Here is a 57,671-nt window from a genome sequence, read left to right on the forward strand (position 1 = left end):
AGGATCCCGACACTGTGGCGAAGACCCTGCCCCAATTCACTGACATGTTCGAACGTGTGGTGAACACGTGAGTCGGTACTCTCACTTCACAGAAGAGGACTACCGGCCGCGCCCCAACCGGCGTGGATCCAGGCCACGCACAAAGGACCGCCCAGATTATTCGGACGCCCTGGTTGGGTTTGTGTTTTCTGTTGACCGAGGTCGTTACCGGCTTGCCTTGCCCGATGGCACCCGCTTGACGGGAGTGCGAGCCTCGCATCTCCGACGCCGGCCCATAGTCCCCGGTGACCGGGTACGGGTGGTGGGTGACACCTCGGGAACGGAAGGAACCTTAGCGCGAATTGTGGACATTGAGCCCCGCTCTACTGTTTTGCGACGTACCGCCGACGACACCGACCCCACCGAGCGAGTCCTGGTGGCCAACGCCGACCAACTGGTCATCGTGACGGCGACTGCGGACCCGGATCCGTCCGAGGGGCTCATCGACCGCACGCTCATTGCCGCGTTTGACGCTGGCATCACGCCGATTTTGGCTATTACGAAACTCGATTTGAAGCCGGCTGATGCGCTGCGGGAGCGGTTTGCGCACAGTGGTGTTCGGATCGTTGAGTGTGGATTCGACGATCAGGGGCATCCGCGCGTGAAGCAGTTGCGTGGGCTTTTGGACGGTCACGTCAGCGTGCTGGTGGGACACTCTGGGGTGGGCAAGTCCACGTTGATGAACGCGCTGATCCCACAGGTGAGTCGCGCGACTGGCTCGGTGAACGAGGTGACTGGGCGGGGGCGGCATACGTCCTCATCGGCGCTGGGTGTCGAACTTCCTGACGGGGGCTGGCTCATTGATACGCCTGGTGTGCGGAGTTTTGGGCTCGCACACGTGACGCCGGAAACCGTTCTCAACGCGTTCGAAGAACTGGTCCCGGCGACCGCTGAGTGTCCCCGCGGCTGTTCTCACACTGAGGACTCCCCCGGTTGCGCGCTCGACGCATGGGTTACAAATGGTAAAGCTGGAGACGCCGGCCCTGACCGTCTCAACTCGCTCAGGCGGCTACTGACAAACCTGGCTTCTGCACCGCAGTACTGAGGTATCACAGGACTGGCCCGGGGTGGAGCCACTGCACCACGTGGAGGAACCGTGAAAGACCTTGATCTAGCGATCGCTCTTGCCGACGCGGCAGATCACCTGACGCTCGATTCGTTTTATAAGCGCGACTTCACGGTGGAAACCAAACCCGACATGACGCCAGTGACCACGGTGGACCGCGCGGTTGAAGAGAAACTCCGTGAGTTGCTCTCACTGCACGCACCTGATGACGCGATTGTGGGAGAAGAGTTCGAACCCACCACTGGGTCGGGCACCAGGCAGTGGATCATTGACCCCATCGACGGGACAAAAAACTACGTACGTGGAGTGCCCGTTTACGCCACCCTGATTTCGCTTTATGACGGTGAAACTCCCCTGCTTGGGGTCGTCAGCGCCCCTGCAATGAACCGCCGGTGGTGGGCCAGCAAGGGCGAAGGCGCGTGGACCACCATGGCACACGACCCAGCCCCCGTGCAGATTCACGTGTCGAAGGTTTCAACCCTGGAAGACGCGTCATTTTCATATGCGTCCTTGGGCGGGTGGAAAGACCTCGGTAAACGTGAGGCCCTTCTTGAATTGTGTGACACAGTGTGGCGAACCCGCGCCTACGGTGATTTCTGGTCGTATATGTTGGTCGCTGAAGGTGCGGTGGACATCGCAGCTGAGCCGGAACTCGAAATCTACGACATGGGTGCACTGGTTCCCATCGTGACCGAAGCCGGAGGCACGTTCACCAGCCTTAACGGCACAAACGGCCCGTTCGACGGCAATGCGCTCGCCTCTAACGGGCTCGTGCACAGTAGCGCACTGGAGTTGCTTTCGTGAACGAACAGACACTTCCCTACCGGGTGAGTGAAGCAGCGGGGCTTCTGGATGCCCAGGGCAAGATCCGCGGCACGGTGTTTGGCGAGATGAGCACATTGGCCGCGCAGCACGGTGCGATCAATGTGGGGCAAGGGGCCCCGTCGAGCCCTACCCCTGACTTCCTCATCGACGACGTCGCTCACTTCATGCGAGCTGGCATGAACCAGTACGCACCGCCAACCGGGGTGCCGGAACTGCTTGACGCGATCGTGGCTCAGCGTTCCCGCCGGTACAACCACACTGTCACCAGGGACCATGTATTGGTGACAGTGGGCGCCACGGAGGCTCTCACCTCGGCGATTATGGCGCTGGTGCCCGCTGGCGGAGTTTTGCTGACGTTTGAACCGTTCTACGACTCCTACGCGGCGGCCTGTGAAATGGCAGGGGCACGGTTGGTGACCGTACCGCTGGTCTTTGATGGTGCGGTATGGCAGCCGGACTGGGACGCGTTTGACTCTGCGGTGGGCTCTGCCGACGCGGTGTTGCTGAACACGCCGCACAATCCCACGGGAATGGTGTTGGGCCGGGACGACCTGGTCCGGGTTTTTCAGGCGTGTGAGGACGCAGACGCGTGGCTCATCACCGACGAGGTGTACGAGTACCTGGTGTTTGACCCCGCTGAGCATGTGTCAGTAGCGGCACTGTTCCCGGATTCGCCTCGGATTGTGACGGTGTCGTCGGCCGGTAAAACGTTTAATGTGACCGGGTGGAAGATCGGTTGGCTCGTGGCGCACCCGCAGGTTCGTCAGCAGATCCAGGCGCTTAAGCAGTTCTTCTCGTACACGTCAGGCACACCGCTTCAGCCAGCTATCGCACAAGCGCTCAACGAGCACGAAGATTTCGCCCAGCAGAACCGTGCCGAGTTGAAGCGTTGCCGGGATGTGCTCATGGAGTCTTTGGAACGCGTGCCCGGGATTACGTTTAATGTTCCGGCTGCCGGTTATTTCACTGTGGTGGATTTTGCTGAGGTCACCATGCGTGATTCGCACGATTTGAATGAGCTTCTCACCACCGAGTTTGGGTTCACGGGCATTCCGGTGAACCGATTGTGCCGGACCGGTTCCCCGGTGGCCCAGCGGTTGGAGCACGCGTTGCGTCTGTCGTTTTGTAAAACAGAAGACGAAATGCGCGAGGTGGCCACTCGGATTGACCGCCTCGCGCAGAACATGGACGCGTTGAAGTAGGTGGCGGGGCTGGCCTTGGTTGGGGTGTTCCCCCCCCCGGTCGAGGCCGGCCCCGCCCCCGCTTTCGTTGTGGTTACTGGGTTTCGTCCAGCACAGCGTCGAGTGCTGTGGTGAAACGTTCTACTGCCGCGTCGACGTCGGCCCACTTGTCTAGGCCGAACAGTCCAATTCGGAACGTCTTCATGTCTGCTGGTTCGTCCACTTGCAGTGGCACTCCCCCGGCGACCTGCACACCGGCGCGTGCAAAAGCAGGCACAATGTCGTCTCGGTCAGTGTTGACGACAACGACCGTTGGGGATTCGAACCCAGGTGCTGCAACGGAGGTGAAACCGCGTTCGGTGAGTGCTTCACGGATCCGTGCCCCGAGGTCGTTCTGGCGTTCGCGTAGAACGTCAAGTCCGGTGTCGAGGGCTTCTTTCATGAGGCCCAGGTTGTGTTGGATGGTGTCGGTGGGCATGGTGGCGTGGTAGCCGTGTGCGCCGGTGACGTAGCCCTCACAGATGTTGGTCCACTTCTTCAGATCCAGTGAGAAGCTGGAGGTCTCCGTGGAGTCGAGGCGTTCGCGTGCTGCCTCTGAGAACATGACATACCCGCATGCAGGAGAGCCGCTCCACCCTTTTTGAGGTGCGCTGACCAGGATGTCCACGCCTGCTTCTTCCATGTTGACCCACAGCGGACCGGAGGCCACGCAGTCGAGGACAAACAGTCCGCCTACGCTGTGCGTTGCGTCGGCCAGGGCACGCACGTAGTCATCAGGCAAGACCATGCCTGCGGCGGTTTCCACGTGGGGTGCGAATACCAGGTCTGGTGCGGTGTCCTTGATGTGAGCTACCACCTGGTCGATGGGTGCTGGCGCGAACTGGTGGTTGCCCACGTGCTGGGCTTTGAGGACATCATGACCCGCAGGGATCTTGCCGGCATCAAAAATCTGTGACCAGCGGTAGGAAAAGAGCCCGTTTCGCACAACCAGAACGTTTTTGTCGTTGGCGAACTGGCGGGCTACGGATTCCATGGCATATGAACCACCTCCAGGTACCACAGTCGCCGTGTGAGCGTTATAAGTAGAACGCAGGATCTGCAGGGTTTCCTGCATGACGTTCACAAAGCGTTTGGACATGTGGTTTAGCGACCGGTCGGTGAACACGACCGAGTATTCGAGAAGGCCGCCGGGGTCGACGTCTGGGCGAGGCAGTTCATTAGCAGTCATGACATTCACAATAGTCGTTTATTTCAGTAAAGGAATTTAGGCAAACTTCCGGACCATGTATGCGGCTTCCCGACCGTCGGGTAGGCGGTCGATTTCGCCGGTCATGCGGAAACCTGAACGGAGGTACGCGCCAATTGCCCGCTGGTTTTCTTCAAAAACTCGCAGCTGGATTTCCGTGTATCCCGCGCGCTGGGCTTCTGTGAAGACCGCGTTTGTCAGTGCGTCTACGGCACCGTGGCCACGGTGCGCAGGGTGTATCCATGTGCCGCCGAGGTCGGCGTAACCGTCTCTGACCGTGAAGGTTGCGAATCCAATGTCGTGTCCCTGCTTTACACACATGAAGATGGTGAGCGTTTCGAGGCGTTGCCGCCATTTCGCTTCGTCTACCTGAGATTCGCGCTCGTACGATCCGCTAAACGCAGCAGGGGCGTCCATGAGAGATGCGAGGCGAATTGCACGCACGCGGGACCAATCATCCGGTGTCATGCGGACTACGGTGTGGTCGTCAGCCATGTTGCCTCCCAGGGAGCTTCGATGTGTGCCACTTTAGTCTTCGTTAAGATGCCGAACCTTAATGTGATTACTTCCTGCACGGCAAACCAGGAACAGCTATGTACAGTACTCAGATTTATACACACTGCATTCACCAACGTACACACTCGCCGAGACGGTTCACGCATGGTTGCACCATTGAACACTGGAGGAGTACCGTCGCCTCATGAGAGAAATCAAAGGAGAATCTACTCATGAAAGCCAAAAAAGCGCCATCGCGAGTAAGCATATGGGCTGTTCTATCTTCTTTCCTGATCCTGTGGGTAACTATCACAGCGGTCGCATTTAGCAGAGGGGCCAACTCCGCCGCATTTGTTATTAGCGCCGTAGCTTTGGTCCCGTTAGTTATCTGTGGCGCTCTAATCGTTCTGCGGTATCGCAAACGACACTAGTCACAGATATTCAGGACACGCGAAAGCCCGCCTTACCAGATTTGGTAAAGCGGGCTTTGTCTTGGTGGCGGGGAAGGATTCGAACCTCCGACCTCCGGGTTATGAAACTAGCGATCTACGCAGCTCTGAGGTCCTTGTTTGTTCGAGCAGCGACCCAACGAGCATTCCGGTCACACCTGCGCCTCCGCTACAAACATTCAAACTTGAACGCCGTTCTCACAATTTGAATCGATCGCAACCACCACTTACCCAACCAACTCAAAAACCGGGATTCGGGTGTAGACAATTCATGCCGAGCCAGGACTCGAACTGGTCATTCAGACTTTCCCTTACAGTAACGTTCTAAACGAGAACGCGAGGTTTCAGCCATCGCTTCGTCGATCATCTCGCCTTCAAATACAACTGCGCCGCGCCCCTCCTGGCTAGCCGCTTCGAACATCTCAACCAAGTCACGGTCACGTTGTAAATCTTGTTCAGTAGGCGTGAATACCTCGTTTATAACTTCCACGTGTGACGGGTGAATGGCGCTCATGCCTTCGTAACCAATCTGCCGGTTTTCAGTGGCAAAGCAACGAAGACCAGACAGGTCGTTTATATCTGTCCAGAGACCTGCGAGCGGACATGAAACGTTAGCTGCACGAACATCAAGCAAGGCTTTGCTCCGAAGCACAAATGTCTCGCGAGACTCCGGCGTCCACTTATAACCAATAGCTCTTTCTACATCGCCACCGCGCACACCAAGTCCGCCGGCGTATGCAACACGCTCACTCGCACTACAGATCTCGAAAGCACTTCGGATACCCAAAGCAGTCTCGAAAACAGGCGTAATGGTGGTCTTAGATTCAACTTCGTTATCCTCTTCTGCCCACTGTAGTAGGTGCTCAACGGTGTGAATACTCTCTGGAGCGGATAATTTCGGAACCATAATTCCAGTCAGCCCTGATGTGACCACAGCGGCAATGTCGCGGCCAGCTTCCGGAGACTCTAGCCCGTTTACGCGAACAAAAAAGGGATAGTTTTCTCGAACCTGGCTCTGAAGAAATTCGGCGACTTCGCAACGAGCTCGCTCTTTAGCGTCCACCGGCACTGCATCTTCGAGATCGATTACAACTGCATCCGCACCTCGACTCTTTGCCTTTTCAATAAGTGACAATCTATTTCCGGGCACGAAAAGCATAGATCGAATTGGAGGTATTTTCATCGAATTGTATCTTTCACCGAAATTGCAGAAAACTAAACAGTTCCATCTTCCTTGTATTTTGTAATCTCAGACTGACTGAATCCTAACCACGATCCCAACACCAATTCGTTATCCTCACCGATATCAGGGCCCGTACGCCAAACGCGGCCCGGATTGTTACGCATTGCCGGAACCACGGATTGCATGCGTACGGGTCCCAAATGTTTATCGTCAACGGTTACGATATTTTCACGCTCACGATAGATCGGGTCGTTGAAAATGTCTTCGATATTAAACACTCTCGAAGCAACCACGTCAGCTTCTTCTAACGCGGCGAGAGCTTCTTCTGATGAGCGCCGGGAAATCCATTGCCGTAATTCTTCGTCCAGAAATTCTCGTCGTGCTTTTTGCTTCGTTACGGTGTCAAACTCTTCGACAGGTAGGCCCAGAAGCCGGACTATGTTTTCAACCGAGCGGCTTGTTGCGGAAGTTACGGTAATCCAGTCGCCATCAGCACTCAAAAAGGTATTGATTACGGCCCCGGGCGCAACCGCCAAGGCATTTCCTGATCGACTAGGAATAGTGCCAAGTTGGTCGTACATGATTACTTGCCACTCAATCAATCTGTACAACGTTTCGTGGAGCGCAAGGTCAATCCACTCTCCACGTCGCTCAGGGTCTTGAGAGCGACGAACGAGTGCAGCTGAGACAGCAAAGGCTCCCATGAGTCCAGTAGTGGCATCGCCATGAGAAAAGCCAGTATGAACTGGTGGCTCTCCTGCAAACCCGGTCAGATGCACGACACCGCTGCGCGCCTCTCCCATCTTTCCGAAACCTGGCGCGTTGCTCTTTGAAGTATTAGCACCAAATCCAGATATCTGAAGAAGAATTGCAGAGGGGTTAATCGATGAGACTGTCTCCCAGTCGAGCCCAAAGCGTGCAAGTGTTTCGGACCTAAACGTCACTATCACTACGTCGGCCCATGTGACGAGCCTCGTTACTACTTCGCGAGATTCGAGGTCCCGTAAGTTTAACGTCAACGACCTCTTGTTACGTCCAAGCACCTTCCACCACAGTGCTTGATCATCTTTTGTAGGCCCCATATGGCGGGCCGAGTCTCCATACTGCGGTGCTTCAACGTGCACTACATCAGCACCCATATCAGCCATTAATGTCCCCGCAAGCGGGCCGGCTATCACCTGCGCAAACTCGACAACCTTTACACCTTGAAGTGAGCCAGATCGAGCATCTGCTTGTGTGTCATTAGTGTTGTTTCCATTGTTCATGACTTACTCCAGAAATAGATTTCAAAACCCGACGATGCCTGTTAGAAGTGCAAAAATCAGAAGTATCACTGAGATTGCCCATGCCCAGAAGAATGTGAATCGAATATGGTCACCAAGTTTTACACCCGCAAGTCCCACCAATAGATACACCGACGGCACAACCGGACTGATAGAGAACCCGGTGTTCTCAGCAATGAGGATTGCACGCGCAACATCTATGGAAGGAACTCCCGCTCCGGCAGCCACCTCTACTATTAACGGCAGAATGCCGAAGAACATAGCGTCTGGTCCAAAGCTCATCCCAAGCGGTACAGCGAAGACAGCGAACGCTATATGCACCCACATCGCTGCTCCTTGGGGAGTGAGACTGACCAGAGCATCTCCCATTGCACTCAACATGCCAGTTCCGGTCAGCACACCCAGGAACACGCCGACAATTATCAGAATTCCACCCATGCTCAATGCATCCTTGGCGTGCCGCGCTAGGCTTCCATCTTGCGATTCGGCTGACCTGAAGTTGACAAGAAGCGCTACACCAAAACCAATTAGGAAGAGGAGATGAAGTGGCATCACACCTAAGAACAGCCCGACAAGAACAGCAAGTGCGATGACCGCGTTCGCCCAAAACTTCCAGTCACGAACACTTAATGACAAGCACGCGTCCGTGCTCGTCTTTTCAGGTGGCACCTGCTCTTTGCTGACTTCGTCACTTGCAAAAGACCCGTGAGCAGTATGGGCCAGCAATAGATTATCGTTGAGCCCCGCGGCAATCCGTTTTGTTTCAACACGGCCCATGAACACTGCAAGAGAAATGATCAATAAGATCCCAAAAATTTGCACAAACACAAGGGGGAGCCACAACTCACGAACGTCTTCATCAATTGCAGTAGCCGCCCGCAAAGTTGGCCCGCCCCAAGGCACCATATTTACGATTCCTGCAGTCAGTCCTGTGAGCATAACCAAAACTAGCCGACGAACCTTCATTCGGTCGTAAACAGGCAACAGCGCTGGAATAGTTAGCAAAAATGTTGTCGCCCCCACTCCATCCACGTGAGTAACCATGGCAACCAACACGGTTACAAGAGTGAGACCAACAGGCCTTTCGCGGATCAAGCCCACAAGCCCATTTACTATAGGATCAAATAAACCTCGATCCCTCATTAAACCGAAGAATAATATTGCAAATATAAAAAGAACGGCCGTAGGCATAACCGTATTTATACCCTCGCCCATGAACTTTCCAAGTTCGGGTAAACTGAAGCCAGCTAATAAACCAGCAATCAATGGCAAAATACTAAAAGCGACAATCGGCGACACTTTTCGCGTAACTAGCAATACAACAATTGCGAAAACGAGAATAAATCCAATGACTACCAGCATTCTCTCCTCCAAGGGCTCCGTTGACCTCTTTGATGATGCTAAGTCAGACATTTATTTAATGTCTAGTTATAGTTACTTATAATGCGATAACCTTTAGTTATGCCAATAACTGTCCAGCAAATGCGAGTGCTCGTCGCACTAGCAGATGTCAAGAGCTTCACAGGCGCAGCGAAACGTCTCCATGTAACTCAACCGGCAATCAGCAGAGCCCTATCTGAGGCGGAGCGCATACTCCGAATCGACGTCTTTGATCGGTCATCAAAATCGCTTTTGCCAACAGAACGCGGAGCAGCGATTGTGGCAATTGCAAGAAAGGCTCTGGATGAAGTCGATCGGGCAACAATCAAGATGAATGACATAGCGTCTGGAGCTCAACGCAAATTACGAATTTCTGCTCTTCCAACTGTGGCAGCAGTGCTCCTACCGGATGTCACAGCACACTTACGCGCAATCGACACAGAGATCGAGCTCGAGATTTTCACCGCCCGCGCCGAATCAGTCGTTGAAATGGTCAGAACAGGAAAGGCGGATATTGGAATTACCGTCCGCTCTGGTGGCATCGTTCCAGATACATTCACTCCGATGTTCATGGACGAGCTACTGTGCGCAACGTCAACTAACCACCGATTTGGCTCAATGCAAAGCGTAACGTGGCGTGACTTGTCGCAGGAGACACTTGTCCGGCTCCCCTCAGATAGCAGCATTGAAAGGCTAACGGAGAACGCATTTCAAACCCAAGGCGTCACCCCTCGCCACTCCATTGTTACATTCGACCTTATGTCCGCTGCTGGACTTGCAGCTTCAGCAGTTGGTGTTGCGGTCATCCCTGCATTAGCAGCTCCTATGACTCAGTTCGCTAAGCTCAGCTACACGAAGCTAAATTCCCCGCGAGTGACACGCACGATTGGCATTGTTTCTAATTCCCCATTGACTCCTGAAGAAAGGCTGATTTCAGTAAAAGCGACAGAAGTTGCAGTGGACGTACTTGACCAAGAAGCATTACAACGCGATTCATAGAGCCCTCCGGACACGCGAAAGCCCGCTTTACCAGATTTGGTAAAGCGGGCTTTGTCTTGGTGGCGGGGGAAGGATTCGAACCTCCGACCTCCGGGTTATGAGCCCGGCGAGCTACCTAGCTGCTCCACCCCGCGGCGCACATACAACTATACGTTAAGAATGCGTAACCACCAAACAAACAGCGCGTGATCCTCGCCACTCGACGATCACTAGCCTTCACCCTGGCCGCCACCGGACTGTTGGTCTTGGAGTTTTCCGGCTTCGTCGAGTGCCTTACGCAGACGCTCTTGAGCTTCACCGTACTTCTTCCAGTCACCGTCCTTGAGCGCCTGATCGGATTCCTTCATGGCGTTACGGGCGTCCTCAAGTGCCTTCTGAAGGTTTGGTTCGCGCGCAGGCTTACCCTTCTCTTCGCCCGCGTCGGCACCACCCTTCTCACCTTCGCTGGCTTCACCAGAAGAGTCCGCGTCACCAGCACGCGCACCGGAGTCTCCCCCGAATACCTGGTCAAGCGCTTCGTCAAGAGTAGGCGCGAATCCAATCTGCTCACCGAACGCCACCAACACACGCTGGAGCACTGGGTACGAAGTTTCGCCAGCCGAACGCACATACACCGGCTGGATGTACAACAGACCACCAGCAACCGGCAGGGTCAGCAAGTTACCGTTCTGCACCTTCGACTCACCTTGGCGCAGAAGGTTCAAACTCGACTGAACATTGGGCTCAGTGTTGAAGTTGTTCTGTGCTTGACCAGGACCAGGGAACGTCGTGTTGCGCGGAAGCTGAAGCAGACGTAGCTTTCCATAGTCGTCGTGCTTAACACCCTTCTCATTACCCGCGTCTGCATTGGCAGCCAAGAACCCAGTCAGGTTGTTACGCGTCTGGCCCTCAGTGGGTCGCGGAATAAAGGACGACGTCAGTGAAAACGCTGGCGCGTCCTGATTCGGCATCTGCAACGTCAAGTAGAACGGCGGCTGCATCAGACGTGACTCTTGATTCACCGTGGGGTCGGTCGGGGTTGTCCAGAAGTCCTGCCCCGTGTAGAACGAGTTGGCATCGTCTACGTGGTAGCGGGTCAGCAAGGAGCGCTGCACCTTAAACATGTCTTCTGGGTACCGCACGTGGCTCATGAGATCCCCGCTCATCTCTGACATTGGTTTCACCATGTCAGGGAAGATCTTGGACCATGTTTTAAGCACAGGATCGTCATCATCCCACTTGTACAGGTTGACTGATCCGTCATACGCGTCAACAGTGACCTTGACCGAGTTACGGATGTAGTTCACCTGCTGGGGAGGCAGGGCCGCCGTAGTGCCTGAACGCTGCGTGTTCGAGTCCTGCGTTGCGTCCTGCAGTACCTGCGGCGTGGAGTACGGGTATTCCTTGGACGTGGTGTACCCATCCATAATCCACTGCACACGGCCGTCAACCACCGCGGGATACGGATCACCGTCGATCTGCAAGAATGGCGCAGCCTTCTGCGCACGCTCACGAGGCGAGCGGTTGAACAGAATCTGTGACTCTGAGTTCAGCGCATCCGACAGAACAATCTGTTCGTCTTGGAACTTAATGGCAAACAGCAAGCGGTTAAAGAAGTTGCCCACACTGGGCCCACCGTCACCCTTGAAGGTGTTGTACACCTGAGCGCCACCGTCTTCGTTGTCGGCGGGGTAGTCAATTTCGCGTGGGTCTGCACCTTCAGGGGCACCCACAATCGAGTACCGAGGTGACCGCTCACCAAAGTAAATACGTGGCTCGTACTCCCCCAGCTCACCGGTAGGTGGAATGTTCGCTTCCAAGAACGCGGGCTGTCCATCGCCACCCTGACGGTTACCATATGCGGCAACTACACCGAAGCCGTGTGTATAGACAACAGCCTGGTTCAGCCACGACGAATCGGCTTGCGACGCGGGGTTGAGTTCACGGACCGCGATCACCGTGTCCTGCATTTCATCGTTGATGTTGTACCGGTCAACGTCGAGCTGTTCAGGGAACGAATAGAACGGGCGTTGCTGCTGGATCTGGCGGAAGGTATCCGACACCAGATTCGGGTCCAGCAGACGAATCGATGCCGCTGTTTGGGCGTCTTCACGCAAGGCACCCGATTTACCATCGGTGGATGGTGAGTACGGAATCACTTCCACGTCATCGATCCCATATGCGTGACGTGTGGCGTCGATGTTGCGCTGAAGGTATTCCTTTTCCAAGCTCTGTTCTGACGGTTGCACCTGCAACTGCTGCACCGTTGCGGGAAGCGCGATGATCGACACCGCGCCCAGAATCAGCAGCATCAGAACAGACACGATCGACAGTTTCCACACGTTTCGGAACGCGTTAGCCGCCATGATCAGCGCAACGACAACGGCTGCGATCGCTACGATCAACATCGCCGGAAGCGTAATGTTCACGTCTTTGTACGACGCACCCGTCATCAGACCGCCCGTCGATGTCAGGACGGAGTACCGCTGGAGGAACATGCGAACACCCTGCATCAGGATGAGCAGACCAGCTGAAATTGCGAGGTGGTAGCGCGCTGTTTTCGACACGGTCAGTTTGGAGTCGTCGCCTGGGCGGATTCCTCCCATGAGGTAGTGCGCGATAACGGCCGCGATGAGGGACAGCAACAATGCCATAGCAACGTAGTCCGCGACCGTGCGAAGCAACGGGAAGTGGAACATGTAGAAGCCCAGATCCATGTTGAACTGAGGATCTTTCTGTCCAAACTCACTCGCGTTGACAAAAAGAAGGGCTTGTTGCCATGCAGCTGACAACGCTATTCCACCCATGACACCAATAACGGCTGGAACGACGATCGTGACCACCCGGCGCAGCGGCTCGATTGCTTCCCGGTACCTGTCAAGGTTCTCTTGGCGCGGAGACGTTGGGGCGTACACCGGGCGTTTCTTGTGCGCGAGCATCAAAGGGAACCAAATGGCTCCTCCCATGATGATCACACCAACAAAAAAGAGAATGATCTTAGCGATCCACTCCGTGGTGAAGACCTGCAGGAATCCAAGTTGTTGGAACCACAGTGCTTCGGTGAAAACTTGCGCGAACACCACGAACAAAACCAGAAGTACAGCTACTGCTCCAAGAGTGAGCAAAAGCGGTGAAGGCTTCTTCGTTTTTTGGCTTGGTGTACTCAACCGTTCTCCTCGCTAACCAGAGCACATGGTGACTGTGCCGATGTCATCGTGTGTGATCGCGTCGATGGCGTCGACTGCCGTGTCCAGGGTGTCGACGCGAATCACTTTCATGTCGAGCCCTTTCGCGGCCTGGGCTGCTTCAGCACAGTTGTCCGCTGGGCTCAAAAAGTAATCGTTTCCTGCCTCGTTGGCCGCCACGACTTTCTGCCTGGCTCCACCAATCGGCCGCACCGTTCCGTCTTCGGTGATCTGGCCGGTGCCCGCGATACGTTTCCCATTCGTCATGTCACCGGGTTCCAGCTTGTCGATGATGGTCAGCGCAAACACCAACCCAGCACTGGGTCCGCCCACGTCTTCAAGGTTGAACTTCACCTCGATGGGAAAGTCATATTTGGGAGCCAGAACCACGCCCAGCTTGGGCCCGTCGGTCGTGTCCTTAGGCGTGATCTTTTCGTGTAGCTTCTTGCCGTCGCGCTCAATGTCCAGTTCAACTGGGTCACCCATGGCAACCGTGTCCTGCATACGGGTGATGTCTTCAGCACTGCCAGAAATCTTCTCACCGTTGAGCGCAGTAATAATGTCGCCAGGTTCCACAGCCCCTTCAACTGCCGCGCCTTGCGCCACGCTTCCCACACCCAGTTGTGTTTCGTATTTCTTGCCGAGGTGGTTCAGAGCGGCCGCCACCGCGTAGTCTTGCGAGCTTGCCATCTGAGCGTTGTTTTCCTGCGTGACTTGGTCGCGCGTGGTGGTCAGCGGGTAGTAGGCCTCGCTGGGAACGACGGTGTCCTTCTTCTTTACGACCGACCACAGGGCTTGCGATGGGTATACCTGCCTGCCGGGGCCACCGGCCACGGCTACGGTGAGCATATCCAAGGTTCCCGAGGTGGGGTAAGTTTTCGCACCCGAGATAGTAACGACCTCGGTCCCTTCATGCTCACCCAAAGTGTTGAAAACCGGGCCGGGCATTTCAACCAAGTACGGGACAGGAATGAGGGCCGCGATGATAACGAGCCCGTACGTCACGAGAGTGGAAAGAGTTGTTACGTGAAGTCGCTTTTTAGGCGGTTTTGCCTGGGCACTCGTAGTCACGCAACGTTCCTTTCGTTAAAGCACAACTAGTCTAGCCGATTCGCAGGAAACTCTAGACATCGAAGAGCGCCGGCTATACGTTCGCTCACAACGAAAAACGGTCAAACGCGCCTTCATCATGGAAGGCTTTTTCAAGTTCGATCGTTACGCTTTTAAACAAGCAAACTAAGGGAGAAACGATGAGCGACAAGGATCGCGACAAAGATTCATCGGGCGATGACCCACTGAACAACCTGTTCGGCATGCTGTTTGGCGCAGGCGGTGCTCTGGGAGGCGTCCAGGGTCAGTTCCCTGCGGGGGGAATTCCGATCGACGGAAACATGCTGTCGTCTTTCCTCGGCCAGATTCAGGGACTCATGGGCCAGTCGGGTGGCGCCGGCGATGTCGCACGGCAGACTGCAGCCAGCAAGGTCCCCACCCCAGACCCCAGCGTGGCAGACGAAGTCTCGCGCGCTACCCACGACGCGTTCCGCTTGGCTGAACTGTGGCTCGAGCGGGTCACCGAGTTCACCACGACAAACGAAGCTCAGAGCCTGACACGCAAGGATTGGGCCACACAGTCTGTCGATGGATGGGTGGAAATCGCCCAACCTATTCAGGCGAACATGTCACGCACGTTCACCGACTCGATGGCCGACCAGATTCCTGAAGAAATGCGCCCATTCATGTCGTCAATGTCATCGATGATGACGAACATGTCAGCGTCGCTCTTTGGGGCACAGATTGGTGAGGCCTTGGGCACGCTGTCCGGAAGTGTTCTCACAGGCACGGATTACAATCTGCCCATTCTTGACGCTCCAGCACTGATCGAATCCAACATCTCTGGAGCCTCGGCAGAGCTCGACCTCGACCACACGCAATTGCGCATTTTTGTGGCATGTGTGGAGCTAGCCAAACGTGCACTGTTTGCCTCAACTCCGTGGTTGGCCGGCCACATCCGGACCGCGTTTGCCAAGTACGCGTCAAACGTCGAAGTCGATTCTTCCAACATCCACGACATGATGGGCAACATCAACCCACAGAACATGCACGAAGCCACCGAAGAGCTTCGCAATGGCATGTTCAAACCGGTCTCCACCGAGGAAGGCGAGCAGGCGAAAGAGTCACTCACCCGCATTGTGTCCACGGTCGCCGGGTGGGCCGATGTCGTGGCATACAACGCGTGCGAAGCACTGGAACAACGCGACGAAATCCGTGAGGCTCTCAGGCGCCGTACCACCATGACCTCCGACTCAGAGAACGCGTTGAGCCAGCTGATTGGCCTTGACCTCACTCCTACGCGCCTGCGCGACGCGGCAGCTCTGTTCACGTACCTTGAGTCTTCGGAAGGCGCGCAGGCACGAGACGCCGTGTTCTCGCACCCTGACGCCCTACCCACGAACGCCGACCTCGACGACCCACTGGGCTACTCCGAGCGCCACTCAGAGCAGGCACAAACCGAGGACGACATGGACGAAGCCCTGCGTCGCCTCCTCGAAGAAGAATCGTGACGGCTGACCCGCGCATCGCGCACACGGTGCGCACCCTCGCCGAGGTGGCAACCACCTCGGCGATGTCCGTCACCGAGTTCGTGTCCAGCAACTCCCGCCCGCTGGACCGTTGTGGCGGACCCGCTCACGTGACGGCCAGTTGCGTGGTCTTCTCCCCCGACTTCACGCGTGTACTCCTGACCCATCACGCAAAAGGACGGTTCTGGGTGCAGTTCGGTGGCCATGTGGAACCAGGGGATGCCACCGTGCGCGATGCAGCACTGCGCGAAGCACGTGAAGAGTCCGGCGTGCAGGACTTTCCTTGGTTGTCACCTCACCCCGTTGACGTCCACTCCCATGATCTGCCTGGGGCGTTTGGCACCTGCGCCACACATCACGACGTTGTGTATGGGGCGGTGTTGAGCCCGGACGCCCACACCCAGGTTTCAGATGAGTCGCTGGATGTCAAGTGGTTCCCCGTCGACGACCTGCCTGGCACAATCGTCGATGACCTGCCTCAGCGCCTTCCAGGCCTCATTGAGGCGACTCGTAGTCAATACCTCGGCTGAAGCCTTCGAGGAAGATATCTGCATCGCGCGATCGCGGATACCGCTCCGTGAGCTCACGAAAGCGCGGCCCGTGGTCGCTTTCGCGTAAGTGCGCAAGCTCATGGACCAACACCGCGTCGAGCACCCAGTCGGGCACGGCTTGAAGCCTGTGGGACACACGAATGGAGTTCGATACCGCTGAGCACGAAGCCCAGCGGGAGTTCTGGTTTTCGACCCATTTCACCGACAGTGGCTCGATGTCGTCCTTGAAGTATGTGGAGTTGAGGGTTCGGGCACGCGCGAGGAGGTCCTCATCGGACGTCCCTGCGCCACTTTTTGCGCTCAGACGCGTTAAGAGCTGGGCGATCTGCGCGAGGTCCGTGCGCACGTCATAGTGCATGGGCGCCGCCAGTTCCCACCGTCCTCCACTGCGTTTGAGCGTCACGGTTTTCTTGCGACGTGCCGAGTGCTTAACGTGCAGTTCACCTGACTCGATCATGTGCGCTACATCTTGGGCAGTGAAGCTGTTCTTCATAGCAACTAGTTGTAGCAGATGGCATTCAACACGCCGACGCTCAAAAGTTTTTTCATCCACATGGTTAGGAGGGTGTGGAAAGTGGGTTTCCATGGTGTATTTCGGCTGATAAGCGGGCATTTATATGCCGCTGGCCATGCGTTGAAGTTACAGGATTCTTCTTTTGCACACACTGTTGTCCACAGATAATGCACATGCGTACACAGCTGTATTTAAAAATTCCACATGATCTGTGGATAACGGAATTGATCACCGGCAAAGAAAGGTTTAAGTTTTTATCTCAGACTCGCGGAAAACCCGGACTTCATGGCAAGGGGAAGGTCTATGAAGTCCGCGCGCGGCTGCGAGACTCAACGGACGAGGAGACTGTTCGCCTGGGAATTTCCCTGTGGAAAACTAAGGCTGAACGTCTCCTCGTTCGCATGTTTGGTAAAAATATCAACAGGTTATCCACATTTTTCGTAAGCCACTTCTTTTCGCCTCTACCCCTCCATACGCTGAAAGAGGAGGTGAGACGAATGTTGATGTTCAACAGATCGGTGCCACTGGTGTGGCGTTCGTCCTCATGTTTACAAATCGGCATTGACGATCCTGTGCTCATTGATGGTTTGAGCACGGCTGACCGGGAGCTTATCGAGCTCATCAAGATGGGGATATCACCGGAAGTTTTAGCCGACAAAGCATCGCATGTGGGTCTCACCCATGAACGAACAGCGTCACTGTTGAACTTGTTAGAAGAGTCCCAAGCTTTGGTTCCCCGTGTACAGTTACACACCACTCCCGTCACGTATCAGGTCGACGCCGTGGCACACTCACGCCGAGCGAATCCCAGCGAGTTTATGGTGGCGATCAAGAAGCAGAAAGTCGTGTGCGTGGGACCGTTGGCGCCTGAACTTTCCAAGCTTCTGTCTGCGTGTGGGTTCAACGTCACATCTGCCGCATCTTTGCTCCAGGCGAAGGTGCGAGACGGGTCGATTGTGGTTCTTACGTCGGTGTGGGTTCCGGATCTCATGGGAGCCCGCTCGTTACACGATTCAGGGACGCAACATGTGAGTGTCTGTGTACAGCAGGAGCAGGCCGCTGTCACTCACGTGGTCTGCCCCAGTCTCACTCCGTGCATTACGTGCCTAACGCATTACATTATCGATGTCGACGACGAATGGATGACCGGATGGCGTGGTTTACGTGAACAAGCACCTTCTGCCCGCCGGGTAGATCCGTTACTTGCGTGGTCGTCGCTTGTCACGTGCGCACGTGTGCTTCGTGAGTATGTGCTACAAGATTTCACCATCCCGCACACGCAGCGTGTGGATTTGGCAGGCGAAGTGTCTACGTCGGTTGCCCAGTTTCACACCGCGTGCGACTGCCGTGTGGCTCAAGTGCTCGAAGACCTCACGGCTTCGAGTATGTCGTCACCAAACTGACCCAACTTCACTGGGCCAATCCCCGAAATTTGCCCCAACTCATCGAGCGATTGCGGGCGTGCCTGCGCAATCGACATCAACGTTGCCGTGGTGAGCACCATGTATGCAGGTACGTCGAGTTCCCGAGCCGTCTGCGTACGCCATTCCTTGAGCGTAGTCACCATGTTTTCGTCAACGGCCTGACTGCACGCGTGACACACTCTGTTTCGCCGCTCTTGCGCACTCACGAGCGCATTTCCACAGCCGCATGCACGGGTCGACGACGCTCGGGCTTGCTGCCGTCGTTCACGTTGAGTAGGAGTATGGCCCCGCATTTCGCTGATGAACCGAGACGGTTTCCTGGTTGACTGCGCACTTGCCTGACGGGCTTGAGACCAGCTCACAGTCAGCGTGTCTTGTGCTCGCGTCACGGCCACGTAGAACAGTCGCCGTTCTTCAGCCACTGCCAAAGGCGTTGACGCATACGAAATAGGCATGAGTCCTTCTGACATTCCCACAAGATAAACGTGTGGCCACTCCAGACCTTTTGCCGCGTGGACACTGGCCAAGGTGACGCCTTGCACGCTGGGCGCGTGCTGAGCCTCGGCTCGTTGCTCAAGCTCAGCAACAAGCTCACTGAGCGGAACCGGCATGTCGCTGTCCTGTTGCATCTGTTTGGCTAGGTTCACCAAGGCGTTGAGTGACTCCCACCGCGCACGCACTGCACCGTGGACGCGCGGGCCCACTTCTTGCCAACCCAACGTCGTCAACAGATCAGCGACAACCGTATCGAGCTGACCAGTTTTTCCTTGCGACATGTTTGCTCGCAGAAGCGCTCCGGCCTGTCGGATTTCGGGTCGCGCAAAAAACTGCTCGCCGCCACGGACTAAATAGTGGATTCCGTGTTCATCGAGGGCGTGTTCAAAAGCAGGGCTTTGGCCGTTGGTTCTGAAGAGAATCGCGATATCGCTTGCGGGTACCCCACTGCTGATCTGTGTCGCAATACGCTGTGCGACGCCTGTGGCTTCGGAAGCGTCGTCGGGGTATTCGTGGAACGTGGGTGCCACTCCCCCGCTACGTTGTGGCTGTAGAACCATACGGTTCCTGCCCGTGTGGGCAAGCACCTTGTTCGCAGCCTCGACGATGGGCGGTGTGGACCGGTAGTTACGCACTAGCGAAATGGTGCGGGCTTGCGGCAACACGTTGCCTAAGTTCATCAAGTAACTGTCCCGAGCTCCAGCGAACGTGTAGATGGTCTGTGCCGGGTCACCCACGACGCACAGACTGTCACGTTCTCCTAACCAGTTCTTCAACAGTTCGTACTGGATAGGCGAAACGTCTTGGAATTCGTCTACGACGAAGTGCCGATACTGTTGATGAATCTTGGCCGCGATGTGGGGTGTGCTCGCCATGACACCGGAAAGGATCAACAGCACATCTTGATAGTCGATGAGCCGATTGGTGGTTTTGTGGTCGGCGTAGGCGCGCATGATTGCGACCATGGCCGTGGTATCGATTCCGGGCGGGAGTTCACGCGACTGCGCGAACTGCGGATAGTCGTCTATCCCTACAAGGTTCACAGCCGCATATTCCAGCTCCGCGGCGACGTCGCGAATCGTTTCTCGTTCAGGCTCAATGCCCAGCTCTGAAAGGATCCTTCGTAACGGACCAAACTTCCCATCCATGAGTTCAGGAAACGGCCCTTGCGCGAATTCCGACCAAAAGTACCGCAACTGTCTAAGTGCTGCGGAGTGAAACGTGCGCGCTTGAACCTGAGGAACACCCAATCCACGGAGCCGGGAACGCATTTCGCCCGCCGCTTTCGCGGTAAACGTCAGCGCAAGAACATGCTGAGCCGGCAATTGCCCAGTGTGGGCACCGTAGGCAATCCGGTGTGTAATGGCGCGTGTCTTACCCGTTCCAGCCCCAGCGAGCACAACGAGCGGTCCACCATCGTGGGTAACGACTTCACGCTGTTCAGGGTCGAGGTTTTCGAGTAGTTCGCTCACGCACTCATCCACCTCTCAAGCATTTGCCCCGCAATAGACACTTGTCCGGGGACAGATACTGCCCCCGCTTCGATTTCCTGTTGCAGCTCATCGCGAGTAAACCAGCGCACTGTCCGCATTTCATCAAAGTCAGCACACGCGTCACGGGACTGCGCGCGGGCAAAGAACCCCAACATCAGCGAACATGGAAACGGCCACGGTTGCGACCCCACATACACTGGGTCTTCGCAGATCACACCCGCTTCCTCACGGACTTCCCTCACCACCGCAGCTTCAAGCGTTTCACCTGGTTCGACAAATCCCGCGAGCAGTGAGTACCGCCCTTTTGGCCACATGACATTGTTGCCAAGCAAGATCCGTTCGGTCCCGTCGTGGTCAGTGTGAATGACCGCCATGATGACGGCAGGGTCGGTCCGGGGAAAGTGTTCGCTGCCCGTGGTGGTGTCGGTGCGTACCCATCCCCCCGCCGAGGTCGTCGTGGGCTTCCCATTACGCGGTGAGTGAGTGTGGGTACGGTGCCAGTTGCCCACCGCGACGAGGGCCGTAGCCAATCCGGTGTCTGTTTCCGAAAGGTCCAATGCGATGGCCCTTAAGTCAAACCACACGGGGTCCGTCACATGAATGCTCTGGGCCGGCGCGTCCAAGTAGTCCTCAGCGGACGTCCCCGGCCGGTTAAGGTGTTTGTCGACACGGGTCTTCGTTTCATCGTCAATTTCAATTCCCACGACGTCGCCCGCACCCGTTTCGCCCAGGTAGATCCGGGTTCCAGTCATGGCGAGCTGCTCGACGTCAGCGGCCGAGAACCGGTGCAGACCACCCGAGGACACCAGCAGATAACCGCGGTGCGAACACACTATGCGGGTACGCGACCGGGCCAGCACCTCGGTCAACGAACCATCTGCACCACGCGCACGGTGGTTCCTCCACACATCGGAGCGCGCGAGACTCGCGGGAGTAATCGTGTACGAGTTCTTCATTGTGCGCTCCTTTCAATCCACGGTGTGGTACCTGTTGTGTTCAACCCTAGCGAAAGGGTCTGACACACCTTTTCGGCACAGCGTGATCGCTCGCAGGTGCGGGTACATTGGAAGAGTGGATACGGTATACCTTCGCATGATTGCAGCGGCCCATTCGATCCTCGAGAAGTTCACTCCAGACAAGTGGATGCCTCTGGACGATCCGCGAGGACCCCGATTGCTGATGTCGCAAGGTGACACCTCGTACACAGTGTCCCTGTGGGATGAAAAGCAGGCCGTAGACGCAGGTGCCAGCGATGTCGCTTCGGCAGTTTTGCGATCGGTCCTGCCCAAAGACGCTCCGTTTACCGTTCCACGCACAGTTGTTTCGCAGTCTTTTTCCGCCGGTGAGCTCACAGATACCCGCGCCACTCTGGTCGTCGCGGACCCGTTGCCCGGCATCCCCGTGTCGACCCAAGATTTTGTCGAGCAACCCTCGCTCATCGAATCGCTCGCGCGTACCCTGGCCATCTTGCACAGTTGCGATGCTGGCGCAGTTGCCGACTCAGGGCTGGTAGCAAAGGAACCGCAGGAGACTCGCGAACAGCTTTTGGACAACCTTGACCGAGCGGCAGGCACTCGCAAGGTACCTACCCCGCTTTTGGAGAGGTGGGAGCGGGTGCTGGAGACCGCCTCGGCGTGGCACTTCCTTCCCGCCCCCATCCACGACGCAATCGACGTAGACGCTCTTCGCTGCGACGGCGCACAGATCGTCGCCCTCACCGATGTTCACCGCCTTCGCGTGGGCGACCCCGCCGTAGACCTCGCGGCTGCGGGCGCGCTCCTGTCCCCCAACAGCTTTGAAGAGTTCCTCGAGCACTACGCCACGCACCGGGAAGTCGACGACCCCGGTCTGCGTCAGCGCATCGACCTGATGAACGAATTTGTCATGGTGGAGCTTCTTTTGACTGCGATCGACAGCGGTGACGCGCAAAGCGTGGATGAGGCTGCGCACATGTTGCGGGATTTCGCCGAGGTCGTTGCCCCTGACGAGGTGACACACCGCCCCGCTGAGGCAGATGAGTTCCGCCCCGCAAGTGCGGGAGTCGCTGTCAGCGGCACCGACAGCGACAGTGCCGAAAACGTTGCCACCACCGACATTTCCACGGACGCTCCCACGTTTGTTCCGTCGGTGGGCACGGCGGATCGTCCCGCTGTCGATCCCACTGCCGACCCTGACGACGAGGACTCTATCCCCACCAACCGGATCGACACATAGGGGCCCTTCAGCGTTTACGGTGCTTGGTCGAGAATTCCCTCGATGTCGAGACTGGGCAGGGTATCTGGCGCGAATGTCTCGTCACTTCCTACGAAGTAAAACTCCGCACCCACCTCGCATCCTGCGTATTCCGGTAACTTCTGGACCGCTTGAACGTAGATCGCGAGCTGCGTGGCCATGGTGTCCAGAATCTCCGCTGAAGGCTTCTTACCCGTCTTCCAGTCGACGACCGTGACGCGATCGCCGTCTTTAAAGACAGCGTCGATCTTGCCGGGCACCTTGCGCCCGCCCAGCTCCAGCTCAAACGGCAGCTCAACTGCGTGCGGTACCCGGTTGGCATAGTTCGACCCTTCAAATGTGGAAACGAGCGAGTCGAATCGTTTCTGCACACGCTGTGGAAGAGCTTTCCGCATGTGGGCTTCGTGAATGTCGGTCAGGGCCGACTGCCCATAGTGCTGTTCGACCCACGCGTGAAAAGCGGTTCCCAGCGCCGCGTATTCACTGGGTTCTTGCGGCATTGGACGCTGGACTTCACGCATATACGCGTCTGCGTCCGCACGGTACTTTACAACGTCGGTGGTGGACATGCGCTGTGGAGTCCGAGGTGGTTGTGGCCTTGCGTCGCTCATGATCTTCTGAACACGGGCGACAACCCGGTGGAAACCCTCATCGCCGGAGTCCGGCGTGGCGCTGAGGTCCAGTGGCGCTTGTTGGCGAACAAAATCACGTGTGCGACTCTGCTTCTTTTGCTCCGTTTCAGAGATCACGGCCGGCCATTGCACTTCAACTGGAGTGTTCTCCGGAGCTTCCGCATCGCATTCTGGGATCTCGATGTTTGCTCCTGCTTGGTTGAGCACAGTAATCGCTTCGGTCAAGAAGGGCGAAAGCTGATTAGCCGACTTGCGGTGTCCCCAGTAGCTCGCGCCCAACCACAGTTGTTGTTTTGCGCGTGTGACTGCAACGTATGCCAAACGCCTTTCTTGCCGCCGGTGATAAAGACTAATCTGGTCTCTCAGCGGTAGCTCAGAGTGTCCGACGTTCGAAGCGTCGAAAAAATCTTCAATGTCTTCTTTGTCTGCTTGAGTTTCGTCGAACAGGTTCTTCATATCCGACACTGAGGTGTGTGCCCTCTGCGCTAAATCCAGGCGTGGAAGTTTCGTGGCATCACCACGCAATGGATATGGAAGTTCACCCACGGCAAGCCATGCCCTGTAGCTCCGAGGCTTAGTAGGCAGGTCTCCCGTTGTGAGGAACGGAAGTGCCACCGCGTCGAACTCCAAACCTTTTGAGGCATGCACAGTCATGATGGTCACAGCTGATGGATCCAGTGACTCAGGTGGCGACGATATGGCGTCGTGTTCGTTCGCCAGTTCAAGCCAGGCCAGGACTGCAGTCATGCTAGCCATGGGATTGCGTGCGACGTAGCTGGATACCGCCGAGACGAATGTATCGATGTTTGCTCGGTGCGAATCAGCTCGTTCCGTAGGCAATGACGCTAGCTCATAGGACAGATCAAACACTCGGATGATTGTGCGAATCATGTGGATGACTCCCCCATGGTTCTTGCGTACATCGCGGAGCTTGTGTGCCAAGCTACGCAACCTCACATTGGCTGCCTCTGATAGTTCCGCATACTCACGGTTAGCAAAGCTGTCGACGCATTCGACCGCTGTCAGCGGAGTCGCCGAGGCTTCAGCGTTTGCGTTCTTTACAAGTGAGTTGAATGCCCGGAGATCGTGGGCGCCTAATGTGCAGACTCGTCCCGTTAGAAGACGCATCAGGTGTTCCACAGCGTGAGGATCGGAAGCCACGTTGAGGATAGCAACGATATCGGCGACAAACGGATCGTCCATTCCACCACCGTCGCCCACAACCTGCACATCGAGTCCTGCAGCGGTCAGGGCCTGAGCCACCGGGGCAAAGTGCATGCGTTTGCGGACCAGAACGGCACGGTGGCCTTCGCGATCGCGCATCCATTCGACCAGGTTTTCCAATTGGTCGCTCACATACGTGGGGTGAGCTTTCCCTTGTGTCACGCTCACTTCAATGTTCCCCAGCGGTGACGTGACTTCGTTGTTTACTGTGATGGGTTTAAGGCGTGTGTCTTCTGAGTCTTCTGGAAGCCGCCCTGCGACCGCGTTGGCGACGGCGAGAACTCGCTGCGAGTTTCTAAAGCTGGTGGTCATTGTGAATGACGCAGTATCATGCCCGGGGCTCGCAAAGTCGCACGGGAACCCTTCGATATTCAGTTCGGATGCTCCACGCCATGCATAGATTGACTGGCGCGGGTCGCCCACAGCGGTAATGGGAAGGCCAGCGAACAGGGTCTTCAACATTTTGACCTGACTGTCGGAGGTGTCCTGGTACTCATCAAGAAACACCACTTTCCATTTAGCGCGTTCGCTTTGAACGATGTTCGGGTCGGCCTTCATTGCTTGATATGCAAACGACACTTGATCAGAGAACTGCATTGCGCGCTTTTCTTTCTTTAGCGCAGCGAACGCGCCCAGAAGGTGCGCGAGTCGTTTCTTGTTCCGCACATCAGCAATTGCAGGACAGATCCCGAGGGTCTCCAGGAGAGTGAAAACTTGTTCTGTGACATCTTCTGGCCAGAGCCGGCCAGGCGCGTCAAGGTAGGAGGCTGTTAGTTCCCGTAAGAAACTGCTGTAGTCTTCTTTCTCTTGTGCACCGATGCTTCGCTTGTTCTTGATTGTCGCTATGCAGTCGTCAATAAACTCACTGTTAAGGAATGCGTAGAGACACCGGTTCAGATACGTGATGATGTCTTCAGGCGCACACAAGTGCTCATTGGCTTGGCCGGCAAGGTGGATGAGTTCCTTGACCAGGCTCGACCGCGATTTTCCTGGCGGGATGAAGTCTGGGTGAGCGGTTGCAACGACCTGATCTGCTAGTTCAATAGCACTGGCGTCGTCAAGGACTTGGGTATCTGGTTCGACCCCAATCGTGGCTCCGTACTCACTGGCCAAACCAGATGCAAAAGAGTTGTACGTCTGAATGGTAGGCATCTCGGTGCTTGGCGCAGTGTTTGTGTTCTTGGAGCGGAACTTGTCGAAGTGAGACGAAATTTTCTCGCTCATTTCACCGGCTGCCTTATTCGTAAACGTGAGCCCAATAATTTGTTGGGGTTCCACGAGTCCATTTGCAACCAGGTAGAGCACGCGTTGAGACACCACCGTGGTTTTGCCTGACCCGGCCCCCGCGATAGTAATTCCTGGCGTGAGGTCAGCCTCGATGATTCTGCGTTGTTCTTCGGTAGGGCTAGGTAAATCCAGAATCTGTGCAAGATCCGTGGCAGTGTATTTCATGATTCCTCACTTTCGCCCAGTGCAAATGCTGGGCAGGACTGAGTAAACGCACATGTGCGACACGCTTCATCCGACGGTGTGGCGGTAAACGTGTGTGTGCGTGCTGAACGAACCAAGTTCTCAATCGTTTCGACGGTTGTGTCATACACGTCGGTACCCCGTATGGACTTCTGTTCACGCACATTCGAAGGAGTTTTGCCTTTGCCTGCCGATTTGCGAGGGTAGACTAGTTCACCGCCTGCGCTCTGGGTAATGCCTCGAATGGGCTTGCCGTCATCGATGAAAGTAGCTGAGCCTGATTCGATCGCAACTTGGTACGTTGCGAGTTGTGGATTCTCTTGAACACTGTTTTTAGACGGAATCGTCTTACCAGTTTTAAAGTCGACGATGTATGCGGCCCCGTCCGAGGTTTTTTCCAAACGGTCAATCCGCCCGCTCACCCGCGCCGGCCCTAACGGCACATCGAGGTCAGACCTGACAACGACCTCGGCGGCCACAAACCCTTTATCCTCACGTTTCTTAAGGTACTCGTTCAGGTTCTCAACCGTGGCACATCCATCGGCATATTCGCGTTGGCATTCCCATTCGGAATCGAAGCTGAACTCCTGAAACTTCTCATCGAAGAGACTCAGCATGTCAGCAAGTCCCCCGTGTGGATACGTCTGTGCGATTTCGTGGATGAGATTACCGAACGCCTGCGGGTATGTGTCGATGGTCTGCGACGCGTTCTGGTTGAAGAACCACTTGAGCGGACACTGGGCATACGTTTCTACTTGTGACGGAGAAATGCGCACCGGCTCGTGAGCTGGAAGCACCGGAAGTTCAGAACTGGGGCTGAGCCACCACGTGTTGGGGTCTGCTGCCCCCACCCCGGAGCTGTGCAGGGCTTGAAGTAACTGTGCCCATGGTCGTGCAGCATCTTCGTCGCCTTCTTCAAGCGCTTGGTTCACCTGCAAGCGGGCGTAACCAGCGATTTCGCTCAGCGTGCTGGGCAATACATCTGGTTTCTCTGCCCAATATTGGGACGTCCACTCCATGCCTTGAATAGCTGTAAAAAGAGGACTGGGGAGCTCACCATGCCCGTTGATCGCAACCACCACAGCTTGAGTGCGCGCACGGCTGAGAGCAGCGATAAACAGCTTGACTTCGTCGCGAATAGTTTCGCGGCGCCTGACGAGGAAGTCGTGTTGTGAAAAGTTGTCCGCAGACAGCTCTTCCTGCGACGCAGGGTCTTTGAGTGCCCGTATCAACTGTGGGGTCTTGAAAATGGTTCCGCGAACAGTGGGGTTTGGCCATACGCCTTCTTGTACGTCAGTCACGATCACCGTGTCGAAACTGGTGTGGGCAACGCCTGCGGGTGTCGTGACCGTGACGATGTCGTTGAGCGCCGTGTGCGCCAAGGAGTCTTGCGCAAATTTCTGCGACATGACTTTCATGGCAAAGTCACGCCCTTTCACCTGACCCGTTGCGCCTTCGTTGAGCTTGTCAGCTAACGCAAGTAACCGGATCACGGAATCGAGGTAGGCAGAATGATGGCCGGAGGGGTTGCGTAGAGCTTTTTCCTGCCACTCATGGGCAACCCCTGCTGCATTCCACACTTCCCACACGGCGTACTGCGCTAGTTCGTCTGCTGATTTCTTTGCCGCTTCCACCATGCGCTTGGCGCGTTCTACCGGAGCTGGGAGATCTTGCGTTGTTTCAAGTGCCCACTCCATGAGTGTCTCGAGCGGACCTTCTAGACCTGATAACTGGGTGAGTTCACGTTGCAATGAGCGAAGTGTGAGAACGTCAAGTCCCCCATACGCCCCAGTCACGCAAGCGGTTGCGACCTGGGGCCAATCTGCAGAATCCGGGCTCAGACTCAAGACTTGAAGAAGCGGCAACGTGGCCGGATCGCTTCCCAAAGCACGGGCGGGTGTCCGCACCGGAATTCCAGATGCGGCCAGTTCTTCGCTCAACTGCGCAGCTGAGGAGGCGCGACGTGTCACAACCGCGATGTCGGCAAACGGCACACCATTTTGGTGACGGTCATAAATCATTGCGGCGATTTTGCGCGCGGCGTTCGACCCAGACGAACACTCACACGTAAACACCTGGGACGATCCTTCCGCGCTTCCCTGAGGCGCCATGTATCCCAGCGCGTGGATGGGATCGGCTGAGCTACGCATGAGTGAATCAACAGTGCGAGTAATGGCCCCTGCCCCACGAATGTTGCAGTCGTGTGGGTCTAAAACAATGTCCGTGCGGACCCCGAGCTGATGACGCCCTGCAAAAACGTCGCCGCTTCCACCACGGAAACTCTGGGTTGCTGAATCGGGTGAACATGTGAATGCAAAACACACGCCGCGTTGATACAAGGCGCGCAGGAATCCCAAGGCTGAGTCGGGAAAGTCCTGGACACTGTCGCACAAGATCCATGCCGGAAGTATTTCTGGCGCAAAATCCCACGTACTTCCCGGGACGACGCTCGATTCTTCAACAATGTGCTTCGCCTTGGTAAACACCGCCGAGGTGTCTACCGCACCGTCTCCCCAATAGGTGAGAAGCTCCTCGTACTCGCGACCAATAAAGGAGAGCACTTCCCATTCGGGCCGGTTGTGGATGCGGGCGAGCTCAATGATGTGGTCATAGGAGAAGTCGTGGCCCATGATCTCCGAAATCGAGTCACGCAACTGGGTTCGAAATACATCAGTGTGTGCGAGTTCGGTGGTCATCGACGTGGTCCACGTGGGCCCCGCGACTGTTCCGTCAAAGTACCCTTGGAGCTGCTCAGTTAAACGCACGTCTTGATCTGCACCTGAAATGAACAACGCCGGGACTCCGGTGGTTGTTGCCGTGTGCGCAGCGACAATGCCAAAAGCATAAGAGTGAACCGAACGTGCAGTTGCGGATGAGCGGACAGGAGACTTCAGCTCATCTCGCAAAACGTCTGCGTGTTCACGGTTGGGAGTGAGCGCAAGCACAGAGTCGGCGTTCCTACTTTCTGCCAAACGCGCGAAACTGTCCTTCACCACTGTGCTTTTGCCTGACCCTGGAACTCCCACAACTCCTATGGAATCTCCACGGCTTAGACCCTCGACGACAGCGTCAGTGGCAGTGCGTAGGCTCAAAAATTCCTTCATGTAACCATTCCAACACGAGGCACTGACACAGTTGGCACGTGCGTCAACTAAACTTGCGCGTATGACCTCCCAAAAACGCATGCCCCGCGCGCAACGCCGAAACCAAGTCCTAAGTGTTGCAACTGAGGTTTTCGCTCGTCAGGGCTATCACGCGACGTCGATGGACAACATCGCACTCGAAGCGGGAGTGTCGAAGCCCATTCTTTACCAGCACTTCGAGTCCAAGCACGACCTGTTCACCACGATCATGGACAAGTCAATCGAAGAGCTGGCTCACCGCCTCACCACAACGTTAGACACGGTCGACAGCCGTGAAGACCGTGTTCACCAGACGTTTTACGGCTACTTTGAGTTCGTCAAAGAAAACCGTGATGCCTTCATCATCATGTCGCGCAACAGCAGTGAACTTAGCGATGCGCGGACTCGCTGGAGTCGCGCTGTGGATACCTACGTTCAGATCATCGCGGATTCCATCCAAGAGCGAAACAATCTAGGCGAAGTCCAGGCGTATGTTATGGGTCGTGCAATCGCAGGCATGGCCGAACAAGCCTCGCAAGTGTGCATCGACTATGACGACGTAGACATCGAAGAAGTCGCTCGCCTCACCGCCAAAATGGCTTTCGAAGGTTTGACGGGTGTCGAAAGAGCACAGTTTGCACTGACCTCTGAGCCCGCCCCAAGCGAGCGCTCATCCTAAATCCATTCCGGTTACACTAACTCACATGGAAATTAAGATCGGAATTCGCCAGTCCAACCGTGAACTCACTGTCGATGTTGACTCCAGCATCGAAGACATCACCGCGCAGGTCAACGAGGCTATTGCGCAGGGAACTGTGCTTACGCTCAAGGACTCGAAAAACCGCACCGTCCTGGTTCCCGCTCAGTCCCTTGCGTACATCGAAGCCGGTTCAGAAACGGCTCACCGCGTGGGATTCGGAATCGGCTAGAACTGGCCACAACGTCAACCACCAGTTCAGACACTCAGTCAGGTCACGCCACCAAACCGATTGCGCTCATGCGGCGTGAGTGCCCCGTGAGGGCACTCTGCCAGGCCTTCGCATCCAGGTGCTTACGGTCAGTCGTGAGCTCTACGATGTCCGTGAGACGCTTACCCGTCTCAACCACCAATTTGCGACCCCACAGGGCTAAGCGCGAACCCAAAATCTCCTGATCACTGATGAGTTCCCCAAGGCGCTCGCGCAACAGTTCTTCGCGACGTGTATCATCTAACACGGCGGTGATGACGTTTTTACTGTCCGCATCGAGTGCCGGATGAGAGCATTTCGCATAGTCCCTCAACAGTCCGTCGTGGACGTAGGACTTCATGAGACTCTCGTGCCAATCCTTTGGTTGTGTGCGTTCGTTGAATGCAGTTAAAGACGGCGCCCTCTCTTCCATGAGTGCCAGCGCATCGCCACCTAACTGTCCGATGCGTTCCACGAGCGCTTCGAAGTGGTTGAGCGCGTAACCGCTCACGCGAGAAAGCTCGACTGTGTCTCGTACGTGAGGAGCGAACTGCGCATCCGTTGCGGTGCTTTGGAAGACGGACAGTTCATATAGAGCCAGAGTGGCCAGGATCGCGGTCGGGGCGTCGTTGTGCATGTCCCTAGCCTAACCGCACAGTAAATCCCCTGGCACACATGACAATGAGGACTTTTGTGACACAAGAAACCTTTGCTGACCTGGGTGTTGAGTCGCCCATCGTCGAATCGCTGACGAACGCCGGCATTACACACCCATTCCCCATCCAAGCATTGACCCTTCCCGTGGCGCTGACTGGCGCAGACATTATTGGTCAGGCGAAAACCGGAACTGGAAAGACGCTGGGCTTTGGTATTCCACTTTTGCAGCGCGTTTTGAGCGACCAGTCCCGTGAACAGGGGCGTGCGCCGCGCGCCCTCGTCGTTGTCCCTACCCGTGAGCTGGCGCACCAGGTTGCTGATGACCTGCGCGTGGCTTCACGGACTTTCTCGCCATCGATTGTCACCATTTACGGCGGTAAGGATTTTGAACCGCAGATTCGTGCTCTCAAAGAAGGGGCCGATGTCGTTGTAGGTACTCCCGGACGTCTCCTGGATCTGTATGGGCGTCGAGTACTCAACTTTTCGCAGATCTCTACCGCGGTCTTTGACGAGGCCGACGAAATGCTGGACCTGGGCTTCCTCCCCGATGTCGAAAAGATCGTGGCTGCCCTCCCCGCTCGACGTCAGACCATGCTGTTTTCAGCGACCATGCCCGGTCAGGTGATTGCACTCGCACGTCGTTACATGTCGCAACCCACCCACATCCGTGCCACGCAGGCGTCCGACACTTCAACGACCTCGGTCAATACCAAACAGCACGTCTACCGCGCCCACTCCATGGACAAGACCGAGCTGGTAGGACGTATCTTGCGGGCCGACGGCCGCGGACGCACCATTATCTTCGCCCGCACCAAGCGCACCGCCGACCGTCTGGCCGACGAACTCAAGGACCGTGGCTTCCAGGCACAGGCGCTCCACGGGGACCTCAACCAGCACCTGCGCGAAAAGGCGCTCAAACGGTTCCGTGATGGCACCACCGACGTGCTCGTCGCGACCGACGTAGCAGCGCGCGGAATCGACATTGACGACGTCACCCACGTCATTAACTACCAGTGTCCAGAAGACGACAAGACGTACGTTCACCGCATTGGACGTACGGGACGCGCTGGCAACACCGGTATCGCTGTCACTCTCATCGACTGGGAAGACGTCGCAAAGTGGAAGCTCATCAACCGCACGCTGGGCCTTGACTTCGACGACCCGGTGGAAACGTATTCGACGTCACCACACCTGTTCAGCGACCTCAACATTGCCAAGGGCACAAAAGGTCGCATGCCGCGTGCCAAGGAGTCGGACGAAAAGGGTTCCAACTCTCAATCGCCTGCTAAGGGCCGTTCGGGGCGGGGCAGCGCCCCCAAGCGGAAACCGCGCGCCCAGAAACGACCTCGGCGCCGGACCCGAGGTGGCAAGCCCACCCAGCGCACCCAGACTGACCACGCCCAGCCCACCAAGGCGGACGACTAAGCGCACAAGCACCGCTTTAGACCACCAGATCTACCCCGTGCGCGCGTTCTACAATGCGTTCGAGCATGTGTGGACTGGTGGTGTTTTCGGCCAGCTTGTTTGGTTTTCCTGCGCCGTGGTAATCGCTTGAACCGGTGACAATCAGCCCGTGGTCTTGGGCACGTTCACGCAACTTTTCACGTTCAACTAGAGGGTTGTCACGGTGGTCGATTTCTAGGCCGTCGAGTCCCGCTTCGATGATGGCACGCATACCGGAGTCAGGAACGACCTTCCCACGCGAGCTGGCTGCCGGGTGCGCAAACACTGCAACACCTCCGGCTTCATGGATCATGTCAATGGCGTCAATAGGTGAAATCACCGGCATGGACACGTAGTAGGGGCTGTCGCGGTGCAGGAGCGTGGCGAAGGCTTCAGAACGATCCCCAGCAATCCCCTGATGGACCAGGGCGTCAGCGATATGTGGACGACCAACAGTCGCACCCTCCCCCACATGTTGGGACACGTGCTCCCAGGTGATAGGGAAATCGGCACTCAACAGGTCAACGATCTTGCGTGTCCGGGTGACTCGGGCCGCGCGAATCTTTTCCGTCTCAGCTGTCAGGCGAGCGCCCTGGGGATTGTGCAGGTAGCTGAGCATGTGTACGCTCACACCTTCGTAGCGACACGACACCTCCATGCCACGCACCAAGTGAACGCCATTCGTTCGAGCGGCGTCCGTCGCTTCGTCCCACCCTGCGACCGTGTCGTGGTCGGTGAGTCCTATCGTCGTCACACCACTCGCAGATGCGTGGGCAAGCAACTCCTGGGGTGTCTGCGTGCCGTCGGAAAAAGCGGAGTGAGTGTGCAGATCGATCATGCTCAAAGTCTAGTGCCCATGTGAGACCAACGGCGTGGACTTAGTGCATAGACTGGCTGTATGACAAAAGATACCGCTTCTTCGACCGCATCTAACGACCAACCATTGGCAGACCGCGTCAACAACCGTTCGCGTAGGCCAGCGACCAAGGCGTTCCGCGATTTTGTTGCAAGCGGATGGGACCGCACGCCCATGCCGGCACAGCCCATGGAGGTTGCCCCGTTCGCGCGTGAACGGCGTGAGGCCCTGTCGCAGGCTTTCCCAGGCGAGCGCCTGGTAATTCCAGCAGGTGGTTTGAAGGTTCGTTCCAACGACACTGACTACCAATTCCGCGCGCACTCCGCGTTCGTCCACATGACCGGTTTGGAAATGGATTCCGAACCCGACTCTGTTCTGGTTTTTGAACCTACGGAGACCGGCCACGACGTCACGTTCTACTTCCGTCCCCGCGCTGGTGCAGACACGGAGGAGTTCTTCGCGGACTCCCGGTATGGCGAATTCTGGGTGGGCCCCCGTGAGGATTTGGAGTCCATGGCGGCCAAAACGGGAATTGCGTGTGACAACATCGCGGTGGCTTCCGATGCGTTCACCAAGGACTTGGGTTCAATTTCGGTGCGTGTGGTCCGTGGCGCGGACACTGCAGTCGATGCGCAAATCGACCAGGCTCGGTCGCAGGTTGGCGCCGACTCTGACGTGTCTGCGGCCGGTGATGATGAGCTGGCTCAGACGCTTTCGGAAATGCGCCTCATTAAGGACGAGTTTGAGATCGGCCAGATTCGCCACGCGGTCGACGTGACCCGCGATGGTTTCGACCATGTTGTGAAGTCACTTCCTCGGGCTATCGAACATGAGCGCGGTGAACGTGTGATCGAGACGGCGTTTGAGCTGGCTGCGCGAACCGACGGCAACGGGGTCGGCTACGACACGATCGCTGCGTCCGGTAACCACGCGTGCACGCTTCACTGGATTAAGAACACCGGCCAGGTGCGTGACGGTGACCTGGTGCTTGTGGACGCGGGCGCTGAAGTGGACACGCTGTACACCGCTGACATCACCCGCACCCTCCCAGCTAATGGAACGTTCACCGAGGTTCAAGCCAAGATCTATGACGCGGTCCTCGAAGCCTGCGAGGCTGCGTTCGCGAAGGCCGGCGAGCACGTCCAGCGCCCGGTGAAGTTCTCTGAGGTCCACGACGCTGCCATGCACGTCATTGCCCACAAGCTCGAAGAGTTCGGCCTGTTGCCGGTCTCAGCTGAGGAAGCGTTGAGCCCGGAGGGTCAGCAGCACCGCCGGTGGATGGTTCACGGGACTAGCCACCACTTGGGTCTCGACGTGCACGACTGCGCCCAGGCGCGCGCGGAAATGTACACTGACGCGCACCTGGAACCAGGCATGGTGTTCACGATTGAACCCGGCCTGTACTTCAAGAATGAAGACCAGTTGATCCCAGAAGAGTTCCGCGGAATTGGTGTGCGCATCGAGGACGACATCCTGGTGACAGAAAACGGTGTCGAAAACCTCTCAGCGAACTTCCCGCGTACGCGCGCTGAAATCGAGGAGTGGATCCGTGGGGCTCACGGCTGACTTTTCGCTCACCCTGCCCGCTGGTGTGCGAATGGGGTGTGCCGAGGTTCCTGGCGGTCTGTCAGGAACCTCGGTGTTGCTGTTACCGCCCGGGTCCACGGTGGGTGTTGATTCCCGAGGCGGAGGCCCGGCCACGCACGAAACGAACATTTTGGCACCCGGCACCTTGGGTTATGGGGCTGACGCCGTGGTTCTCACCGGTGGTTCTGCATTGGGGCTCAGCGCCGCCCGAGGTGTCCAAGACGCGCTTGCAACCTCCTCCATTGGCTGTGAGCCCCTCCCCGGGATCCGCGTGCCTATCGTTCCTGCGGCCGCTGTTTTCGACCTCGGCCGAGGTGCCTCCCAAGCACCCGACGCGGACACTGGCGCGGCAGCCACGCGGGCAGCGCAAGACAGTGACGGGGCGTGCCGTGGTTCGGTGGGTGCTGGTTTGGGTGCGTGGACCGGCCGGGGATTCGCCCGAGGCGGCACCGGCGTTGCGTCCGTGTCCACCTCTGAGGGGTGGCGGGTGACGGCCGTTGTGACAGCCAACCCCATGGGGTCGATTTTTGACTCCCGTGGCCAGCTCTACGCCGCTGGGGTTTTGGCGGGTTATGGCATTGAGGTTCCAGCCGTCCCTGCGGAGGCGCTTGGTGAGCAGGTCGAGCGCGCACAGGCACTCAACGCTTCAGCTACCAACACCACGATTGCATGTTTGATCACGGACGCGCCTCTAACGGACGCGCAGGTGACACGTGTCGCCGCCAGTGCGCATGCGGGGCTGTCACGTGCGATCTACCCGTCGCACACATTGTTTGATGGTGACACGATTTTCGCCGCTTCCGTGCCTGCAGCTGATGCGGACGCTTCGGCACTCAACGACTACACGTCACCTGCTCTGACGTGGCTGGGTGCGGCGGCGGCCGATGCGATGGCGTTGGCGTGTATTGACGCGGTGTTAAGTGCGGATGCGCAAGAAGAGTGGGGCCCAATGGCTATCCCCGCGGTGCGTCAGTTCGCGCCTGACACGGTGTCGGCGTGGGAATCGGCCAGAAACTAGCGTTTGCTTAAGAGCGCCCGTGCTTCGTTTGCTTTCATGGGGTCGCAGAGCAGTTGAAATTCGTTTGCCACGACTTGCGGGCGTGCGATGACCTTGTTCTTGCGCCCCATGATTGCGCGACTCACGATTCCCCACAGCATTCCCAGTCCAATACCGATAATGACACCGGGTAGCAGGGCGCCGGAGCTGAGCGAGTCTTCACCTGAAAAGAACGACATGAGCAAGCCGAAAAGCAGACCTAGCCACGCACCCGTGAGTGCGCCTCGCCCGGCAGCTTGTGCCCATGAGGTGATTCCCATAACGGTTTCGACGATCCGGACATCTGATCCCACGATCGACAGCGCACGCACGTTAAAGCCGTTTTCAGCAAGATACGAGATCGTGGCCTGGGTTTCTTCGCGGCTACGATAGGTACCTAGTACTTCGCCCGTGGGCATCACGTTACGTTGCATGCTCATACCCCCATTATGGTGGTTCTGCTGGGCAGATTAAATCACCCGCAGTCAGGCGGTAGAGTTGAAAAGACCTATGAGGAGGTTGTTGTGGTTGACCGCGATGCGGTGATGAAAGCCCTGAGTACCGTCATAGATCCCGAACTGCGCGTCGATATCGTCACGCTGGGGATGGTGGACGATGTCACCATCGATGCTGGTCACGTTGAGGTGACCGTCCTTCTCACGATTGCCGGCTGTCCGCTTAAAGACACGATTACCCGTGACACTGAACAAGCGGTTTTGGCAGTCGAAGGGGTCGCCGAGGTGACGGTCCACTTGGGTACGATGACCCCCGAACAGCGTGCCGAGCTTCGCAACAAGCTCAAGCGTTCAAACCCGTTTAAGGACAGCCTCACGCGCATTTACGCCGTTGCGTCTGGGAAAGGTGGCGTGGGTAAATCGTCCGTGACTGCCAACTTGGCCGCCTCCATGGCCCAGCAGGGTCTCAAAGTCGGTGTGATCGACGCTGACATTTACGGCTTCTCGATCCCTGGCATGTTCGGGATTACCGGGCAGCCCACCCGCGTTGACGACATGATCCTGCCCCGCGTTGCGCACGGGGTGAAGGTCATGAGTATCGGCATGTTCATTGGCGGTAACCAGGCGATCGTGTGGCGTGGGCCCATGTTGCACCGCGCACTGGAACAGTTCCTCACGGATGTCCACTGGGGCGACCTGGACGTGCTGTTCCTTGACCTGCCACCAGGAACTGGTGACATTGCGATCTCGGTAGCTCAGCTCCTCCCCCAGTCTGAGCTCCTTGTTGTCACCACGCCTCAGCATGCTGCGGCACAGGTGGCACAACGCGCGGGTTCGATCGCCGTGCAGACGTCTCAAAAAGTAGCGGGCGTGATTGAAAACATGTCATACATGACCATGCCCGACGGTTCGACCTTCGACGTCTTTGGTTCAGGAGGCGGCGAGGACGTCGCACAGAACCTTTCGGACACGTTGGACTACCCGGTGCGCGTTCTGGGTCAGGTGCCGCTGGACCCGCCGGTTCGCGAAGGTGGCGACGACGGAACGCCCGCCGTCATTGCGCACCCGGAATCTACCGCGTCAAAAGTGTTCAGCCAGATGGCGCATGATCTGTCCCACCGCTCCCGAGGTCTTTCCGGCCGTTCCTTGGGTGTCACCCCGTCTTAAGTGGCTTCAGTGTCGAAGGGTGCCGGTTTGGTGCGGTCGCGTTTCTTGGCTTGTTCCATGTAACGCTCGACTGGGCTGATACCCACTGCGGTCTGGGTAGGCGTTTCCTTTTGAGTCGGTTGCCCGTCTTCTTCAGCCAACGCTTCGCGGACAATTCGCCGGGGGTCATACTGACGCGGGTCGAGCTTCTGCCAGTCCACGTCGAATTCGTCACCGAAGTCTTCGCGAACCGCACGGCGCGCATCCATGGCTTTGCGACGGAACGTCTTGGCGAACTCGCCTAGCTTTTTTGCGTACTCTGGCATCCGCGACGGCCCTACAACCACAAGGGCCAGGATGATCAAGATGATCATCTCTGTTCCGTTGATGCCAAACATGCCGTCCATTCTATCTACCGTTAGACTTATCCGGAAAAGAACAGGAGGGATGCGTGCGCAATCTGCCAGCCGCTGCACAGTTTGCGGATCGTTTTCACCAAAGTGACGCAGTAATCGATGCGGCACGCTCGCTCGCTTCCGAGTTTCACTGTGCCCCGCTGGGAGCCACGTCCACCCACGTTCTGTCGATGCTCACGCGGCTAGCCCGGCCCGCCTCGGCCATTGACGTGGGAACGGGAACCGGAGTGTCAGCGGTCACCATTCTTTCCGCGATGCCTCCAGGCGGAGTCCTCACCACGATCGACACCGACCCGCAACGGCAAGCAGTTGTTCCTGAACTTTTCGACGTGGCCGGGATTTCCCGGCACCGCGCCCGCATGATCACGGGCCAGTCGCAGAACGTGCTCTCCCGCTTGGCTGAAAAGTCCTATGACTTGGTGTTTTTGGACACCGACCCGGTGAACCACCTCGAAATCTTCCCTATGGCGCTGAGCAAACTCCGCGCAGGTGGGGTGATCGTGGTCAACAACGCGATGGCCGCCGGAGCGGTAGCCAACCCTGCAGACCGCTCAGCGACGACCTCGGCGACCCGCAGGATGCTCACGTACGTGTCCGAGGTGCCCAACACCGAACGTGTCCTGTTACCTGTGGACGCGGGCCTGTTGGCGCTCATCCGTGCGGACTGAGCGGGCACAAAAAATCCCGCGGAAGACCGCGGGAAATTCTGCTAAAAAAGCCTGACGGTTACTGACCCAGAGCTTCGTTCAAGGTTTCAGCCAGGTTCTGTGCTTCTTCCTGACTGACCTCAATGACCAGACGTCCGCCACCTTCGATGGGGAGACGGAGAACCAGGCCACGGCCTTCTTTCGTCACTTCGAGGGGGCCGTCACCGGTGCGTGGCTTCTGAGCTGCCATGAAGAATCCTTTCAATCACGAGTTGTGCTTTTAATTATCCACCATCAGGCGTGCTTGTGCATACACGATGTCACGAACGCGCTTTTACGGTGGCGAACTGAACGAGCCACCCAAACTCCAAAGCGCGGTCACCCACCAGATTTGCAAGAGCGCCGACGCCACTACAACGACCCACCGCAGAGTCCACGACGATGGTCGCGCAATCACGAGAGCCAGCGGGAAGAGCGGGAGCAGAAGCCTAAACGTCGACGTCTGTGGTGTGAAAAACAGCAAGAGGTACACGGAGTAGCCCAGGACGAACTGGCGGTTCTCGTGCCCCATCGCTTTACCGGGTGAGGTAAATAGGATCACTCCGGCCACGGCCAGGAGCGCCAGGAACACGACGATACCCAGTGGCCCGGCCATGTGGTCCGCGCGATCGATCCACTGCACGAACAGGTCAGAGTGCCCGGTCCAGGCGGATTCCGTCGATGTGTACGCGTCAAACTGGCCAGTTTTCCACCACGCGAACGCAGGGTGCAGTAGGGCCGCAACACAGCTGAGAATGCCTAGGGTCCACGAGGTGACGACTTCGCGTTTGGGATAAGGTTCCGGGCCCAGCCAGCGCCACAGCAGGTGGATCAGCATGAAGAATGAAAAGCCCACACCGATGGGCCGTGTCACGTCCATGAGGACAACTACGGGGATGGCGAGCAGATAGCGGCGCTGGGCGATGAGCAGCAGAGCAAGGGCAAGGAAGAGAATCGCCATGGCTTCCGCATAGCCTGCCATGAGGGTCGCGGTCGCCGGGAACACCAGGAAGAATGCGAGCCCAGTGAGCGCTTGAGCAGGGTCAGCGAACTTCCGGAACAGGTACAGAATGACCACGGATGCGGCCCCCGCGCACACCACCGAGGTGATGACCGCCAGAGTCTTAAACTCCAGTCCGGTTATAGAGCTCAAGGCGCCTACCAGCCAGGGGTACAGCGGATAGAACGCCCATGCGTTTTGTGCCACGGAGCCGTCTTCTCTGAGCGGGAGTGGGGTCGGGTACCCGTCTTTCCATATCCGTTCGTACCAGCCAGCGTCCCAGAAGTTGAGGTACTCGATGACGCTGGGCCCGTCGGGGCCATTCCACGGAGTTTCGCCTTGGTGTTGTGCCGCGCTGGCCACAATCGTAAGCGTGAGCAGCCTCGACAAGGCATAGACGACAAGCGCCTGAACCCACACGGGGGTTCGCATCAGGCGGGTGGCCACAGCGTCACGTGTCACTTGTCACGGGCCGTTTTCTTCACGCTGGCGGACATTGCGCGGGAACTCTTTGACACCTCGGCGGAACCTTTTTTCGACTCCCGTGGCTTCGCTGAGGCGCCGGGCTCCCCTGCTACGCCGGGCTCACCTTCGAGGTCACGAATACGGTCCTGCAGCCGCGTGACATAGGCGTCGACGTCGTTGCGGCTGTACCCGAACATCGCGGGGGCGAAACGGGGGTTGTCATCCGTTTCATCAAGCTCCGACAGTTGGTCGGTGTTCTGGGACATGGGTGAGTCGAACAGTCCCATAGAACCTGCGACAGCTACGGCTAGCACGGCAAGCGCGGCGATGATTCCCAAAAGTATCCACATGATTAGTTCACCTTTGAGTGCGGGCCAATCCCGCTCGTCACCGCGGCGACGGCTTCTTCAGCAGTGTCCACCACCGTCACGTAGTCGAGATCGTTTGCGGAAATCGTTTGGTTCGCCAGCAGCTGTTCACGGATCCACTCGATGAGCCCCGACCAGTACGACTTGCCCACGAGCACGATCGGAAATGCCAACATTTTCTTGGTCTGCACCATGGTGAGGGCTTCAAACAGCTCATCGAGTGTCCCGAACCCACCGGGGAGCACCACAAAGCCGTGGGAGTATTTTAAGAACACGGTCTTGCGGACAAAGAAGTACCGGAAGTTCATGCCGATTTCCACGTACTGGTTCATGCCCTGCTCGAACGGCAACTCAATACCCAGCCCCACCGAGGTGCCGCCCACCTCGGTTGCCCCACGGTTACCGGCCTCCATGAGTCCGGGGCCACCTCCCGTGATGACCGCGTACCCGGCCTTCGCAATTCCGGCGGCCACGTCGCGTGCGCACTGATACTCCGGCGTGCCCTCACGCAGGCGGGCGGACCCAAACAGCGAGATAGCCGGACCCAGCTCGGCTAGCGAGCTAAAACCTTCGACGAACTCCGCTTGGATGCGGAGCACGCGCCATGGGTCTTCGTGGAGCCATGACACCTCGGACTGCGGAGCCAGGAGTCGTTGATCTGTTGTGGTGGTTGGGACGTGGCGCCCTTTGAAGTACATGGGCCCTTTGCGGTAAACATTCTGGTCGGTCACGAGTCAGCCTCAAGAAATGCGTGGAGTTTCTCAACAGCCGTGATGATATCGGAAACGGGCACCTGTTCGTCGGCGCGGTGAGCGTACAGCGGGTCGCCGGGACCGTAGTTGACTGCTGGAATGCCCAGTTCTGAGAAGCGCGCAACATCGGTCCAGCCCAGTTTGGGTTTGGGCTCCTGCCCGACGGTCTTCACGAACTCAGCGGCCATGTCCTGGTTCAGACCGGGGCGAGCACCCGGCGACACGTCTGTGACGGTGACGTCGTAGCCGTCGAAGAAGTGACGCAGGAACTGTTCCGCGTCGTCCACGGTTTTCGACGGTGCGAAGCGGTAGTTGACGGTGAGAACACATTCGTCAGGGATGACGTTGGTTGCAACGCCACCGGTGATGCCCACAGCTGAGAGGGATTCGCGGTAGTCCAGCCCGTCAACGGTAATGGTGGGCGCGTCGAAGTCAGCGAGTTGAGCCAGTGCAGGGGCGATCCCGTGGATCGCGTTGACTCCCACGAACGCGCGTGCTGAGTGGGCGCGCACACCTGTGGAGCGCACTTCCACACGGATGGTACCGTTGCAGCCGCCTTCGATTCCGGCGTTTGACGGTTCACCCAGGATGGCGAAGTCGCCGTGGAGCCAGTCTGGGTGATTGCGCGCGACCCGCCCCAGCCCGTTGAGTGAGGCGTCGACTTCTTCGTGGTCATAAAACACCCAGGTGATGTCGTATGCGGGCTGGCGGAGAGCGGCGGCCACGCACAGTTGCATGGCGACGCCTGACTTCATGTCGCAGGCCCCGCGACCGTAGATGATGTCATCACTTTGGGTGGATGGCACGTTGTTTTCAATGGGTACGGTGTCCAGGTGTCCGGCGATGACGATCCGCTGCCCCAGGTTCTGGTGTGTGCGAGCGACGATCGTATCTCCGTCGCGCAGGAGCTCTAGTTCAACACCGGTGTCGCTGATGTGTTCGACAGCCGCGTACACAGAGTCGGCGATTGGTTTTTCGTTGCCCGACACGGATTCGATGTCAATGAGTTCGCGCGTCAGGGCTACTGGGTCTGCCAAATGTGGGATGAGCCGTGAAACATCAGTCATGTTTGTTAAGCCTACCTGCCTGACTTTCGCGTGGCCGTTAAGGTTGGTGTTATGAGTTCGTATATTTCTGCCACAGGTGTGGCGACCAAGTATCAGGACACGACGCTTGCTGTGTGGTACCCGGCTCCCGTGGTTGAAGACACGGAAGAAAAAGCCCAGAGTGCCGCGGAGGTTGCTGTTCAAGATTTGGACTTGAGTCCTTTGACTGGAACGGACCCTGTCCGAGGTGTGTCTTCCGAGATCGTGACCGTCACCGTTGCGGTGGATGAGGCTCCGCAGGGCGCCGAGGACGCGTACGTGCGCCTACACGCGCTGTCGCACCGTTTGGTGCGCCCTAATGAGGTGAATGTGGATGGCATTTTCGGGCAGTTGGAGAACGTTGTGTGGACGTCCCGAGGTGCGTGCTCGCCTGAGAATTTCGAGGCTACGCGGGTGCGTTTGCAGGCAAGTGGGCCGGTAGCAGTGTACGGGATCGACAAGTTCCCTCGTATGACCGACTTCGTGGTGCCGTCTGGCGTGCGCATTGCCGACGCCGACCGTGTGCGTATGGGCGCGTACCTCTCCCCCGGAACGACTGTCATGCACGAAGGTTTCATCAACTTCAACGCGGGCACCTTGGGTGCTGCGATGGTTGAGGGACGCATTTCGCAGGGCGTCGTCGTGGGCGATGGGTCTGATATCGGTGGTGGGGCTTCCATCATGGGCACCTTGTCAGGTGGTGGAAAGTCCAAGATCACGATTGGCACCAAGTGTCTTTTGGGTGCTAACGCAGGTATCGGGATCTCGCTTGGCGACAACTGCGTTGTCGAAGCCGGCTTGTACGTGACTGCAGGTACCCGCGTCACTCTGGAGGACGGAACCGTCGTCAAGGCATCAGAGCTGTCTGGACAGAGCGATATGCTACTGCGCCGAAACTCCGAGTCCGGTGCCGTCGAGGCCCTTCCTCGCACCTCGGGAGTTTCTCTCAACCCTGACCTGCACTAAGAAGAACACAGTCGCGGCCAGCTGGAGGATACTCGCGCATACCAGCGCGAAGTACCCTGTAGCTGGCCGTGTTGTTTCCATGCCACCGATTGGTGTGCCGTCAGGTGTTTGGCCGTCCCACATCAAGATTCCGTTGGTCACCGCATCTGCCAAAGTAAGCGTTACTATTAGCAAGAGCAGAGTGCTTGCTGTAGCGAGAATGGCTGGAATAAGGGGCCTTTTATAGGTGAGCGCTACGAGCGTCCCGATGGCAGGGAGCACAAAGATGGCGATAAGGATCAGGACCGTAAGCGCGTTGATGTCGTCAAGCAGACGCAGTGGGGTGCCTTGCGGTCCAGTCCACACTGCCAGATGAAACGTGCATGCAATTATTCCGGCTGCGATGGATACGAGTAGACAGCCGATACCGATCCACTTGAATGTTTTCATTTTCGTTTCTGCTCCGCTTCGTTAAGAGTTCGTTGTTTTTACGCTCTCACTTCTGGAGTGTCAGAAGGTGTTGGGCGTGTGCTTGTTTAGCTACACGGGGGTTCGGTCACGCTATGTGCGGAGGGCGGGTTGCAGGTTGCTGGGTGGCCGGATTGCTGGGGGTTTCTCGCGGCCGAGGTGCCTCGTTGACGGGAGCTCACTGACAGGGGCTCGTTGACGGGGGCTTGCGTTCTTGGTTCATCTTTCATGATCAGAAGGCGCCAAGCGAGTGAAACGGCGCGTTATATTGCGCAGTTTCGTTCGCTTTGCGCCATCATGCTCGGTTTGCGCGATTTAGTCTGGTGCGCTGCGAACGGCTAGAAGTTCGAACCAGCCTGCCTCACTCCCCCTAAAGCAGTAGTGGGGGCCGTGACTCTCACTAGCGAGCTTCGAGCTAACGTCCACAACGAGCTTCGCCGTTTTCTCAGCAGCTGAATGCGTTTCACTGAGTGCTTTTCGCGCCCGCAGTCGAGCGTTCGCCGTGCCCATGTCTGCTCGCTTGTCGTCACTAAAACTCAGCGCCGTTCGTCGCCACCGCAGAGCGTTTGTGGTGTCTTCAGCTGGATGCCTTTGGGTACCCAACTGAACGCGTGTGGCTTCTTTGACTGAACACTCGTTCGAACATAAATCGAAACAAAACGAACAAAACCCTTGACTCTTGCATTCGAATACAAATAGAATAGAAGCACGCAAGGAGGTGAAACCACATGACCACAACAGATCACCATGTATGCAATGACATGTATGACGGGCCGGCTGTTGAACTATTCGAAACAGTCAAAACCACCACACGCCTCATGGACGAAGCGCGGGTGAAACAAGCAGAAGCAGTCGCTGCGTTGATGAGCGCCCACGTGGCACCGTTGGGTGATTTCACTCATGGTCTACATGCGGTGTTTACCTCCAACCCGGGAACAGGACCACTGGTTACTAACGGGAAAGCAGGGCAAAGCTCTAATGCGGGTAAGGTTTCACGCTCAGCTTCGGGGTCGTCTTCTGCTTTCGGGCCAGCTGCTTCTCATGCGGGTGCTCGGGTTGTTTCTGCGGATGGTCCGCCTGCCAGTGTTGGTATTGACGATGTGGTGGCGTGTGTGGTGTTGCCTTCGGGTGAAGTGTGCACGGTTGCCAGTGTGGAGCGCGTACCAGAGGAACTACCTGCCCCGACTGAAGGGGTGTTGGCGAAGGTTTTGGATTGTACGCGTGCCCAGGTGGTGACCCAGGTGCGGAAGATCATGACGGCTGTGGTGCTCATGCCCAAACTCTGGTCGTTAGCTAAACAAGGCGTGATCGGGTTTGACCGGGTGTTGTACACCGTTGGCAGGGTGGGTCGTGCTGGGGTGTGTATCCCGGTGTTTGATGAAATGCTCACCAGTAAACGGGTAGACGTGTCATGGAAAACCTTTAGACGGCACGTGGCTGAAGTGCTCGCTATGCTCACTACCCCTGAAAGCCGTAGTGAAACGGCTAGGCGTCACCGGTCAGTGTCGTACTGGGTCAATGATGACGGGACAGCAACCCTGAGTCTTACTGGGCCTGTGTTGGAGATGGAAGCGTTTTATCAGCGTGTACGCGGGACTGCCAGAGCGATCATGTCGAACCACATAGAACCCTTTACTGCCACGTTAACGGATGAACAACAAGCCCTGTTCATCACCGAAAACAACGGGGAAACGGCCGAGGTGCGGGTTGGTGATTTGGGTCGGGTTGAGGTTGATGATGACCGGCTGATGGACCAACTGACCCTGGATCTGATCACCGGGGCGAAACCCTCAACAACGCTACGTGCCCGAGTGACCCGGACAGGCAAACAAACACCGATCAAAGTCACCACCGTGCCGGTTGATGTCGAACACGCCGGGGCAAAATCTGGGGCTACACGCGGTGTTGAGATCGTGCGCGAAGACGGCACACAAGCCCAAACCAGAAACGCGGCAGGCGCGCAAGCACAGGGCGGGAACGCTGCTGGTCCTAACGCAAACAGTGCTTTCGAGGCGGGGATTCCCGCTGCTGACGCGAACGGTGTTGATGTTTCTGGTGTGGGCGATGCTGATGGTTCGGTGTGGACTGACAGGCGTGAAGCCCGTCAGGCTGAGGACGTGTATGAGCTTGAGTTGTGCGTATCCATGCCTGAAAAAGAAGAATGGCTGAAATCCCAAGCCAGCATTAACCTCACAGTCCCGGTACTGCACTTCCTCATGAACAACCCACCACCAGGCACGGAGGGAATACCTGAGGAACAGAGATCTAAGAGACAAAGATCCGGAAAAGCCCCCGGGCCAGATGAACACAGACCCGAACAACAAGATCCTGGAAGACACGAAACCGAAGATCGACAATCCGGAAGAATCCACGAATCCAGAAAACAAAGAACCGAAGAACAAGTATTTGAGCACCAAGGGAGTAGCGCGCCACCGGGCGTTGGTGACCCGCCGGGTGATGGTTCGGGTAGTGAGTTTGATTTTGGGTTGCCTGTCAGGGTGGACCCGGGTGCGCATGCGCCGGTGATGATGAATGGTCGGGTGCCGTTAGACGCTAAGACCGCTGATGAGGTGATCGCTCAGGCGAAGTGGGTGTACCGGATGTTCACCGACCCTAAGACCGGTGTGGTGTTGGAGTCTGCGCCGACGAAGTATTACATTCCCGCGGCTTTGAAGCGCATGGTTGAGGCTAGGTATCCTTTTTGCAGTGTCCCGTGGTGCGCGGTCCCTGCCAGGGTGTGTGAAAAAGACCATATCGAACCGTTCAACCACAAAGACCCCGAGTCGGGCGGGTTGACGGTGATGGAGAATTTGCACTCGTTGTGTAAGCGGCATCATCAATTGAAAACCCAGAAACGACTCCGCGTCGACAGGATGGATGACGGTTCCCTGGCGTGCGTGTTCCCACGGATTGGTGCCATGCTGGTCTACCCACCAGAATCCAGGATCAACCAATACCAGTACGAACGGTTAATCGAGTACTTCGACACCGGTGACCAAGACATCAGCCACACCATTAATGAGTACCAAGCAACAGAACAAGCAAGCACTCATAGCCAGGTACCCAACCCAGAAACACCCGCCCAAACTGACAGGGGCACTGGTGGGCAAACTGCCGGGGTGTCTTTCGGGTATGACCCCGCGGTCGCTGACGAGTACGCAGTCGCAGGGCAGGTGTTCAACGGTGACACCCGCCCATGGGAACCCAGCGAAGAACCACCACCATTCTGACCGTCACCATTCTGACCACGGCCACTCTAGTCAGCGGCCTTGCAAGCAGAACGCAGTGACCGGGACCTTCGAAACCTGGGCCCAAAACGAACTACTCCCCACCGGCTGACAGCTGACTTTCAGCAGTCCAACCAATGGAGAGCAACTCAGAAGCCCCAACTAAAGGAGCCACTCATATATAAGAGCTATTCAAAACCAAGGCAACTCACATGGAGACTGCCCAGGCGAAAACAAACGCAGCTATTAGCGTTCTTCAACCGGCACGTAGGACCGCTGAGGCGAACCGGTGTACACCTGACGCGGGCGCCCGATCTTGGTCTCTGGGTCCTGGATCATTTCGTGCCACTGCGCAATCCAACCAGGCAGACGACCAGCAGCGAACAAAACCGTGAACATGTCGGTGCGGAAGCCCATTGCCTTGTAGATGAGGCCGGTGTAGAAGTCCACGTTCGGGTACAGGCTACGCGACACGAAATAGTCGTCCTTGAGCGCGATCTCTTCCAGCTTCATGGCCAGGTCCAGAAGCTCGTCGTTCCCGCCCAACTTCTCCAAAATGTCGTGCGCAACGCTCTTAATAATGGCCGCACGTGGGTCGTAGTTCTTGTACACGCGGTGACCAAAGCCCATCAGGCGCACACCCTGTTCCTTGTTCTTCACGCGTTCCATGTACTTTTCGGCACCGTCATCGGACTCGGCGATCTCCTGGAGCATCTCCAGAACCGCGGAGTTAGCACCACCGTGAAGAGGACCAGACAGCGCACTCACACCAGCGGAGACCGACTGGTAGATGTTAGCCTGCGACGATCCCACCAGACGCACCGTCGAAGTAGAGCAGTTCTGTTCGTGGTCGGCGTGCAAAATGAACAAAATGTCAAGCGCCTTAACCAACAGCGGGTCTGGCTCAAAGTCCTCTTGCGTTGGAAGTGCAAAGTGAACCCGTGCGAAGTTCTCCATGGGCGACAGGTTGTCCGACGGGTGAACCACAGGCACTCCCGAACGGCGACGTGATGCAAGAGCGGTAATCGTAGGCATCTTCGCCATCAGGCGGAGCATAGAAAGTTCAACCTGCTCCTCGTCAAAAACGTCCAGGCTACCCTGGTAAAAAGTCGACATGGCAGAAATCGCGCCAGACACCATGGACATCGGGTGCGCGTCATACGGGAACGCCCGGAAGAACTCACGCATGTTGTCATTGACAATCATGTGGCTTGAGTACTTAGCGGTGAACTCTTCCAACTGCTGAGCGGTAGGAAGCTCACCATAAATCAACAGATATGAAACCTCAATGAAGCTCGACTTCTCAGCAAGCTCCTCAATAGGGTATCCGCGGTAGCGCAGAATTCCTTCGTCACCGTCGATAAACGTGATCTTAGAAGATGACGCCGCAGTGGATGTGAAGCCAGGATCGTATGTGACAGTTCCGGTTTCTTTGAGAAGCGAGCCAATTCGCAAACCTTCCGTGCCCTCTGTTGCACGTACACGGTCGAGTTCAAGCTCCTTCTCACCGACAAGAATTTTGCCGTCTGCCACCATTATGTCTCCTTAAAGGGTTCACATCATTGCATTCACAGGCTACCCCTTTTTGTGAGTCTGCACTAAGTCGTACCGTATTTCGTTGGAGGTCAGACACGTACCTGACCAGAGCCTTTTCGTTCGCTTCAGTTGCTCAGGCGCTCAGCCGCTGTACGAATCGTGTCGTCCGATCCAGTCAGAGCAACACGCACGTACTGGGCACCGCCCTCACCGTAAATAATGCCCGGCCCAGCCAAAATACCCAGATCAGCAAGGTCTGAAAGCGTATCCCAACAGTCATCACCGCGCGTACACCACAGATAAAGACCAGCCTCGGAATGATCAATTGTCATTCCCCACGCCTCAAGCGCAGGCTTCAACAGGTCACGCCGAGCACGGTACGTCTCCTTTTGCGCCACCACGTGCTCTGAGTCCTGCAAAGCTGCGATCATTGCCGTCTGCACTGGCCCCGGAACAATCATTCCCGCATGTTTACGCGTGTTCGTCAGGTCCGCAATCAAACTCTGATCCCCAGCGACAAACGCAGCCCGGTACCCCGCGAGGTTCGACTGCTTCGACAGCGAATACACACTGAGCAATCCCGTGTGGTCCTCCCCCGCAACGGCAGGCTCAAGGATCGACGGCGCTTCTGCTTCCCAATTCAGCAACGCATAGCATTCGTCACTGGCGACAACAACGCCAGCGTTCCGAGCTGCCTCGACAACCTTCCGAAGCGTCGCTTCGTCCAACACACGTCCCGTCGGGTTTGCTGGCGAATTGAGCCACACCAGGCCAACACCGTCAAGCGAAGCCCCCTCGGCGATCTCATGCGCATCGAGCTGACGGAACTCCACACCTGCGATCGTGGCGCCCATGCGGTACGTGGGGTATGCAAGAGACGGCCCGGCAACAGCCAACCCCAGTTCTTTCAAGCCCAACAAGGTGGGCAACCACGCAACCAATTCTTTTGATCCAACAGTGGGCAGAATCGCATCAGGCGCGACTTCCACACCGCGTGAACGGGAGTACCAGTCCGCTATTGCTTCACGCAACTGTGGTGTACCGGCTGTTGTGGGATAACCGTGTGAATCGGCCCCTGCTGAAAGGGCGTCCTGAACGACCTGCGGCGTGGGGTCAACGGGCGTTCCAATAGACAAGTCACACAGACCCCGTTCTTCTGCCCGTGCTTTAAGAGGAGCCAGCTTGTCCCACGGGTACGCTTCGAGGTGGCGACCGTACTGAGTGAAAGTCATGCTACTGCTGGGGTGGTAGAGCCGCGATGATGGGGTGGTCGGTTCCGGTGTTCCCTACACCGGCAGCCCCACCTGGCGATCCGATTTCGTCGAAGAACTCCACATTGGCCTTATAGTATTCGGCCCACTGTTCAGGAACGTCGTCTTCGTAGTAAATGGCTTCAACTGGACATACGGGTTCGCACGCACCGCAGTCCACACATTCGTCAGGGTGAATGTAAAGTGAACGAGCACCTTCATAAATACAGTCCACGGGGCACTCATCGACGCATGCCTTGTCCTTGAGGTCGACACACGGCTGCGCGATTATGTACGTCACGGATACCTCCTGGTTGTATGGATACTTAATAAGGTTACTCCTACGCACGTACTTTTCCACACTTGAAAGGGCCTCCATGTTTTCACCCGGCACACGTGTTGTTGTGAGATACACAGACAACGGCTCTTTGACCGACGCTCTGGGCGAGGTCCTCGAAACCACACCAACACACCTCCGCATCGCTACCAAGCGCGGGCCCGTCGACGTGCCCAAGGACGCGATCGAAACTGGTCACGAGATTCCCCCGGCACCTACCCGCCCCGGCAAACTCCACGAAATCGTGAGCGCAGAAGACCTCCGCAAAGTCGCCGCCGCAACGTGGTCGCCTCGGGAAATCGCGTGGCTACACGCCGACAACCTCGCCTCCGAACTTCGTGGCGAAGACCCCAAAGTGCTCTCAGGTTGGCTACTGCGGTCAGCGCCGGCCACCTCGGCAGTGAACATCTCGGCATCTAACACCTCGGCGGCGGCCAACAGCGCCCTCCCCCTAGGTGACCCCGGCATGCCAACCCAGGAGGCACTGTCCCTTGCCGTCACCTGGCTCAAAGAGCGAGGCAGCACGCCACACATCCTCATTCACACCCAGGCCCATTCCAGTGAGCTCAGCCCCGCAAGTCAGCAGGTTGCCCCACTTTTGCGTGGCGAAGGATTCGTCCCATCCGAACCGGTAACCACGTTTACCGCGCCCACCGCGGAACTCGCTCAATTGCGTGAACCGGATGGCGAAATCGTCGAATCCGACACTCCCGCTCCCCTGCACTACGCGGTGTGGGGCATCGAAGAATCGGCGCGCGAGGAGTACAGCCACCTGGTTTCAAGCGCACCCCAGCACCGGATACTTTCGGCCATTGCGACTGGCCCGGACGGTACACAGACCATGGTGGGTGCGGCGCGCGTTGCGTTCGCGATGAAGTGGGCCGTTCTTTCTCACCTAGTCGTTCACCCGGACTCGCGGCGCGCGGGGGTTGGTAGCGCGCTTGTCACGGCGTCTGCGCGGCTTGCCCAAGCCCGAGGTGTCCGGTCGCTCATGTACGAAGCTCCCGACCGCGAGCGCTCCGACTTTGCCCACTCATGTGGCATGAGCGAACACCACCGCGTGTGGATGGCGCAGCCGGCGAGCGAGTGAGGGAGCCCCGGGGTCAGTGAGCTGTCCCGGTCACGATTTACCAGAACAGGTTTGCCCTTGTTGTTCTGAGTACTCTCGGTAGAACGTATCGCGTGTGGCTGGCTGGTCCTTATTACGGTCCTTGATGACTCGGTAGGTAAGGACAGACCCGCCGTCGAGCGACGGATAGGACACGCACCGACTGCCTGATTCTTCCTTGGGCGGAAGGCCCGCTGTCACATTCCACCGGTCCGTCGTGGAGAGCTCCACGTCGAACTGTTTGGTGCCGTGGATTTTGACGTGCGTCTTGTTGTCATTCACAAATGACTCAATCACGATGGGTTTGTCAGTTGTGTTTGCGAAAACAAAGTTGGTTCGCGTGTTAACGATGACATCTCGGCCATCCGGGTACACGGACGGGCGCTGTGCTCCTCCATGCTGTTCGCGGATCTCGAGCCCCGCTTCTAGCGCAGCGTTAAACAGGGTTGTCGCAAGTTGTGAGTATGGGCCACTTCGCGAGTCATCCTCTACGCCACCCAGAACCGTTGGTTCAGGGAAGGGTTCGTACCCCGGTTCCGCCCAATAGGGCCCCACCGCCGCGTTGAAGTCGAACGTTTCACCCGGCTTAACAACCGTGCCTGATATCTTCTTTGCCACATGCTCAAGCCGTGCATTACGCTCATCGTTCTGCGGGTTGTCTGTTGCGAACTGCGCAATTACGTCTGGAAGCTTCATCGCTTCAGCATCCTTAGTGCTGAACTGAGCCCTTTGGTCGCCTACTCCAACGGAGGCTGTGTTGTCCGGCGACGAAATCGCTTCCCGCACCGCACGTGTGAGCTCGGTAGAGTCAACGCTCACACCGTCCTGCGCGGGTTTCACAACGGGTTTTCCATCCGGAAACTCGAAACGCGCATTGACAATGTGATCACCAACGCCAGGATTTTCGTCCATGACAGCGTTGCGAAACTCTTCATCGCGGAAACACAGCTCGAGCTTGTCGTTGAAATAGCCGAACCGGCGAATAAGCTCAACAGGAATACGGAGCGTCTTCCCGCCACCCGCTTCGAGCACAACGTCTTTGTCGCCCAATCCTTGATCAATCTCGTACGCACGCGCTGACGCTTCCGCATCGCTAACGTCTGCGTTGATCATTTTTGTGGGCACTCTGAGAGTGGTCGACCCTTCTGCGTGAGCTTCCAGGATTGCTTTTTTCACCTCGGCAGAATCCACTTCCAACCCATCTTCAGAATTATCAGATGAATGAACGCCGCGAGGAGTGAAATACACCGTAGCGTTAATCGTTTCGCGACTTAACTCATGGGCTATGCGGTCAGACGTTTGAGCGAACTTCTCGTCGTCAATGCGCTTAATCAGAGCTACATTGCCTTCGTCGTATGTGGCCTTGATCCGCTTGACGATTGTCACCGGATTGAGCGTGAAGCCTGCGACCTGCCGCGCAGTGGCATCCGCATCGACAGTGATCCCCAAGTCCTCAGCTGAGACACTCGTATCACCATAGTCTCCGTCCGCGAACACAAAAAACGAATCTTCTCTGGCGTTCTCTTTAATGGTTTGCACAACCTCGTCGTAGCTCATCCCGCCGACGTTATGAGAAACAACGCGCGTGCCGTCCAGCGCGTGACGCGTCAAGAAAAACGCGATAACTACATACGCCACAACCAGGATGCAACACACAAGGCCGATCCTGTACACACGCTTCTTGTCCATGAACGCTTCGCCACCTTGCCCCTGCAATGTCCGCGGCCCTGTGCCGGCCGGGCCGTGTTTGTCCTACATCAAACACTACGGTGAGGACCGCCCCAGGACACCGTACCCACGTGCCAAGCCGGCAACATGCGTTACAGCATGCGCTACAGAACGCACCAGTCAGCCAGACACCCACGAACGCGTCAGCTTTCTTACGAGCACGTCACACGGTGAACAGGGTTATACACCGTCACAAAGTCATCCTTTTTGATGACCTTCCCGCTGCCGTGTTCCTTGATGGTGCGGAAGATCTTAATCGACCAGCCCTGGCGCGGCGACTGTGGTTTACACGTGCTACCGGAACCCTTGATGGTCGACGGTGACGTGTACGCGAACCGGCTCGAGGCATCCGCTTCAACGTCAATCGTCTTGACACCCAGCACCCGCGCGTGGACCTTCCCGCCTTCCAGGTACATGTCCAACACCACCGGCTTGTCCGTGTTGTTGGTGAACTTCAAGTCGATCGACCGGTAGTCCAGCGTTGTTTCGCGCCCTTCCGGGTAGCGTGAAATGTAGCGTGAGTGAGCCTTGTGCTCGTCCAAGTCAAAGCCAGCGAAGAACGCGGCGTTAAACAGCGTGGTGGACACCTGCGAGACTCCCCCACCGAAGTCCTTCTTCATCTGCCCACCAGAGATCACACCGGCTTGTTTATATCCGGCCGAGGCGGTCCTGGGTCCCAGTGTCTTGTTGAGGCTGAACTGTTCCCCAGGCTGGAGTACCGTGCCCGAAACTGCCCGCGTTGACACCTTCAAGTTGGTGTCACGGGCCGGGCTCGAGGAGTACGGTGTCGCGAAGTCTGAGATGGTGTCGGACAGGTCGAGTTTCTCTGCGTCCTCGGTCGAAAAGTCCGCCGGTTCCGCCCCTAACGTAATGGCAGCACTGCGATCGTCAGCACCGATCGCGTCACGCACAGCCTTGGCGAGCTCATCCTTGTTCACTGACACACCGTCGCGGGACGGAACAACCTTGGGTTTGCCGTCCACAAACTCGAATGACGCGTCGCGTCCCGCTTCACCCACATCCGGGTTGTCGTTCATGACTGTGGTTCGGAACCGCTCGTCAAACGTGAGTTCACCCGATTCGTTAAACGACCCGTGTTTAGCGATCGCCTCGGGGGTCACCGTGAGCTCTTTGCCTTCTTCGACGTCTCCTTCGACGTTCAAAGTGACATCGTCTTTCAGGGCAGGTTCGGCGACTTCACGCTTGACCTTTTCAGCGTCCTCAGTGGTGAAATCGGGTTTATTCACCTCGTCTTTGACCGTCACAGCGTCTTCCACAAGCCACTGTTCACGGATGCCCTGCACCACTAGTTCAGGGGCAACCTTCGTCCCGTCTTTTGACGGGGTGAGCTTCACCGACTTCTTTTCAAAGGCCAGCGTTGCGCTTTCTGGTTCCTTTTCGAGGTTTTTAGCAACCGCCCCCGCCGAGGTCGTCAACCGTGAGTCATCGACCTTCAGCTCTGGGGGTTGGTCAGTGCGATTGTTAAACCGCTCGTAGAGTGTGACGGGGTTGAGAGTGAAACCGGCGACCTTCTGCGCGCTGGCTTCATAGTCGACGCCTACTCCCGCGTCTTTGGGCGACACCTTGGTGTCCCCATTTCCGGACTCGACCTTAACTGCGATGTCTTCGTCAGCCTTGTCCTTGAGCGCTTCTTCCAACACACCCGGAATCTCCTCAACCGATTTTCCTGCGACGTCAACACCGGCAACGCTGGTTCCGGCAAGTGCTGCCCGGGAGGTCAAAAAGGCGACAACGAGGTAGATGAGCGCGAGGCCACACACTCCAATGCCTACAAACTTAGCTACCCGTTTCATTCTTCTCCTTGCGCACAACCGGTGGTTGAGACTTTAACGACGGCAGTGTAAATGCCATAATCCCAGCAATCACCATAGGCGCAAAGAGCCACACTACGGACCGATAGAAATTCGTTATAAGAAGATCCTGCCCAGGTAAGAATCCACGCTGTCCCAGAATGAAGCTTCCAATGGAGATGACCACACCGTGAACCACCACCAATAGGGTCGAACGGTGCGACACTGCGACGTGCCACGTGCTAGCGATCAGCATAGCCACGGCAAGGACGAGCCCCCACGGGACAATGACCGCTTGACCGTTGAGGTTGAGTGCACTCGCGTTGAGGTGCTGCAGGGTGCCCAACACGCACACAAGCACGGCCACCAAAACGGTGTGGAGCGTGTCGGCGACCCAGCGACCAACGGACTTGCGCCCGGAGTCTTCTGGCACTTCCTGCGACGCGCCTGCACTCGCACCTTCGTGCGCCCCACTAATCCCGCTGTGAGTGGCCGCCACCTCGGCAGACCCGGATTCCGAAGGAATCTCACGACGGTGTTCCTGCGCATACTCCAACAGGTCATGCACAACGGGCCCCGCGTAATCCGGTACGGTGAAATGTTCCGTATCCAGAATCTTCTGACCCACGTCGTTGCTGAGCGCGCAAAACTCACCGGCAACCGTGATCTGGGTGGCGTGCGCGGCCATCGCCATCGCTTTGGCACCCAAAAATTCCGACACGTCCTGCTCCACCGCAACGGGGTACGCCGCCGCTACATACGGCACCTTCGTTGCCGCGCTGAACCCCGTGAGGTCAAACCCTGGAGCCTGCGGATCGAACGCGTCAGCGGAAACTTGCGCAGGCACCTCGGTATGTACGACAGGCGGCGCGCCAGCCCCCAACCGCCGCAACGCTTCATGCGTGGCATCGTGGCATCGCACATGGTCTGGGTGGCCATAGCCGCCACCGGGCCCATACGTCACAACCAAGTCTGGGCGCACGTTACGGATCACCGCACCCACATAATCGGCGACCTCGGCAACGGTGGCACTGCACAGTGCCTCCGCCGGCATGTGCGCCGGCGCAACCGCGTGCCCGTGGGCTCCCCATTCCATCCCGGAGTCTTCAAACCGCCGAGGTGGCAAACCCGTCCCATCGACAGTCCGTTCCTCGCCCAAGAAGTACGCGCCCGAAACTCCCAGCGCCGAAGTGGCTTCTGCCAGCTCGCGCTCCCGATGTTCAGCCAGCCCGGGACGGTCGCCGAACAAGTGGGCGTGGGTTTCACCGATCACTTCCCCACCCTCACCCCGGGTAGCGGTCAGGAGCACTACGGAGGCACCTCGGGCCGCAAGCGAAGCCATGGTGCCACCCGTCATGATCGACTCGTCGTCGGGGTGAGCGTGGATAAAGAGAACAGTGGTCATGAGTTTTGGCGACGCTTTTGGTTCGCGGCCTTCTGACGTTCCTTCTGATCGAGGATAACTTTGCGGATACGCACGATCGACGGCGTGACTTCGACACACTCGTCGTCGTTTGCAAACTCCAGGCTCTCTTCAAGTGTGAGCTTGCGAGGTGGCACCAAGTTTTCGAACGAGTCAGCCGTGGCCGAACGCATGTTGGTGAGTTTCTTTTCCTTGGTGATATTGACGTCCATGTCGTCCGCGCGGGAGTTTTCACCCACAATCTGGCCCTCATACACCTCGGAGGTGGGTTCTACGAAGAACGTTCCACGTTCCTGCAGGTTGATCATGGCGTACGGCGTCACCGCACCAGCGCGGTCAGCAACGAGCGAACCAGAGGTGCGGAACTCAATCTCACCAGTCCACGGAGCGTAGCCGTCGGAAATGGAGTTCGCGATTCCGGTTCCCCGTGTCTCGGTGAGGAAGCGGGTACGGAAGCCGATGAGACCTCGGGCAGGTACCCGGAACTCCATGCGAACCCAGCCGGTCCCCTGGTTGTTCATGGTCTCCATGGAGCCCTTACGTGCCGCCATCAGCTGTGTCACGGCACCCAGGTGTTCTTCTGGAACGTCGATGGTCATGTGTTCCATGGGCTCAGACAAAACGCCGTCAATCTCACGGGTCACCACTTGAGGCTTGCCCACCGTGAGCTCAAAACCTTCACGGCGCATCTGTTCAACCAAGATCGCCAGAGCCAGTTCACCACGCCCCTGAACTTCCCATGCATCGGGACGGTCCGTGGGAAGAACGCGCAGGCTCACGTTACCTACCAGCTCCTGGTCAAGGCGGTCCTTCACCTGACGTGCAGTCACCTTGGTGTTCTTTTCACGCCCAGCAAGTGGCGACGTGTTGATACCGATAGTCATGGAGATCGCCGGTTCATCCACCGTGATAGGTGGCATGGGACGTGGGTCTTCCAGGTCGGTAATGGTGTCACCGATCATGATGTCGGGAATACCTGCGATAGCGATGATGTCACCAGCAGAAGCTTCAGTCGCGGGGAACCTTTCGAGACCCTGGGTTTCCAGAAGTTCTGAGATCTTGGCGGTTGAAATCGTTCCGTCGTTGTGTACCCAACCTACCTGAGCACCCTTCTTCAGCGTTCCACCGTAGATACGCAAGAGAGCCAGACGTCCCAGGAACGGTGAAGCGTCCAGGTTCGTCACGTGTGCTTGCAGAACACCGTCGTCGTTGTACGCAGGGGCGGGAATGTGTTCAAGGATAGTCTTGAACAGTGGCTCGAGGTTTTCACTGTCTGGCAGATCACCGTTGGCCGGCTGTTCGGTTGATGCGCGACCGGCCTTACCTGAGGCGAAAATCGTTGGGAAATCGAGAACAGCGTCGACGTCGAGGTCTGGCACTTCATCCGACAGGTCGCTTGCGAGTCCCAAGAGCAGGTCTTGAGTCTCTTCGATGACTTCGTCGATTCGAGCGTCGGGGCGATCTGTCTTGTTGACCACCACGATGACAGGCAACTTGGCAGCCAGGGCTTTACGGAGAACGAATCGGGTCTGTGGCAACGGACCTTCTGAAGCGTCAACGAGCAACACCACACCGTCCACCATGGACAGGCCACGCTCCACTTCACCGCCGAAGTCGGCGTGCCCAGGGGTGTCGACCACGTTAATAATGATGGGCTTGCCCTGTGCAGACGGCCCGTTGTACAACACCGAGGTGTTCTTGGCCAGAATCGTGATTCCTTTTTCCTTTTCCAGGTCGCCGGAATCCATCACGCGGTCAGAGTAGTCCCCGTGGTCACCAAAAACACCCGTCTGTGCGAGCATTTGGTTCACCAGTGTGGTCTTTCCATGGTCGACGTGCGCAACGATTGCAACGTTGCGGCGATCCTCACGGCGTGATGTGTGGGTCATAAGG

General features: G+C 57.2%; 48 protein-coding genes and 1 tRNA gene (1 of these 49 running past the window's edge). 19 read left to right on the top strand and 30 right to left on the bottom strand.

All coding sequences use genetic code 11. The annotated features are described in order from the left end of the window. The 4 genes in view from aroA to JOE56_RS01390 are tightly spaced (at most 51 nt apart) and all read left to right on the top strand, a layout consistent with a single transcriptional unit that may run on beyond the window. Positions 1-71: the end of a 3-phosphoshikimate 1-carboxyvinyltransferase gene (aroA, locus tag JOE56_RS01375; protein WP_204514494.1), read on the top strand. The gene continues 1,207 nt to the left of window position 1, outside the view; only the last 71 of its 1,278 coding nucleotides appear in the window; its start codon lies beyond the left edge, outside the window; it ends in the stop codon at positions 69-71. Beyond that, positions 68-1,084: a ribosome small subunit-dependent GTPase A gene (gene rsgA, locus JOE56_RS01380; RefSeq protein WP_204514495.1), complete on the top strand. Its 1,017-nt coding sequence runs from the start codon at positions 68-70 to the stop codon at positions 1,082-1,084. Before aroA ends, rsgA begins: the two co-directional genes overlap by 4 nt. Positions 1,085-1,135: 51 nt before the next feature. After that, entirely contained in the window at positions 1,136-1,909 is a 774-nt protein-coding gene (gene hisN / locus JOE56_RS01385) for a histidinol-phosphatase (RefSeq protein WP_204514496.1), read from the top strand. Further along, positions 1,906-3,132 (top strand): aminotransferase class I/II-fold pyridoxal phosphate-dependent enzyme, encoded by a 1,227-nt coding sequence (locus tag JOE56_RS01390; protein WP_204514497.1) that lies wholly within the window; start codon positions 1,906-1,908, stop codon positions 3,130-3,132. The genes hisN and JOE56_RS01390 overlap by 4 nt, the downstream gene beginning before the upstream one ends. A gap of 73 nt (positions 3,133-3,205) precedes the next feature. Here JOE56_RS01390 and JOE56_RS01395 read toward each other — a convergent pair whose 3' ends face one another. The 5 genes from JOE56_RS01395 to JOE56_RS01415 all read right to left on the bottom strand — a co-directional run bounded on the left by JOE56_RS01395 (position 3,206) and on the right by JOE56_RS01415 (position 9,129). Further along, entirely contained in the window at positions 3,206-4,339 is a 1,134-nt protein-coding gene (locus JOE56_RS01395) for an aminotransferase class V-fold PLP-dependent enzyme (RefSeq protein WP_204514498.1), read from the bottom strand. Positions 4,340-4,375: 36 nt separating this feature from the next. After that, positions 4,376-4,852, bottom strand: coding sequence for a GNAT family N-acetyltransferase (locus JOE56_RS01400; protein ID WP_204514499.1), 477 nt, complete (start codon positions 4,850-4,852; stop codon positions 4,376-4,378). Positions 4,853-5,596: 744 nt separating this feature from the next. Continuing rightward, complete coding sequence (locus JOE56_RS01405) at positions 5,597-6,460, bottom strand: HpcH/HpaI aldolase/citrate lyase family protein (protein ID WP_204514500.1); 864 nt, start codon at positions 6,458-6,460, stop codon at positions 5,597-5,599. 56 nt (positions 6,461-6,516) lie between these two features. Beyond that, a complete protein-coding gene (locus JOE56_RS01410; RefSeq protein WP_204514501.1) occupies positions 6,517-7,749 on the bottom strand; it encodes a CaiB/BaiF CoA transferase family protein in 1,233 nt (410 codons plus the stop codon). Positions 7,750-7,770: 21 nt separating this feature from the next. Further along, positions 7,771-9,129: a CitMHS family transporter gene (locus JOE56_RS01415; RefSeq protein ID WP_204514502.1), complete on the bottom strand. Its 1,359-nt coding sequence runs from the start codon at positions 9,127-9,129 to the stop codon at positions 7,771-7,773. 99 nt (positions 9,130-9,228) lie between these two features. On the opposite strand from JOE56_RS01415, the gene JOE56_RS01420 reads away from it, so the two are divergent. Then, on the top strand, positions 9,229-10,146 hold the full coding sequence (locus JOE56_RS01420) for a LysR family transcriptional regulator (RefSeq protein WP_204514503.1): 918 nt from the start codon (positions 9,229-9,231) through the stop codon (positions 10,144-10,146). A 57-nt stretch (positions 10,147-10,203) separates the two neighbouring features. Here the strand turns inward: JOE56_RS01420 and JOE56_RS01425 are convergent. From JOE56_RS01425 to JOE56_RS11540, 3 genes are all read right to left on the bottom strand, one after another. Next, positions 10,204-10,280 (bottom strand) — tRNA-Met (locus JOE56_RS01425). Positions 10,281-10,355: 75 nt separating this feature from the next. Continuing rightward, positions 10,356-13,292: a UPF0182 family membrane protein gene (locus JOE56_RS01430; protein WP_204514504.1), complete on the bottom strand. Its 2,937-nt coding sequence runs from the start codon at positions 13,290-13,292 to the stop codon at positions 10,356-10,358. Between the two features lie 12 nt (positions 13,293-13,304). Further along, positions 13,305-14,381: a S16 family serine protease gene (locus JOE56_RS11540; protein ID WP_204514505.1), complete on the bottom strand. Its 1,077-nt coding sequence runs from the start codon at positions 14,379-14,381 to the stop codon at positions 13,305-13,307. 179 nt (positions 14,382-14,560) lie between these two features. On the opposite strand from JOE56_RS11540, the gene JOE56_RS01440 reads away from it, so the two are divergent. Both JOE56_RS01440 and JOE56_RS01445 read left to right on the top strand, forming a co-directional pair. Continuing rightward, positions 14,561-15,871 carry a zinc-dependent metalloprotease gene (locus JOE56_RS01440; RefSeq protein WP_204514506.1) on the top strand — a complete coding sequence of 437 codons (1,311 nt, stop codon included), beginning with the start codon at positions 14,561-14,563 and terminating at the stop codon, positions 15,869-15,871. Beyond that, complete coding sequence (locus tag JOE56_RS01445) at positions 15,868-16,419, top strand: NUDIX domain-containing protein (RefSeq protein ID WP_204514507.1); 552 nt, start codon at positions 15,868-15,870, stop codon at positions 16,417-16,419. The genes JOE56_RS01440 and JOE56_RS01445 overlap by 4 nt, the downstream gene beginning before the upstream one ends. Here the strand turns inward: JOE56_RS01445 and JOE56_RS01450 are convergent. Further along, positions 16,385-16,933, bottom strand: a complete 549-nt coding sequence (locus JOE56_RS01450; RefSeq protein WP_204514508.1) for a M48 metallopeptidase family protein — start codon at positions 16,931-16,933, stop codon at positions 16,385-16,387. The two genes, JOE56_RS01445 and JOE56_RS01450, sit on opposite strands and share 35 nt — an antisense overlap. Positions 16,934-17,451: 518 nt before the next feature. On the opposite strand from JOE56_RS01450, the gene JOE56_RS01455 reads away from it, so the two are divergent. Further along, the gene (locus JOE56_RS01455; RefSeq protein ID WP_204514509.1) at positions 17,452-18,357 is read left to right on the top strand and encodes a hypothetical protein; all 906 of its coding nucleotides are present in this window, start codon (positions 17,452-17,454) and stop codon (positions 18,355-18,357) included. On the opposite strand, the gene JOE56_RS01460 is transcribed toward JOE56_RS01455, so the two are convergent. Together JOE56_RS01460 and nudC are read right to left on the bottom strand one after the other, a co-directional pair. Next, positions 18,309-20,345 carry a UvrD-helicase domain-containing protein gene (locus JOE56_RS01460; RefSeq protein ID WP_204514510.1) on the bottom strand — a complete coding sequence of 679 codons (2,037 nt, stop codon included), beginning with the start codon at positions 20,343-20,345 and terminating at the stop codon, positions 18,309-18,311. The genes JOE56_RS01455 and JOE56_RS01460 overlap by 49 nt on opposite strands. Further along, positions 20,342-21,322: an NAD(+) diphosphatase gene (nudC, locus tag JOE56_RS01465; RefSeq protein WP_204514511.1), complete on the bottom strand. Its 981-nt coding sequence runs from the start codon at positions 21,320-21,322 to the stop codon at positions 20,342-20,344. The genes JOE56_RS01460 and nudC overlap by 4 nt, the downstream gene beginning before the upstream one ends. A gap of 115 nt (positions 21,323-21,437) precedes the next feature. Here nudC and JOE56_RS01470 point away from each other — a divergent pair, with 115 nt between their 5' ends. Further along, complete coding sequence (locus JOE56_RS01470) at positions 21,438-22,580, top strand: phosphotransferase (RefSeq protein ID WP_204514512.1); 1,143 nt, start codon at positions 21,438-21,440, stop codon at positions 22,578-22,580. Positions 22,581-22,594: 14 nt separating this feature from the next. Here the strand turns inward: JOE56_RS01470 and JOE56_RS01475 are convergent, their stop codons facing one another. Then, a complete protein-coding gene (locus JOE56_RS01475; RefSeq protein WP_204514513.1) occupies positions 22,595-25,906 on the bottom strand; it encodes an ATP-dependent DNA helicase in 3,312 nt (1,103 codons plus the stop codon). After that, entirely contained in the window at positions 25,903-29,028 is a 3,126-nt protein-coding gene (locus JOE56_RS01480; RefSeq protein WP_204514514.1) for a PD-(D/E)XK nuclease family protein, read from the bottom strand. The genes JOE56_RS01475 and JOE56_RS01480 overlap by 4 nt, the downstream gene beginning before the upstream one ends. 61 nt (positions 29,029-29,089) lie before the next feature. Here JOE56_RS01480 and JOE56_RS01485 point away from each other — a divergent pair, with 61 nt between their 5' ends. Continuing rightward, a complete protein-coding gene (locus JOE56_RS01485; RefSeq protein ID WP_204514515.1) occupies positions 29,090-29,725 on the top strand; it encodes a TetR/AcrR family transcriptional regulator in 636 nt (211 codons plus the stop codon). Between the two features lie 25 nt (positions 29,726-29,750). After that, positions 29,751-29,975 (top strand): DUF3107 domain-containing protein, encoded by a 225-nt coding sequence (locus JOE56_RS01490; protein WP_204514516.1) that lies wholly within the window; start codon positions 29,751-29,753, stop codon positions 29,973-29,975. A gap of 43 nt (positions 29,976-30,018) precedes the next feature. Here the strand turns inward: JOE56_RS01490 and JOE56_RS01495 are convergent, their stop codons facing one another. Continuing rightward, on the bottom strand, positions 30,019-30,630 hold the full coding sequence (locus tag JOE56_RS01495; protein ID WP_204514517.1) for a ferritin-like fold-containing protein: 612 nt from the start codon (positions 30,628-30,630) through the stop codon (positions 30,019-30,021). Positions 30,631-30,674: 44 nt separating this feature from the next. On the opposite strand from JOE56_RS01495, the gene JOE56_RS01500 reads away from it, so the two are divergent. Beyond that, positions 30,675-32,075 (top strand): DEAD/DEAH box helicase, encoded by a 1,401-nt coding sequence (locus JOE56_RS01500; protein WP_204516040.1) that lies wholly within the window; start codon positions 30,675-30,677, stop codon positions 32,073-32,075. A 16-nt stretch (positions 32,076-32,091) separates the two neighbouring features. On the opposite strand, the gene JOE56_RS01505 is transcribed toward JOE56_RS01500, so the two are convergent. Beyond that, positions 32,092-32,931 (bottom strand): PHP domain-containing protein, encoded by an 840-nt coding sequence (locus JOE56_RS01505; protein ID WP_204514518.1) that lies wholly within the window; start codon positions 32,929-32,931, stop codon positions 32,092-32,094. A 60-nt stretch (positions 32,932-32,991) separates the two neighbouring features. Between JOE56_RS01505 and JOE56_RS01510 the strand changes: the two genes are divergently transcribed. Both JOE56_RS01510 and JOE56_RS01515 read left to right on the top strand, forming a co-directional pair. Then, positions 32,992-34,515: an aminopeptidase P family protein gene (locus tag JOE56_RS01510; protein WP_204514519.1), complete on the top strand. Its 1,524-nt coding sequence runs from the start codon at positions 32,992-32,994 to the stop codon at positions 34,513-34,515. Then, positions 34,499-35,554: a P1 family peptidase gene (locus tag JOE56_RS01515; protein WP_338028597.1), complete on the top strand. Its 1,056-nt coding sequence runs from the start codon at positions 34,499-34,501 to the stop codon at positions 35,552-35,554. Before JOE56_RS01510 ends, JOE56_RS01515 begins: the two co-directional genes overlap by 17 nt. Here JOE56_RS01515 and JOE56_RS01520 read toward each other — a convergent pair. Continuing rightward, positions 35,551-36,012, bottom strand: coding sequence for a YflT domain-containing protein (locus JOE56_RS01520; RefSeq protein ID WP_204514520.1), 462 nt, complete (start codon positions 36,010-36,012; stop codon positions 35,551-35,553). The genes JOE56_RS01515 and JOE56_RS01520 overlap by 4 nt on opposite strands. Positions 36,013-36,096: 84 nt before the next feature. On the opposite strand from JOE56_RS01520, the gene JOE56_RS01525 reads away from it, so the two are divergent. Continuing rightward, a complete protein-coding gene (locus tag JOE56_RS01525) occupies positions 36,097-37,194 on the top strand; it encodes an Mrp/NBP35 family ATP-binding protein (RefSeq protein ID WP_293878765.1) in 1,098 nt (365 codons plus the stop codon). Here the strand turns inward: JOE56_RS01525 and JOE56_RS01530 are convergent. Next, entirely contained in the window at positions 37,191-37,571 is a 381-nt protein-coding gene (locus tag JOE56_RS01530; protein WP_239271800.1) for a twin-arginine translocase TatA/TatE family subunit, read from the bottom strand. The genes JOE56_RS01525 and JOE56_RS01530 overlap by 4 nt on opposite strands. Before the next feature lie 53 nt (positions 37,572-37,624). On the opposite strand from JOE56_RS01530, the gene JOE56_RS01535 reads away from it, so the two are divergent. Continuing rightward, positions 37,625-38,257, top strand: a complete 633-nt coding sequence (locus JOE56_RS01535; protein WP_204514521.1) for an O-methyltransferase — start codon at positions 37,625-37,627, stop codon at positions 38,255-38,257. Between the two features lie 58 nt (positions 38,258-38,315). Here the strand turns inward: JOE56_RS01535 and JOE56_RS01540 are convergent, their stop codons facing one another. From JOE56_RS01540 to dapE, 5 genes are all read right to left on the bottom strand, one after another. Then, a complete protein-coding gene (locus JOE56_RS01540; protein ID WP_005882039.1) occupies positions 38,316-38,486 on the bottom strand; it encodes a DUF3117 domain-containing protein in 171 nt (56 codons plus the stop codon). Between the two features lie 84 nt (positions 38,487-38,570). Then, on the bottom strand, positions 38,571-39,737 hold the full coding sequence (locus JOE56_RS01545) for a hypothetical protein (RefSeq protein WP_204514522.1): 1,167 nt from the start codon (positions 39,735-39,737) through the stop codon (positions 38,571-38,573). Then, positions 39,734-40,090: a hypothetical protein gene (locus JOE56_RS01550; RefSeq protein WP_204514523.1), complete on the bottom strand. Its 357-nt coding sequence runs from the start codon at positions 40,088-40,090 to the stop codon at positions 39,734-39,736. Before JOE56_RS01550 ends, JOE56_RS01545 begins: the two co-directional genes overlap by 4 nt. A gap of 2 nt (positions 40,091-40,092) precedes the next feature. After that, a complete protein-coding gene (locus JOE56_RS01555) occupies positions 40,093-40,839 on the bottom strand; it encodes an LOG family protein (RefSeq protein ID WP_204514524.1) in 747 nt (248 codons plus the stop codon). Then, positions 40,836-41,927, bottom strand: a complete 1,092-nt coding sequence (gene dapE, locus JOE56_RS01560) for a succinyl-diaminopimelate desuccinylase (RefSeq protein ID WP_204514525.1) — start codon at positions 41,925-41,927, stop codon at positions 40,836-40,838. The genes JOE56_RS01555 and dapE overlap by 4 nt, the downstream gene beginning before the upstream one ends. A 51-nt stretch (positions 41,928-41,978) precedes the next feature. On the opposite strand from dapE, the gene dapD reads away from it, so the two are divergent. Further along, positions 41,979-42,911 (top strand): 2,3,4,5-tetrahydropyridine-2,6-dicarboxylate N-succinyltransferase, encoded by a 933-nt coding sequence (dapD, locus tag JOE56_RS01565; protein ID WP_204514526.1) that lies wholly within the window; start codon positions 41,979-41,981, stop codon positions 42,909-42,911. On the opposite strand, the gene JOE56_RS01570 is transcribed toward dapD, so the two are convergent. After that, on the bottom strand, positions 42,828-43,340 hold the full coding sequence (locus JOE56_RS01570) for a hypothetical protein (RefSeq protein WP_204514527.1): 513 nt from the start codon (positions 43,338-43,340) through the stop codon (positions 42,828-42,830). The two genes, dapD and JOE56_RS01570, sit on opposite strands and share 84 nt — an antisense overlap. A 746-nt stretch (positions 43,341-44,086) precedes the next feature. Here JOE56_RS01570 and JOE56_RS01575 point away from each other — a divergent pair. Continuing rightward, complete coding sequence (locus JOE56_RS01575) at positions 44,087-46,588, top strand: HNH endonuclease signature motif containing protein (RefSeq protein WP_204514528.1); 2,502 nt, start codon at positions 44,087-44,089, stop codon at positions 46,586-46,588. Between the two features lie 243 nt (positions 46,589-46,831). Here JOE56_RS01575 and JOE56_RS01580 read toward each other — a convergent pair whose 3' ends face one another. From JOE56_RS01580 to fdxA, 3 genes are all read right to left on the bottom strand, one after another. Then, a complete protein-coding gene (locus JOE56_RS01580) occupies positions 46,832-48,121 on the bottom strand; it encodes a citrate synthase (RefSeq protein ID WP_102237707.1) in 1,290 nt (429 codons plus the stop codon). Between the two features lie 125 nt (positions 48,122-48,246). Further along, positions 48,247-49,353 (bottom strand): succinyldiaminopimelate transaminase, encoded by a 1,107-nt coding sequence (gene dapC / locus JOE56_RS01585; RefSeq protein WP_204514529.1) that lies wholly within the window; start codon positions 49,351-49,353, stop codon positions 48,247-48,249. A 1-nt stretch (position 49,354) separates the two neighbouring features. Continuing rightward, positions 49,355-49,672, bottom strand: a complete 318-nt coding sequence (gene fdxA / locus JOE56_RS01590) for a ferredoxin (RefSeq protein ID WP_102237705.1) — start codon at positions 49,670-49,672, stop codon at positions 49,355-49,357. Positions 49,673-49,775: 103 nt separating this feature from the next. On the opposite strand from fdxA, the gene JOE56_RS11545 reads away from it, so the two are divergent. After that, positions 49,776-50,798, top strand: a complete 1,023-nt coding sequence (locus tag JOE56_RS11545) for a GNAT family N-acetyltransferase (RefSeq protein ID WP_204514530.1) — start codon at positions 49,776-49,778, stop codon at positions 50,796-50,798. 30 nt (positions 50,799-50,828) lie between these two features. On the opposite strand, the gene JOE56_RS01600 is transcribed toward JOE56_RS11545, so the two are convergent. From JOE56_RS01600 to typA, 4 genes are all read right to left on the bottom strand, one after another. After that, entirely contained in the window at positions 50,829-52,505 is a 1,677-nt protein-coding gene (locus JOE56_RS01600) for a VanW family protein (RefSeq protein WP_204514531.1), read from the bottom strand. Between the two features lie 191 nt (positions 52,506-52,696). Then, positions 52,697-54,358 (bottom strand): VanW family protein, encoded by a 1,662-nt coding sequence (locus JOE56_RS01605; RefSeq protein WP_204514532.1) that lies wholly within the window; start codon positions 54,356-54,358, stop codon positions 52,697-52,699. After that, positions 54,342-55,760 carry a PIG-L family deacetylase gene (locus JOE56_RS01610; RefSeq protein ID WP_204514533.1) on the bottom strand — a complete coding sequence of 473 codons (1,419 nt, stop codon included), beginning with the start codon at positions 55,758-55,760 and terminating at the stop codon, positions 54,342-54,344. Before JOE56_RS01610 ends, JOE56_RS01605 begins: the two co-directional genes overlap by 17 nt. Continuing rightward, positions 55,757-57,667: a translational GTPase TypA gene (typA, locus tag JOE56_RS01615; protein WP_204514534.1), complete on the bottom strand. Its 1,911-nt coding sequence runs from the start codon at positions 57,665-57,667 to the stop codon at positions 55,757-55,759. The genes JOE56_RS01610 and typA overlap by 4 nt, the downstream gene beginning before the upstream one ends. Positions 57,668-57,671 lie beyond the last annotated feature (4 nt).

Source organism: Brevibacterium paucivorans (assembly GCF_016907735.1).
Taxonomy (GTDB): domain Bacteria; phylum Actinomycetota; class Actinomycetes; order Actinomycetales; family Brevibacteriaceae; genus Brevibacterium; species Brevibacterium paucivorans.

Bases quoted from the DNA above. Each gene is read 5' to 3' on its own strand.
- nudC (WP_204514511.1), bottom strand. From the start codon at position 21,322: ATGAAGAACTCGTACACGATTACTCCCGCGAGTCTCGCGCGCTCCGAT.
- JOE56_RS01530 (WP_239271800.1), bottom strand. From the start codon at position 37,571: ATGTTTGGCATCAACGGAACAGAGATGATCATCTTGATCATCCTGGCC.
- JOE56_RS01610 (WP_204514533.1), bottom strand. From the start codon at position 55,760: ATGACCACTGTTCTCTTTATCCACGCTCACCCCGACGACGAGTCGATC.
- JOE56_RS01405 (WP_204514500.1), bottom strand. From the start codon at position 6,460: ATGCTTTTCGTGCCCGGAAATAGATTGTCACTTATTGAAAAGGCAAAG.
- dapD (WP_204514526.1), top strand. From the start codon at position 41,979: ATGAGTTCGTATATTTCTGCCACAGGTGTGGCGACCAAGTATCAGGAC.
- JOE56_RS01520 (WP_204514520.1), bottom strand. From the start codon at position 36,012: ATGAGCATGCAACGTAACGTGATGCCCACGGGCGAAGTACTAGGTACC.
- JOE56_RS01570 (WP_204514527.1), bottom strand. From the start codon at position 43,340: ATGAAAACATTCAAGTGGATCGGTATCGGCTGTCTACTCGTATCCATC.
- JOE56_RS01505 (WP_204514518.1), bottom strand. From the start codon at position 32,931: ATGATCGATCTGCACACTCACTCCGCTTTTTCCGACGGCACGCAGACA.
- JOE56_RS01410 (WP_204514501.1), bottom strand. From the start codon at position 7,749: ATGAACAATGGAAACAACACTAATGACACACAAGCAGATGCTCGATCT.
- dapC (WP_204514529.1), bottom strand. From the start codon at position 49,353: ATGACTTTCACTCAGTACGGTCGCCACCTCGAAGCGTACCCGTGGGAC.
- JOE56_RS01395 (WP_204514498.1), bottom strand. From the start codon at position 4,339: ATGACTGCTAATGAACTGCCTCGCCCAGACGTCGACCCCGGCGGCCTT.
- JOE56_RS01605 (WP_204514532.1), bottom strand. From the start codon at position 54,358: ATGAAACGGGTAGCTAAGTTTGTAGGCATTGGAGTGTGTGGCCTCGCG.
- JOE56_RS01510 (WP_204514519.1), top strand. From the start codon at position 32,992: ATGACAAAAGATACCGCTTCTTCGACCGCATCTAACGACCAACCATTG.
- JOE56_RS01455 (WP_204514509.1), top strand. From the start codon at position 17,452: ATGTTGATGTTCAACAGATCGGTGCCACTGGTGTGGCGTTCGTCCTCA.
- JOE56_RS01550 (WP_204514523.1), bottom strand. From the start codon at position 40,090: ATGTGGATACTTTTGGGAATCATCGCCGCGCTTGCCGTGCTAGCCGTA.
- dapE (WP_204514525.1), bottom strand. From the start codon at position 41,927: ATGACTGATGTTTCACGGCTCATCCCACATTTGGCAGACCCAGTAGCC.
- JOE56_RS01415 (WP_204514502.1), bottom strand. From the start codon at position 9,129: ATGCTGGTAGTCATTGGATTTATTCTCGTTTTCGCAATTGTTGTATTG.
- JOE56_RS01485 (WP_204514515.1), top strand. From the start codon at position 29,090: ATGACCTCCCAAAAACGCATGCCCCGCGCGCAACGCCGAAACCAAGTC.
- JOE56_RS01580 (WP_102237707.1), bottom strand. From the start codon at position 48,121: ATGGTGGCAGACGGCAAAATTCTTGTCGGTGAGAAGGAGCTTGAACTC.
- JOE56_RS01480 (WP_204514514.1), bottom strand. From the start codon at position 29,028: ATGAAGGAATTTTTGAGCCTACGCACTGCCACTGACGCTGTCGTCGAG.
- JOE56_RS01490 (WP_204514516.1), top strand. From the start codon at position 29,751: ATGGAAATTAAGATCGGAATTCGCCAGTCCAACCGTGAACTCACTGTC.
- JOE56_RS01400 (WP_204514499.1), bottom strand. From the start codon at position 4,852: ATGGCTGACGACCACACCGTAGTCCGCATGACACCGGATGATTGGTCC.
- JOE56_RS01475 (WP_204514513.1), bottom strand. From the start codon at position 25,906: ATGAAATACACTGCCACGGATCTTGCACAGATTCTGGATTTACCTAGC.
- JOE56_RS01450 (WP_204514508.1), bottom strand. From the start codon at position 16,933: ATGAAGAACAGCTTCACTGCCCAAGATGTAGCGCACATGATCGAGTCA.
- JOE56_RS01575 (WP_204514528.1), top strand. From the start codon at position 44,087: ATGACCACAACAGATCACCATGTATGCAATGACATGTATGACGGGCCG.
- JOE56_RS01420 (WP_204514503.1), top strand. From the start codon at position 9,229: ATGCCAATAACTGTCCAGCAAATGCGAGTGCTCGTCGCACTAGCAGAT.
- JOE56_RS01500 (WP_204516040.1), top strand. From the start codon at position 30,675: ATGAGGACTTTTGTGACACAAGAAACCTTTGCTGACCTGGGTGTTGAG.
- JOE56_RS01440 (WP_204514506.1), top strand. From the start codon at position 14,561: ATGAGCGACAAGGATCGCGACAAAGATTCATCGGGCGATGACCCACTG.
- typA (WP_204514534.1), bottom strand. From the start codon at position 57,667: ATGACCCACACATCACGCCGTGAGGATCGCCGCAACGTTGCAATCGTT.
- JOE56_RS01495 (WP_204514517.1), bottom strand. From the start codon at position 30,630: ATGCACAACGACGCCCCGACCGCGATCCTGGCCACTCTGGCTCTATAT.
- JOE56_RS01540 (WP_005882039.1), bottom strand. From the start codon at position 38,486: ATGGCAGCTCAGAAGCCACGCACCGGTGACGGCCCCCTCGAAGTGACG.
- JOE56_RS01600 (WP_204514531.1), bottom strand. From the start codon at position 52,505: ATGGACAAGAAGCGTGTGTACAGGATCGGCCTTGTGTGTTGCATCCTG.